Genomic DNA, 55,917 nt, shown 5'->3' with positions numbered 1-55,917 from the left:
AGCATACCGGTCTTCGAAGCGGCGCCGCGGGCTCGCATGACCGCCGCGGGGCCGGTATTAACCACTGATGGTGGGCTTCGCGTCTCTGTGCCTCTTCAAGGGGTGTATCAGCGGGCTAACTTGGACACGGCCTGGATGGCCATTGAGCGACTTGCGGCCAGAGGATGGATTTCACATCTGAACCGAGCTGCCGCGGGCCTAGCCCGGGTGACGTGGCCGGGACGGTTTCAGGTGGTTTCGGAAAATCCCTTGATTGTCGTGGATGGGGCGCATAATCTCCACGGCATCGATGGCCTCAGAGCCACCTTGGAGCAGGACCCGTGGCGCAAAACGCGGTGGCACCTTCTATTTGGCTGGCTTTCGGACAAGCCCGGCCAGGAGATGCTACAGCGCTTGTTGCCAAAGGTGACCGACGTGGTGCTGACCCGCGTTCCCGGGGACCGGGGAATTGACCCCGGAGTCGTTCTGTCGGAAATTCCCCACCAATATCGGCCCGTCGTGGCAGAGCCCTTGCAAACTGCCTGGCACCGCGTTTTGGCACGAATCGACGGGCCGAAGGATGGGGTGCTGGTGGCAGGCTCGTTATCGCTCTTGATGCATTTGAACCAGGCTGGCCTTCTGCCGTATTCTTCTCCGATTCGTGTCGAGCGATGACGGGGAAAAATAGGATTTCATGTCATGGTTGGTAGAATTCAGTGATTGTGCGCGACTTTGCTCGAATGGTATGCTGTGAAAGATCCTTACATTTCTAGCCAATAGGCTGGAGGAACGGGTCGAATGTGGAGGTGCGCCGTTGAAGAAGGGACGGCACGGGATAGGCCTTGCCATCATTTACATTGTGATTGGCGGCATTGTCGGGTCGGTGCTGGGTCATCTTTTGGCACCGGCATGGGCGCCACTGGGGAAGTCATTGCTGACCGTGGGCGCGCTGCCCGGCACCACCTGGTCTATTAATCTAGGCGTGGTGGGAATTCAGTTTGGAGGTTGGCTGGAGCTCAACCTGCTCGGGGTTATTGGACTTATCGTCGGACTTTTTTGGTATCGTCGAGGCGCTTGATGAATTCGTTGATTCTGGCATCGTCGTCCCCCCGCCGTCACCACTTGCTGTCTCAAATGGGCTTGTCGTTTGAGGTGGTGCCTGCAGATTTGGATGAAACGGCCCGGCCGCATGAGCGGCCCGAGTCGTTGGTACGGCGCTTGGCAGCCTCGAAGGCGTTGGCTGTCGGAGAAAAGCGCCCTGAGGCGTTGGTCCTTGGTGCGGACACGGTTGTGGCACTGGGAGCACAAATACTCGGCAAGCCGCGGGACGCAAGTGACGCGGAGCGGATGTTGCAAATGTTGTCCGGCACACGTCATGAGATTTGCACCGGGGTTTCCGTTTGGTCGGGAGTCCGGGGGCTGGGTTATGTGGCGGTGAGTGTCGCTCACGTGACCTTTCGGCCCTTGTCGCCCGTGGAGATTCAGACATACGTGGCCACCGGCGAACCTATGGACAAGGCCGGAGCCTACGCCATTCAGGGCGGAGCCGGCCGATGGGTTGAGTCTTACGAGGGAAACCTGGAGACGGTCATTGGGTTGCCGCGAGATGTGGTCGAGCGGCTATTAAAACGGATGGCTGGAGAAAAGGCATGGGGATCCGAGAAACACCCAGGGACGAAAGGCCGCGGGAGCGGCTCCTGAGGCATGGGGCGTCGGTTTTGTCGGACGCGGAATTATTAGCCGTGCTCTTGGGGACTGGAACCTCCGGACAATCGGTGCTGGATCTAAGTCGTGCGCTGCTTAGGGAAGGCTTTGTGGGGCTGTCGCGTCGTACACCGGCCGAATTGATGGCGGTGCGCGGCTTGGGCGCTGCCAAGGCCGCCGTTCTGGCAGCATCATTGGAGCTCGGGCATCGGGTCGAGCAGGAGGTGCAGCCACGCGTTCAACATCCTGAAGATGTTGTCCGTCTGGTGGGGGACTTAAGAGATCGCGATCAAGAAGAATTTCGTGTGATATTGCTGAATACTAAAGGGTTTGTACTCGGGATTGAAACGCTGTTTCGCGGCGGTATCGATCGGGTGGAGGTATTTCCTCGAGAGGTATTTCGGCCGGCAGTGGCCCGATCGGCGGCCTCAATTGTGGTCGCCCACAATCATCCAAGCGGGGACCCTCAGCCGAGCCGACAGGATCGCGAGCTGACCCGCCGTTTAGAAGCCTGTGGCGAGTTGATGGGCATTCCTGTGCTCGACCATGTGATTGTCGGACGGTCACGACACATGAGCCTTAAATTGGGCGAACTGACCGAATTAAGCTAGGGAGGAAATTGTGTTGAAGGGATTGTTTGGTTCCTTTTCGAAGGATATGGGGATTGACCTGGGCACGGCCAACACGGTTGTCTTTGTCCATGGAAAAGGCATCGTGCTGCAGGAGCCCTCGGTCGTCGCCATTGACCAAATGAGTGGAGAAATTATTGCGGTAGGCCAAGAGGCCAAGCAGATGGTGGGCCGTACGCCGGGAAACATACGCGCCGTGCGTCCTTTGAAAGATGGCGTCATTGCTGACTTTGATACCACGCAAGCTATGCTGAAATACTTTATTCGCAAGGCCACGACCAACATGCGCTTCATTCATCCTTTGGTGGTGGTGGGCGTTCCCTCGGGCGTCACCGGCGTGGAAGAGCGCGCTGTCAAAGACGCGGCCATGCAGGCGGGGGCACGAGAAGCGCTCGTCATTGAAGAACCGATGGCGGCGGCGATTGGAGCGGGGCTTCCGGTCAACGAACCGACAGGCAACATGATTGTCGATATCGGGGGCGGCACCTGTGAAGTAGCCATTATCTCCTTGGATGGCATTGTCACAGCACGTTCAATTCGCGTGGCGGGCGACGAGATGGACGAGGCCATTGTGAATCATATCAAGCGCACTTATAACATGATGATTGGTGAGAGGACGGCCGAGGAAGTCAAGATGACCATTGGATCCGCCTATCCCCCGGATCATGAAGAGACCATGGATGTGCGGGGCCGCGACTTGGTAACCGGGCTCCCCAAGACGCTTAAAGTGAATTCCACGGAGATTCAGCGCGCCCTCTCAGACACCGTCAACGCGATCGTTGATGCCATCAAGGCAACCTTGGAGAAGTCGCCGCCGGAATTGGCCGCCGACATCATGGACCGAGGCATTGTCATGACTGGTGGGGGTTCGCTTTTGCGGAACTTTGACAAGCTGGTCAGATCGGAAACCGGCATGCCCGTGCATATGGCGGAAGAACCACTGCTGACGGTGGTGCGGGGAACCGGGATGGTACTTGATGACCCGCACCATTTGGAAGCGCTGCGCCGCCGCAATCGCCGATAAGGATGGATGGAGGGGAACGATCTCCCCTCCATAGGGATTAATTTCGGGGGGAGAGGATTTGGATGGGCGGCTTCATTTATCGCTGGCGCCGTCCCATCATTATCGTGCTGGTGATAATGGTGGTCTCGTTAAGTCTAAGCTTTACGGCGCGTGTCCACGGCAAGGTGGTCGCGCTGAGCAATCTAATCGGCACGGTGGTATCTCCCGCCTCCTCCAGCTTAACCTATTTAGGGGACAAGGTCGGCCAGGGCGTGGGAACAGTGGGCCAACTATTCACGCTGGAACAAGAGAATGTCCAGTTGAAGCAAAAGCTGCTCCTCTATAACTCGATGAAACTGGAACTGTCCGAGCTTTCGAATCAAAACTCGCAGTTGCGGGGGTTGTTGGACCTCAAGGAGAGCGCCCAAGGCTGGAAGCTTCAAGCGGCCTCCGTCATTTCCCGAAATCCCGACAACTGGTTTCAAACCGTGGTCATCAATCAAGGCAGCCGAAGCGGCATCCAGCCGGGCATGGCGGTGATTGTTCCACAAGGCGTGGTGGGACGGGTGGTGTCCACAACTCCGGTAACCGCCACCGTGATGTTGATTTTGGATCCGAGTTCTGGCGTGGGCGCTCAAGACGTGCGATCTCAGGCAGCGGGCGTGATTAATGGACGGGATCCAGTCACCGGAAATCTCACCTTCCAACTGTTTGCCCACCGGCCGAATATTCAACCGGGGGATGCGGTGGTCACCTCGGGTTATAGCCAGTATTATCCACCGGGCCTCTTAATCGGACAAGTAGAACAGGTGCAAAAGACGGCTTATGGGCTCACCGAGACCGCGGTGGTTACGCCGTCAGTCAACTTTAATCAATTGGACAATGTGATGGTGGTGCTGTCTCATCCCAACGGAACGTCACTACCGCCGATATACGGAGGGAATCATTAATGTGGCAGTTCCGCATCCCGAGTTGGATTATCCTGTACCTCCTCGCGCTTTTAGCGCAGACGGCGCTCCTTCCCCAGATATTCCCAGCTGGCTATGTCCCCGACTTGGTGTTGTCGGTGACCATTATCATCGCCCTTTATGAAACACCGCGCCGTGGCCTTGCGGCCGGACTGATCGGCGGGCTGATGCAGGATGTTTGGGCTGGGCGTCTATGGGGGCTAAATGCCTTGACCTTTGCCCTGGTCGGGTTCGTAGTGGCCAGTCTCGAATCGCGCATCGTGCGAGACAACATCTTTGTGCCCGGGCTTTTGGCGGGGCTGGCCCAACTTTTGGTCGTGCCATTCCAGTGGGTCATCCTACGCATGTTTGGTTTCGCCTTCTCTTGGCACTCGTTTACCCATCCCCTACCGGTATGGCTTCTCTTCAGCATGTTGATTACACCAGCGATTGGCGGCCTTTTGGGATTCCGACCCCGTCATGAAGTGGATCGCCGCTATTCGCGCGGTCGGCACCGGTCGTTGCCCTATCATCGCTGAAGGCGGCAAATGGTGGTCAAACCACGGCATGGTCCGTGGTTTTTTACGTCTCCGCCTCATGGCGCAGCATTGCGTTTTTTGGACTAACAGGACGAACGCCACGAACGCCACGCCGGAGGACGACAACAGCCCCAATTTTTCGTGTGGCGTTTGGCGATTTTTGGAAACAAATTGTTGTCAGCCCTCTTGGCGATTCGGCAGGAGTTCCGCGCTAAAGAGAGAACTTCTTAGAATGCTGACGTCATATGGGGGAGGCGCGCATGGAGAGAACACCCAAGGCAGACGAGGCCCAAGCCCTCGAGACGGACAAGCCTCAGCCCAAAAAGCGAAGGAACAAATCGAAGGGTTTGTCGAAGCCGGAGGTGTCAGCCCCGTTTGTGGAGCGCATGCTGGACCGGCAGAGCGGCTTTGACTTCGAGGAGGAGGCGCGGCGTCATCCAACGCTGCTAATCCGCAGAACCCTCAGATCTGGGCAACGGGTACGCTTTTACGGGAATGTGGTCGTACTCGGGGATGTCAATCCGGGCGCGGAAATCACGGCGGGTGGCGACATTGTGGTGATGGGATGGTTGCGAGGGTTGGCACATGCCGGGGCCGAGGGCGATGGGCAGGCGATCGTCGCTGCGTTTCGGCTCAATCCCACCCAGCTTCGAATCGGCCACGTGATTGGCCGGGCACCGGATCAGGGGGAAGCGGTACTTCCTGACGTGCCGGAAGTGGCCGAAGTCCGCGATGGCCGTCTGGTCATTGACCGATGGCAAAAGAGTGTGCTGACGGCCGTGGAATCGCTTTAAGAAAGTTTGCGCCATGAGTTTACGTATGAGGAGGAGCATTAATGGGGGAAGCCATTGTCATTACCTCGGGAAAGGGGGGTGTCGGGAAAACCACGACCACGGCCAACATCGGTGCGGGCCTGGCGCAGGCGGGCCAACGGGTGGCGCTAATTGATGCGGATATCGGGCTTCGCAACCTGGATGTGGTCATGGGGTTGGAGAACCGTATTGTTTACGACTTGGTGGATGTGGTCGAGGGGTTTGCCAAACTTAAGCATGCCCTCATCAAGGACAAGCGGTTCGAGAACCTTTACCTTCTACCGGCGGCTCAGACCCGTGACAAAACGGCTGTGAGCCCGGACCAAATGCGGGATCTGGTGGGCGAGATGAAGCAGGAATTCGACTTCGTGTTGATTGACTGTCCCGCGGGGATCGAGCAAGGATTCAAGAATGCGGTGGCGGGTTCTGACAAGGCGGTGGTTGTTGCCACCCCTGAGGTTTCCTCAGTCCGCGACGCGGATCGCATCATTGGACTCTTAGAGGCGGAAGAAAAACATCACCCTGCCTTGATTGTCAACCGCATACGGCCTAGCATGGTAAAAAAGGGCGACATGATGGACATTAACGACATGATCGAGATTCTGGCCATCGATCTTCTGGGCGTGGTCCCGGATGACGAGTTCATCGTGGTGTCCACCAACCGCGGCGAGCCGGCCGTGCTGAACAACACCTCCAAGGCTGGCGAGGCTTACCGGGACATCGCACGTCGCTTGATGGGAGAAAATGTGCCGATGATGAAGCTGGAAGATGACGCTCAAGGGTTTATCGGGCGGCTGCGCAAGATGATGGGGCTCAAAGGGTGAGCCGAGGAGGGAACGCCATGTTTGATTTGTTCGCGCGGGTTTTTGGTCGGGATGACGCGAGCAAAGAGGTGGCCAAGGAGCGCCTCCGCCTGGTCTTAGTGCACGATCGGGCCAGCCTCTCTCCGCAGGCGCTGGAGAACCTGAAGAACGATTTGGTCAAGGTTATTTCGCAGTATCTGGACATTGACGACCAGGGCTTTCAGGTTGACTTTTCCCGACATGATGATGCGATGGCGCTGGTGGCTAACATACCTATCCGTAAAAAGGCGGCTACTGGACGGAATACTTTGTAAGCGGCTCCATAAGGTGTCCCTCGACCCAGGATGTGACCTCGTTTATACTGGAAGTACTTTGGTCTTAGGGGTTTGATCTTGTGGGAAACCGCCATACGCGCTTTCAATTAGACTATTTCACCCTGATCGCCATGTATCTCTTGGCGGCAGTGTCCATTGTTGTTTTGGCCAGTGCATCCCGTCCCTGGGCACCATCCGGAGATCCGACCTATTTTGTGAAGCGTCAGATGATCTGGTTTGGGCTCGGGACGGTGGTGCTGGTCGTTGCGACATGGATTAACTACGAGCACTTCAAAAAATTTGCCCCTTACATCTACTGGGCAGCAATCGGCCTTTTGGGCATCGTGTTGGTGCACGGGCAATCCGCGCTTGGTGCCCAACGGTGGATTCCGATCGGGCCCTTTCAGTTGCAGCCCTCGGAACTCGCCAAGGTGGCGATTATCATTACCTTGGCCACCCATCTGGACAAAAAGAAGAGTTTGAAGCACTGGCGGGACATGGTCAGCCCGTTGGTGCACGTTGGCATCCCGATGCTCATGATTTTGAAGCAGCCGGATCTTGGTACCACCTTGGTGTTTGCCGCCATTACAATTGGCATGCTGTATATGGCGGGGCTGCCCTGGCTGAAAATGCTGGTGTTTCCCGCGGGGTTGGGCCTGATGGTGCTATGGATTTATCTGCACTACCGCTATGGCATCAAGATCCCCATTATGCACACCTATCAGCTCAACCGGCTGACCGCCTTCATTAATCCCAACAAAGATCCCTTGGGCACCGGCTATAACGTGATTCAATCCCGCATCGACATCGGGGTTGGCGGCCTCACCGGAAGCGGCCTGACCATGGGCGCCCACACGACGCTGTTAGGCTATTTGCCAGAGTCCTACACGGACTTCATCTATGCGGGCATTGGCGAACAGTTGGGTTTTGTGGGATCGATGGCGATTTTGTTTGTCTACTTGCTCATCATTGCCCGGGCGGTTTACATCGCCACCCAGGCGAAGGATCGCTTCGGGATGCTTTTGGCCGCTGGTGTGGCGTCGATGTTTGCCTTTCACGTCATCGAAAGCGCCGGGATGGCATCCGGCATTATGCCGGTGGCAGGGGTTCCCTTGCCTTTCATGAGTTACGGGGGATCGGCCTTGATGGCCGACTCGGCGGCGATTGGCCTCTTGCTGAATGTCTATGGACGGCGCAAAGTCCAGGGCTACAAGCCTTCCGTGGCAAAACCAGTGCCTGTGTTATACTCGAACCAGCTTAGTGAACAAGACCTCGTAGGGGGACCGAATTGACACATCAATTTCCCATTACAGGATTCGACAAGCATTGGGAGCTCGTGGTCAATGGTTGGTCACGATATAGTCCACTGTTGAATCATTTGGCGATCGTCTTAGCCAAATACGCGCCGGAAATTTGGGCTGTCATCTTTTTGCTGCTGTGGTTTTGGCCGCCGCTTCGAGAGAATCGAGCGCGCCGGGCTGTGGTTTATGCCGTGGTAGCGGGTGTGTTGGCGTTGGTGATTAATGTCATCTTGGGCCACATCTTCCCGTATCGCCCGCGGCCTTTTGTGTATGAGCCTCATCTGATTCATCAACTGGTGTCCCATAAACGCGATACCTCCTTCCCCAGTGATCACGCCGCCGGGAGTTTCGGCTTTGCCGTGGGGTTATTCTTTGCCGGTGCCAGTGATGGGATTTTGGCATTGATATTGGCCGCCGCCGTGGCCATTGCGCGCGTCTTCGTGGGGTTGCACTGGCCGACCGACGTTATCGTCGGGGCGGCCGTGGGCGTTGTCGCCGGACTTATCGTGCTGGCTTTGAGAGGCTGGCTGGAGTGGCTGGTTAAGCTATTGTTCCGCATCTTCGGCATCAGGCCGGAGCCGCGTTATCGACGTCGGCAATGGTGACCATTCGCCTCTTGGCGGCCCTTTGGGGCGGCATGGTCCTAGTGTTGGCGGGTATCTTGGGGCGTCGGGCACCATCCAAATGGAGGGAGCTCGGCGCCTTGTGCGTCTTTGGGCTGTTGGTTGCGCGTCTTTGGTGGCCCCATCATGCCGGCATGGTAGCCGGCGTGTGGCTGGCCATGGCGGGATGGCTCGCGATCGCGGGGCGCCCACGCCGGGGGGCAGGACTTTTGTATGCCGCCCTGGGGGCGAGTGTGGGAGCGCTGTTGTATTGGGGATCCGAGGGAGGCGGAATCGGATTGATGCTGGGCCTGGCGCTCAGCCTTGCCTGCCATCTCGGACTTCGGGAGCCGAAGCCGCCGGTGACGGTGCACGTGCCCCGTTATCAGCAACATCTCTTCGTGTGCCAGGGAAGCGCCTGCCGTGCCAAGGGATCCCAACTCCTCATGGACGCCATGCGCCGGTCCCCTGCCTTTCGCGCGCGCCAGGGCGTGCGTGTGACCGCTGTCCGGTGTCTCGGGCGATGCGCCAGGGCCCCGGTGATCTTAAAGGAGCCCAAAGGGATTTGGGCGGCATCCGTCAAACTTCGCGATATCGCGGCATTGCCGCGGGGGGAGGGATCCGGTGAAAACTGACGGATTGGTGCTGTTAGCCCTCGATTTAGCCTTTCTTCTTGCAATATTCGTCGTGTTGGCCCGGATTCAAAGTCGGCTTGAGCGTATTGAACGGCGCCTCTTTTCCCGCTCCTCGAACCGGCAAAAAAGGGCCTCCTCAAAAAAGGATTAGCTCGGTCGCAAATGGAATATCCATTCGACGGCAAAGGAGCGTTCGCGACATGCGCAATGTGTTGGTCACGGGAGCGACCGGCTTTCTAGGACGAGAGTTGAGCCAACGGCTCATGCGGATGGGCTATCGGGTGGTAGGGCTCACCCGGGAGATCCAGAACGATTTGAGCGTCGTGCCCATGGTTGGGGACTTGTTGAAAGAGGAGGGCTTTGAGGGACCCGAACTAACGTTTGACGCCATTATTCACTGTGCCGGGCATCATCCCGGCGAAACCGACCAGGTTGAGGCCTTGCATGAAGAGGGGACCCGCCGCATTGTACGGGAAGCCCAAGAGCGAGGCGTGCAGCGATTTATCTATATTAGCGCCATGGGAGCGGGATTTCATGCGCCCACGCGCTTTCAGCAGAGCAAATGGGTGGGGGAGCAGGTGGTGGTCAATTCCGGGCTGGAATACACGATTTTGCGTCCGCACCTCATGTTTGGCCATGGGTCGGAAACCTTCAAGCGACTCGAAGAAGCGGCCAACCGCCCATGGGCGGTGCTCCCGGAGTCCAAACCATTGATTCAGCCCGTCTATGTCGGCGATGTAGCGGAAATCGCACTGCGCTCGCTGTGGCTGGAACGCACTATTGGGCAGATTTACGATATCGGAGGACCGCAGTCGATGAAGCTGGAGGACGTGGTTCGCCACATTGCCCGTGACGTGCATCTCTTCCGCATTCTCACCCTGCGGGTCCCCAAGCGCTATGCCTATTACGTTCTCAATCGGGTGGGGCGTGTGGGTCCGATTTTGACCGGCGAGGAGTGGGGCTTCTTGCAGCACGAGGTGACCCGCCAGGATTCGCGTTGGCTTCTCGACTTCGGTATACTGCCGCATTCCCTGGCAGTGTATTACTCTCCCTTAAGCTAAGTACTGGGACATATTGCCTATCGCCGGCTCATACCATCTCGTGGAGGGATGGACATGGCCAAACCGGAAATTTCCTGGCCTCAGGATAAGCCAAGCCCGGAGACGATGCCCCGTATGGGATGGGTGCGCTGGCTAATTGCGGGGTTGATTCTCATGACCCTGGCACTGGCCTCGCACACGTCAGGCCGGGCCGCCCGCCTTATTATGGCCAATACACAACATTGGATTGAGACCAGCACGCATGTTCCCGCAGGGGCTCACCTGGGCAGCCTGTCCCTGCCCATGCCTAAGGGAATCGCCTCTCCTGCCGCCAAGACAGTCCCGCATTGGATTTCGCCGGTGGCCAGCGCAAGGCTGGTGCAGTCCTTCGGGTGGCAGGGAACCGGGGCTAAAGCCCGATTCAATCCGGCAGCTACCATTAAAGCGGGGCTTCATGCACCGGTCGAAGCGGGGATGATGGCATCCGTGGTTCGGGTCAGCCGGACGGCGGTTGAAGTTCGCGCTAATGGGTATCTCGTGGACTTCAAGGGCATCGCCCCGGCAGCCCTCCATAAAGGTCAACGGGTCCAGCCGACCACCGTGATTGGCCACCTCAGGTCCCGGGAGTTGACGCTTGGCGCCACCAAAGATGGGTATCCCGTGAATCCCTTAGGCTCGGCGCTCTTTGGGGCCGGGTGGATTCGACACTAACATGGCACGCGCTCCTCTGTGGCGCCAAGTCCGCATTAATCCGCTTTTCCTAGGGGTGTTAGTACTCTACGGGGCAGCCGGTCATGGGCGCACCATGATTATCGCCTTTTTGGCCGTCACCTTGCATGAGCTGACCCATGCCGTGGTGGCCGATTTGTACGGCCTGGATATCGAGCGCATCGAGATTTGGCCGTTTGGGGGCATGGCGCGCATCCCTGGTCTTGACACCCAGGATCCCTATGTGGAGACCATGGTGGCGGTTGCGGGACCTTTGGCCAATTTTTTTTGGGCGGCTTTCGCCTGGGCCTTTCAGCGGGCGCTGCCAATGAATCCGGAGTACGTAACCCAGTTTATCGAGGCCAATCTAGCCATTGGCGCCATCAACCTTTTGCCGGTGGCACCGCTGGATGGCGGCCGCCTAGCGCGCCTCTATCTCTCACGGCAGATGGGGTATCAGGAATCCGAGCGGCGGGTCAGGGAAGGCGGACTATGGCTGGCGCGCCTTCTATTTGCGGCCGCCCTGGCGATGCTGGCCGGGGGTCAACTGCAATTGGGGCTCGGAATCTTTGCCGCGTTTTTATATTGGGGTGCTTACAGGACGCCGCACCATGCGCCTTACCTCATCATTCGCGACCTCGGCCAGCGGATTTTGGGTTTTCAGCGCCGGCCCGTGTGGACCGTGGAGGACTTGGCGGTCCGGGGGGATGTGGCGCTCGGCGACGTGATCCGGGTCATGCGGCCTTTGAAGTACCATCGGGTCGTGGTGTTGGATGCCGACATGAGGCGAATGGGTATTCTCTATGAAGAGGCGCTGCTGTCGGGCATGGAACGGTTCGGGCCGGAACTGCCCATCGCCGAACTACTCTCGGGCTAGCCCGATTGACTGGGGGGTGGTTCATGGTATGATACCCTTGAGGACATCCTTTACGCGAAGAGGTGTCCCCCTAAAGTTTAGAAATTTTTGAGAATCCAAGAAAGGGGTTTCACCATGCCACGGCGCAAGCGTCGCCGTTGGGGGATTTTGCCAGCTTTGGTTGTGGCTGACGCGGCGGAAGAGGTACCCGGCCAAAAATCCCTAGGGGACGCGGATTCCCCTGAAGAGCCGGAGCAAAAAGTTTTTAAGGAACTTTTGATTAACTATGCACCGCACGAAAGTCGTTTGGCAATTGTGGAAGACGGGCAACTGGTCGAGTTTTACATTACCCACGAGGAGGCTGAGCAGGCGGCCGGCAACATATACAAAGGCCGCGTAGAAAATGTGTTGCCCGGAATGCGGGCGGCGTTTGTGAATCTTGGACTGGAGAAAAATGCGTTTCTCTATGTGGACGATGCGCATGCGGAGGATCGTGACCACACCAAATCACGGCCAATTCAGGACGTGCTCAAGGTGGGCCAGGAGGTTGTGGTGCAAATCGCCAAGGAGCCCATTGGCAACAAGGGAGCTCGCGTGACCACCGATATTAGTCTTCCGGGCCGCTATCTGGTGCTCACCCCGTATTCCGAAACGGTGGGGGTATCGCGGCGCATTGAAAGTGAGCGGGAACGCGAACGGCTCCGGGAAATGGCGGAAAAGCTGCGCCCTAAGGGGATGGGTTTAATTGTCCGTACGGTGGCCGAAGGGGCATCGCAACGGGCGCTGATGCGGGACTTAGCCTACCTGAGACGGGTGTGGTCGCGCGTGCGGCATAAGAGCCGGACTTCGCGGGCGCCGCAGATGTTGCATCGCGAGGCCGGGCTGATTGCCAAGAGCCTGCGCGATCACTTGGATGACAGCGTGGATCGCTTTATCATTGATGACCCGCATGCTTATATGCGTGCTCGGGAATTGGCCCAGTCGCTTTCTCCGGGACTGAAAAGCCGTATTGAGCTATACCAGGGGCCGGTCCCGATCTTCGAAGCGCGCGGCATTGAAGCGGAATTGGATCGGGCATTGAAGCGCCGCGTGTGGCTCAAATGCGGCGGATATTTGGTCATTGACGAAACCGAGGCGCTCACGGTAATCGATGTCAACACCGGCAAGAATGTCGGGACCACGGACCTCTCCGACACCGTACTGGCCACCAACAAAGAGGCGGCGGTTGAAATCGCCCGCCAATTGCGGTTGCGCGACATTAGCGGCATTGTGATTGTCGACTTCATCGATATGGAGAATGAAGCGGACCAGACGGAGGTCATCAAAACCTTTCAAAAGGCCTTGCGCGATGACCGCACCCGGGTCACAGTGCTCGGCTTGACGCGGCTTGGCTTGTTGGAGATGACGCGCAAGAAGGTGCGGGAGTCGTTGTTAAATCAGATGACGCGCGTATGCCCAGTCTGCGAGGGACGGGGTCATGTCCTGTCGGAAGATGTGGTGGCACGGCGCATCCGCTATCGCATTATGGAAAAGCTCCGCGAGACGGGAGCCGAGGCGGTGCTGGTTGAGACCCACCCCTTGGTGGCGGCGCACTTGATTGGACCGGGAGGCAGCAATCTGCGGGTTTTGGAGCATGATACCGGCCGCTCGGTGTTTGTACGCGGGGTTGACGTGACGGATATCAATCATGTGGAATTTGTGGCCGTGGGGAACAAGGCCGAGGTGGAACAGAGTGCGCTTCCGGTCCATGATGGGGACCATTTGGAATTGGAGATTGCTGAGCGCCACGCCACCAATCCCAACGACGGCATTGCCCGCATCTCAGGCTACGTAGTGGATATTGAAAGCGGTGGGAGCCACGTGGGAGAGCGCGTGGAGGTGGAGATTGTACGGGCGCTCCGTACCTTTGCGACCGCGCGCATCGTGGCCCGGGTCGATGACGAAGTGGCGGCGAGCAAATAGAGTCAACATGGACAAGATGAGGGCGCTTCCCAACGGGGAAAGCGCCTTCTTCCTTCCAAACCGCCCAAGGGTGGGGCACCCGTTTCGGTTGCGGTCGATACCGTGGGTAATATTTTTGCCAAGTCGTGCGTTTAAACGGGGAATGGTAATTACGGGAACAACGGAGGGACTAGTTTGGTACATCCAGGCGTCAATAGTTTTGACTTCTATGTGCAGCATTGGGTAAACGCGCCGGCGGGCCACAATGCCATTCTCGATTTGCTGGGGGTGGTCTTGGCGAAGTTCGCCCCGGAGATTTGGGCACTCATCTTTATTGTCATGTGGTTTTGGCCTCCGTATCGCCGCACCCGGGCTCGGCGGGCAGTGGTGTATTCCGTGGTAGCGGGCGTGGTCGCGTTGGTGATTAACGTGATCATCTCGCATGTGACGCCGTATCGCCCCCGTCCTTTTGTATTGGAGCCGCATTTAGTTCACCAACTCATTACGCATCCCAAGGACACCTCATTTCCTAGCGACCACGCGGCCGGCAGCTTCGGCTTTGCCATTGGACTTCTTTATGCTGGCGTCGGAGACGGGATTTGGGCGTTAATCTTGGCGTTTGCCGTCGCCTGGGCTCGTGTGTTTGTGGGCGTACACTGGCCGACGGACGTACTATTCGGCGGACTGGTGGGCGTTGTGGCAGGTTTTTTGGTTCTCGGCGTACGCGGGAAGTTGGAGTGGCTGGTCAATCTGGTCTACATCATTCTTCGGGTGCCGCCCGAAGGGGCCCGGCGGGCCGATCCATGAACCGCGCTGTTTGACAATCGATCCGGAATGTGATAGCATGCATTGGACTAACGGTACCTCAGGATGAGGAGGACTTTCTTGTGTATGCAGTGATTGAAACCGGGGGCAAGCAATATCGTGTGGAACCCGGTCAAGTTTTAGTTGTGGAAAAATTGCCCGGAGAACCGGGGGAAGAGTTAACTTTTCAGAACCTTTTAATGGTCGTGGGGGATGAGGGTGAGCCGGTCGTTGGCACCCCATATGTTCCCGGCGCGAAGGCGTTGGCCACCGTGTTAGGGCAGGAGCGGGGCAAAAAGATTTTGGTCTTCAAGTACAAGCCAAAGAGCAACTACCGTCGGCGTCAGGGTCATCGTCAATCGCAAACGCGGGTCCGGATCGACCGCATCGAACTCTAATGGTAACGGTTGGCCTTACCCGTGGCCCGGATGGCCAACCGTGGAAGCTCCGGGTGAGCGGGCATGCCGGCCAGGGCGCCTATGGCGAAGACATTGTCTGCGCGGCGGTGAGCGCGTTAGTGGAGACATTGTCTCTGGGATTAGCACGAGTCGTGCACGAGCCGGCGGGTGGGCAAGTCGAGCCCGGGAATGCGGAGTTTCTTTTCCATCAGCCGATGGGGGCTGAGACCCGGGCGGTGGTGGAAACCATATTGGTGGGGCTGAAGGATTTAGCGGCATCGGAGCCGCAGGCGGTCCGCTACCAAGAGCAGAATTAAGTTTTGAACACGGATTGATTAAGGAGGACATCAGATGCGGTTACAGTTGTTTGCACACAAAAAGGGTGGCGGTAGCTCCCGCAACGGACGTGATTCCAACCCCAAGATGTTGGGTGTGAAACGCCACCAGGGTCAGGTTGTGAGTGCCGGATCCATCATTATCCGCCAGCGGGGTACGCAATTTCATCCCGGCAACAACGTCGGCATGGGCCGTGACTTTACGCTGTATGCCAAGGTCGATGGGCGCGTTGAGTTCCGGGAAAAGAGCCACACGCGTCGGGTCATCGACATTGTTCCAGTAACTGAGGCTCAGTAGTTTCCGGCTTCGACGGTGAGAGGATTTTGGATTCGAATTGGAGTGCTCCTAGCGCTAGGGGTGGTCGACTACACGTTGCACCGCCCTTGGCGCCTTTTTGTACTTCTGATTATTGTCCTTTATGTAGCGGAGTGGGCGGCTTTCCGCCACCGCCGGGAAGCGATTTTCATCATTCGACAGCGCCGCCATCGGCTTGCGAACCAGCTGCAACTAGTCACGGGCTGGTTGCAGCTGGGCGCCGTGCAAAAGGCTGAAGAGGCCATGGAGCGGCTCATGATCCAAGAGGCATCCCAATCCCGCTGGTTTCGCCACCTTCCGAGTCATTGGAGCTACTTGTTTTTACGCTGGGATGCACGTGGCGAGGAGCGGGGCGTGGTGATCCGGTGGTCAGGACTGGATACTTTAGCACCCAGCTACCGCATGGCTTGGATTCTTGAGCGGCGATTGAGGGAAGCTATCCGCATGGCGCAAAGTACCATGACGGTCGACTTTGCCGGCGAAGGTTTTCGTATTGTGGTGGCCGACGCACCGCGCTCGGTGCCCCGCGGATGGACGCTGGGGCCGGACGGAGTCGCCATAAGTTGGCCTTCAAGGCGGAACGCCGTCCAAAGCACATCTGAGCAGCTGTGAGCGAGGGATACCATGTTTGTTGATGAAGTCACCATTTATGTCGAGGCTGGTCGGGGCGGCAACGGCTCCATGGCGTTCCGCCGTGAAAAGTATGTGCCGAATGGCGGGCCCGCAGGCGGAGACGGGGGCCGTGGCGGCGATGTGATTTTTCAGGTGGATCCCGGACTCAACACCTTGATGGACTTTCGCCACAACCGTCGGTTTCGGGCCCAGGACGGTGAGCCGGGCGGCAATAACCGGCGCCACGGAAAAGACGGAGAGGACCTAGTGGTGAAGGTGCCCCCTGGAACCCTGGTGACCCGGGAAAATGGAGAGGTTGTAGCGGACCTGATCTACCCCGGGGAGACCGCCATCATCGCGCAGGGCGGACGAGGGGGAAAAGGCAATACGCACTTTGTCAGTTCCACTCATCGAGCGCCCAAGGTGGCAGAGCGCGGGGAGCCCGGCGAGGCGTTCGATGTCCGGCTGGAGCTGAATCTGTTGGCTGATGTGGGTCTAGTGGGGTTTCCTAATGCCGGCAAAAGCACCTTGATTAGCGTTGTGTCGGCGGCTCGGCCGAAGATAGCGGACTATCCGTTTACGACCCTAGTACCCAATTTAGGGGTGGTGGCGGATTATGGGGATCCATTTGTGATTGCGGATGTACCGGGCCTCATTGAAGGGGCCCATACTGGCTTGGGCTTGGGCGACACATTTCTCCGCCATCTCAAGCGAACCCGCATCTTGCTACATTTGGTGGATATGAGTCCGGACACCGGCCGCGATCCCGTAGACGATTACCACATCATCTTAAATGAACTAGCCTCTTTCTCGCCGGAGTTAGCGGGGAAGCTCATGCTGGTGGTTGCGACCAAGCTGGATGTTTCCGGCAGTGAGGCAGTCTACGAACGGTTTCGCCAAAGTCTTCAGCCTGAGCCCGTCATTCCGATCTCGGCCGTGACTAAAGAGGGCGTGGCTGATTTGATGTGGCGGGTCCGGCGTCTTTTGGACGTCCACCCAGCCTTGGAGCCTGTACGGCGTGAACCGGTGCTGCAGACACCTATGCGCGGATTTCGGGTGATTCCGGAAGGCAAGGATGCCGTGCGCATCGTGGGTGACGTGGAGCAGCGGGCGCGCATGACACTTTGGGGCCATGCCAATGCGGAAGACTACTTCGTGGAATATCTGCGCCGTCGGGGGGTCGTGGAGGCGCTCCGCCGGGCCAAGGTGCCGAACAACACCTCGGTTTGGGTGGGCGAAGGCTTGCTGTTCTTCCGCAATGATGATTTGACCGCTGAGGAAGAAGATGAGGCCTAATTCTCGAAAAATAGAGGATTTGAACGAAACGGCGTCGAATTGGGGTCACAATGGTTAAAGGGCGTCGAGCCATAGGGCTTATGGGAGGCACGTTCAATCCAATCCATTACGGTCACCTGGTGGCAGCGGAAGCAGCTCGGGATGCTTTTCATCTGGATCAGGTGATATTCATTCCCGCGGGACAGCCTCCGCATAAGTCCGGCTTAGCTGTAGCCGACCCCGAGCATCGGTATCTGATGACGTTTTTGGCCATTGTTTCGAATCAGCACTTTGAAATCTCGCGTGTGGAGATTGACCGCCAAGGGCCATCCTACACCAGCGATACCCTGGCCCATTTTCGGGCTTTGGATCCGGAGGTGTTGTGGTATTTCATCACCGGCGCGGATGCCATTTTGGATATTGTGAGTTGGCACTACCCGGATGCGATTTTCCAGAATGCCGAACTGATTGCGGCTAGTCGCCCAGGCTATTCGCTGAAGAAGATTGAAGCGCTGAAGCAGCAGCTGGGCGCCGAGCGGGTGGCTCGGATTCACCCCTTGGAAGTGCCGGCCTTGGCCATCTCGTCGAGCCAGATTCGCGAGCGGTTGCAGCAAGGATTGTCCATCAAGTACCTGGTTCCCGAAGCGGTAGAGCACTATATCGCCAAGAATCAGGTCTATGCCGAATTTGGGGCATGAAGGGCGCCAGAAATGTTCATACTGTGTTCAAGTCCAGTGGTTTCCCAGCATCGCGGAGTTTCCTTATCCGTACCGAGTGGATTAGAGAACCGGGTGCCTGGGTCCCTGGCCAGGTGCCTTGAGGAAGAGACAGGGAGGAATTTGAGTGGCAAAGACGTTGTATGTGGGTAATCTGCCGTGGTCAATGTCGGAAGACGAGTTGGCCGAGGCTTTTTCGCGGCATGTGCAAGTGGTGAGCGCGCGCATCATCACTGACCGGGAAACCGGCCGCTCGCGCGGTTTCGGTTTTGTTGAGGTTGAGGATCAGGATGTCGAGCAAGCGGTTGAGGCGATGAATGGGACGCAACTGGGCGGTCGCGACATCATAGTCAACGAAGCGCGCCCGCGGCAAAGCAAGTACTAACCACACCTGGTCAAACTCAGCACAACCTCGAAGGATCGCGGCGCGAGCCGTGATCCTTCGTTGCGTTGCAAGCCGTCCGGATTCCTTGTAAGATGGCGGAAAGACAGGGAGGTTATCTGTGACCCTTGAGGAACGCTTCCAGACGTTATCGCGCCATCGCCAGGCGCACGCTGAGCGTGTTGCCGCGGTGATGCGCGCGTTGGCGCAACAGCACCATCTGGATGAAGAGCTGGCCTGGTTTGGGGGCTGGGCGCATGATTTGGCGCGGGAGATGTCGCGGCCGGCGCTCCTCGCCGAGGCCGAGACTCTGGGGATTGTTATCGGGCCTGAGGAACAGGCAGAGCCCTTGCTTCTTCATGGCCCCATAGCTGCGAAATGGGTAGAGCGCGCCGGGCGAGGGACGCCGCAGGTGCTCGAAGCCATCCGCTATCATACCACCGGCGCCGCTAATCTTGGACCCTTGGCGCAGGCGCTCTTTATTGCCGATGGGGTGGAACCGGGGCGCCGATACGCGCTTAGGGAAGCGTTGTATCTCCAGGCGCTTGAGGATTTAAACGGTGGGTATTGTGCCGTATTGAAGAATACCCAAGCATATCTTCTGAGTAGGGGGCTTGCTCCACATCCGGACATGGTGCGGGCGCTGGATCAGTGTACGGCGGGCACCGTACAGGACACTCATTAAGGGGGCATCATCACGAACGACATATTGGCCAACGCCTTATTGGCGGCTGATACGGCAGAAGGCAAAAAAGGGGAGCGCGTGGTGGTTCTGGATATGCGCGACGTCACCCTGATTGCGGACTACTTTGTGATTGTTTCAGCAACCAACGTGATTCAGGTCCAAACCATTGCCGATGCGGTGGATGAGGCGTTGCAGGCGCGAGGTTTGGAACGGATCAACCAGGTTGGCCGAGCCCGGGCTCATTGGGTTCTCTTGGATTATGGCGGACTGGTGGTGCATGTGTTCACCGAGGAGGAGCGCCAATACTATAACTTGGAACGACTGTGGGGCGATGCGGTGGTGGTGGACCGCGCGGCCCTCAAAGCCGGTCGGCAATAAAAAAGGCCCCGGGAGGAAACTCCCGGGGGTCTTTTTAGGCTTGGCCGTTTTCTTGAGGGAACGGAGTTCCCTCGGGAAAAATGAGGGAACGGAGCGCCTCGACGATCTGGTCGGGCTCAGTCACTGGGGCGGCGCAGGCGGTGCCGCGGCAGATATAGAGCGCCGGCAGCGGCAGTTCCGGGAGCCCGGAGGCTTCGAACTCGGGGGTGCCAACGGGCCAGCTGCGGATCGCCCGGCGACGGTCATAGACACCAAATACCGCGCGACGCAACTCGACGCCCGGATGGCTGGGGGAATCCACGATGGTGGCCGTAAGCTCCGGAGCCTCGGCCATGTCAGCCGCCAATGCCCAAGAGGCGGCAAAAATCCCCTGCTCCTTGGCGTAGTCCGCCAGCGCTCCCAAAATGGCCCGGCCGCGGTTCAACTCGTCTTCGTCGTTTTCAATGGTTCCGAGGCGGAGCCAAGCTCGGGCCATAACGGCATTTTCCTTAAGGGGCTGCTGACGATGCTTCAAGCGGCCCACAGCATCGGACCCTTCGCGCTCGGTCTGATCCCAGTACACCCGATCGCCAAGAAGCCGGGCATCCGCCCAGGCCAAGAGGGTGTGGGTCCGTTCTAAAAAGACCGGATCGCCGGTGTACTCATAGCCGTCCAACAGAGCATGAGCCATGGGAGCCACGTCCATGAGAAGCCCTTTTAATTCCGGCGCTTCGTCCTGATCAAGATGGTACAAGCCTCCCTCGTCCTCGTCCCACATTCGGTCCCATAGCGCCTCCAAGGCGGTCAGCGCAATCGGACCATACTGATTGGGGTTGATGAGGCTAGCTGCGAGTAGTTGGCTTTGAATCATGAGCGCATTGGCATGCGTATAAATGGTGGGGTCGACATAGGGCTGCTGCCGCTTGTCGCGTTCTTCCGGCGGCAGGCGATAGTAGTCTTCGTCGGCATCCTGCGAACCACCCCAGAGCCCATCGGGCCCCATGAGAGTGCGGTTGGCCCAACTCAACAAATGGTCGGTAATTTGACGATAGGTCTCGTCGCCCAGCGTTTGAAAGGCGCGCAAATACAACCGTGCCAATTCCGCGTTGTCCTCCAGCATTTTCTCAAAATGGGGAATGGTCCACTCCCGCGTAGTGGAATAGCGGAAGAAGCCGCCGGCATGTTGGTCATAGAGGTTGGACCCCGCCATGGCGTCCAAGGTGCGGACCGCCATCCCCGCTAGGGACCCGTCTCCCGTCGCCGTAAAGTGGGACAAGAACAGTTCCCAGACTTCTGGTTGAGGGAATTTGGGCATGACGCCCACCCCCCCATAGGCACGGTCAAACTGTTGGCGAATGGTCTCGATGATTTCATCGACAACAGCCTGGTCAGGTGTCTGGACCTCGGCCAAGGTGGGAAGATTGGGCTCGGTTAACGTGTTGCCCAGGTTGTCCTTGTTCTCATTCCAGTAGTTGTCGACCTGATCCAACAACTGGAGCATCTGATCGGGTGGCACATAGGTGCCCCCGGTTATAATTTCACCGGCTGGGGTTAGAATGGCGGTGGTGGGCCAGCCGCCCATGTTGTAGCGCATGTTGACGTCGGGCCGCTGGTCGTTGTCCACCCGTACCGGCAGGAGTCGCTCATTGATGCGTTGAATAATCCGAGGATCGGAATAGGTGGTCTCGTCCATCACGTGGCACCAATGGCACCATACGGCGGAGATAGACAACAGCACCGGCTTTTGCTGTTCTTGCGCCTCATTAAATGCATCCTCTCCCCACGGGCGCCATTGAATTTCATGGGCGCGGTTGGGGCGGGGGCTAAATCGAAAGAGGGAATCTGGCATGTGGGTCATCCTTTCTCAGTCGGCCGATACTCGCATGTTCCATCATACCAATCTTTGCCCCTGTTGGGCGAGCTTATCCGGGAGATGTTCTTTATGGCGAGAAAGGTAATCATTGCTACCGGCCTAAGTTCTGCCATTGGCCAGGCCCTCTTGGACCTGGTGAGATTGCCGGTGGTTGCATTGGGACGGACTCCCGTGGCAAGACCCGGGGTTGCCTTTATCCCCGCGGACTTTCGAAAGCCCATGGAGCTTTGGGGCCCGTCACTGGAGAGGTGGCTTCGCGAGCAAGACGCCGAGGTCTCCGGGTTGGTGCACTTGGCCGGGGTGGTGTTCAGCGATCGGATGGAGGGCACCACCTGGGATGAGTGGCGGATGATGCTTGACGTGAATCTGTCTTCAGCCTGGGCGTTGGGACGCGCGCTCTCGCCGTGGATGGCACCAGAATCGAGCGTGGTTCTGGTCGGAAGTGTCGACGCCCAATATCAAAGCCGGTTGGGTCCGGCAGCCGGCTATGGCGCCGCCAAGGCCGGCCTTTCAGGGCTGATGAGGCATTGGGCGACTGAATGGGGGCCGCGCGGAGTCCGCGTCAATTTGGTTTCACTGGGGGCGCTGGCGTCCGGCATGGGGACGCAAGATGAGGCCGCAGAGGCCGCTGTGTGCCAGCGTATCGCCTTAAATAGGCTTGGGCGTCCCGACGAGGCCGCCCAAGTGATTGCCTTTTTGTTGAGTCCCTCGGCCAGCTATGTCACCGGGGCCACGATCCCTGTTGACGGTGGGCTCAACCTTTCCTATTAGAGAAGCCGTCCGTCTTCCATGAGACAGGCGACGCTTCCCGCCAGCGAAAGCAACAGCAGGTGGGGGGTCAGCGAATGGCTCAGGGTTTCGGCCTTTCGCATGGCGTCAGGCTGCCCGGTGACCCAAATGGCGCCGATGGCTTGTCCGCCAATCAAGAGAGGGATGGCGGCCACGCCCGCCGGTGAGGCGTCAAAGACCACACATTTCTTGGCCATGGCTTCCTTGGCGACGCGGGTAATCGCCGTTGCCCGACGCCTGGGAAGGGCACCATCGACGGCCGCCAACTGTCCGTCAGCGTCAGGGCGAAGCACTCCCGTTTGATCGCCTTCCATGAGTTCCAGCAGCGTGTTCTGCACGGCGCGATGGCCGGCCGCTCCGCTGGGCGATTTGATGAGCTCCGGGAGCAATGCAATAACCCGCTGAGATTTGTCCCGTATCGCCTGCCGTGCTTCCGCATGGGTTTCCTGCCATTTTTCAATAATGGTGGTGGCCAACGAGGCTAAGGCTTCCAAGCGCCGAACCCGAGCCGGCTCGAAGCCGTTTTTGCGGCTGTGATACACTTTGAGGATGCCGAGCACCCGTCCACTGGAGAGCAACGGGATGCCTAAGGCCGCCTGGATGCCGTCTTCGAGCATTTCTTTACGCCAAGGGTCCAAGGTCGGCTCGATGTCAATGTCTTGAATCACCATTGAGGCTTGGCGCTGCAGCACCTGGCCGACCGGCCCCCGGCCATCATCGGTGGTGGGATCGAAGAGATCCTCACGGTCAAAGTCAAACGATTCCTCGTCCGCAGTGACGCAATGCAGCGCTTCATCCGTCAAGATGCCGATATAGCCAAGGTGGCCTCCCGAAACAGACAGCGCTGCTTCCATCACCTTGGCCAACAAGGGATCCAAGTCTCCTTGGGCTACCAGCGTGGAGATGGCTTCAAAGAGCGGTTCCCCAAAAGCCGGAACATCCTCGCGAGGGCTCTCATCGGACACCCAGGTCAACGCCATCAACCGCGCCACCCCTTCGGCTACGGCAATATCCTCGGGACGGATATGAAGCGGTGTGGAAAAGCCGACCGACAGGACCGCACGACTCTTCTGATGATCGACCACCGGGATAATCATCATGGATTGCATGCCATGACCCTCAGCACCGGGGCTTAGGTCCGATGGGGACTGCAGAATCTTGGTGTGTCGGTCGACCAGCGCCTGGTATACGGGATGGCCCATGTCGAACGGGATTCGCTCCGTGGGAGGCTCCTTGGGCCAAGCATAGCGAAATTCCAGGCCGTCGCTGGTCGGCGTCCATAAGATAACGTGATCGGCGCCTAAAAGACGGGCCGTCAAATGCACCATATGGCTCGCCATGCCTTCCCCGGCGGCGATGCCGTCCACCAAGCGATGCGAGGTAGTTAAAAAGGCCTGCAGTTGCGCCTGGGCATCGGGGGCCCGTCGGGTTTTTTTGGCGAGCGGGATTTGATGAGGCACGACCACGAGATGGGGGGCGGGCTTTCCCAAGAGGAAGCCTTGCCCGAGAGCGACCCCTAACTCGTGCAGCGTGACTAATTCAGCGGGAGTTTCGATGCCTTCCGCTAGAATCTCCAAGTGGCCGGCCTGGCGCGCAAACCGTACCGTACTTTCGACCAATGCATACTTGACGGTGCTCTGGTCAATATTCCGCACCAGGTTCAGATCGATCTTGGCAAAGTCCGGATCGAGCCCGACTAAGCGATTGAGTCCGGAGTAGCCGGCGCCAAAGTCGTCCAGGGCCACGGCCATTCCCACACGGCGGAAGGGCGCCAGCAATTCCACCAAAGGAAGGGACTCCGGAATAGATTCTCGTTCCGAGATTTCTATGACCATTTGCTCCGGCTTGAGATCGACCGACGCCAAAGCCTGAAACAACAAGTCCGGGTTTAACAGCGTCAAAGGCGAGACATTGACGAAAAGCCGCAAATGCGATGGAAACCGAAGGCGTTCCGCCGCCCGAAAAATCGCCGGAAGGGCAATTTCGTCAAACGTCGACAGCGAGCCAGTACCAGCTGCCGATTCCAACAACAAGCCGATCGGTACGGGGCGCTCATCGAGCCGAGGCCGACTTAGGGCCTCAAAACCAAAGGCTTGACCGCTGGGGATATGCACCAAGGGCTGAAACACCACGTCCAGCGCGGGCGCCTCGCGCCAAACCTGGTACAGCCGGGATAGCTCCCAAAGCGTTTCCTCCATACTCTTACCTCACAAAATATTGAATGGCAAAACTTCCGCGCCGTTTGAGATTCTGTTCACCAAAATCATTCTCCTTTTTTCGACCGCAAGTTTTTTCAGAGTCGGCATTTTGACTACCTTCGCTTGGCCTCCGTTTCGACAGTCATCTCAACGGGCATGCTTCAATTGCTATAGTCCAATATGGACTAATCGGATATGACTATGGTATGTTGCTGAGGACGGGATGAACGTCAGAAGTGTTCCACCATCTAACCACTATCAGCGGGGAGGGCTGCATCAATGTACGTCGTGATGAACGTGCTGAGTATTCCCGAGGACGCCAAGGGCCACATGGCGCAAATGTTTGCCGGCTCTGGTGAAAATATGAAGAAGATCCCTGGGTGTCTTGAATTCCAGTTTTTGGATGCCGTGGGCGAAAATAAACAGGTCGTCTACACCAAGTGGGAAAGCGAGGCCGATTTTGAGGCCTGGAGAAACAGCGATGCGTTTGCCCAGGCTCACTCCCATGACCGAACCTCGAGGTCGCCCGCGACGGGTTCGAAGATTGAGAAGTACACGGTGGTCTACCAGTCGTAGTTGAAGTCCTCGGTTGCCAGCTTACCGGCGATCTGCTGCCTAGATGAACGGGTGAGATCGGTATTAGACACGGGCAAAAGGGGCACTGACTGCGTGATGTGGTGCCGAGACTCCGCCGGGGCCATGTCACGCAGCTTCTTTTGAGCGTTCATGGTGATCGAAGGCGTGACTTCTTGGGCCCATCGGACTACGGGCAAGCGTTTAATGTGAGACCCCCTTGCTTGTCAGGTCATGGTTGGGTACCGCTGAAGCGGCGTCATCGGGACTATTGTATCGTAAATCGTTAATAACCTGGGTGAGCCACTCGTGGTCCAGTTTTAGGTGCGCGAGATGATGATCCATCGCGAGATCGACACCCAGGCCAAATCCATGGGGCGGGGCTTGTTCGTGGCGTGCAATTTCACGACTTAATGATTCCCGACGCTCTTCTAGGAAGTGGACCGCGTCCTCTTTGGAGAGATGATCAATGAACATCAGGCCGATGTCGCCGGTAAACTGCATCTTGTCGCCACTCATTAAATTGTCCTTAAGCAGATTGCGAAAGTACTGCATCCCCTGCGCTGTGATGGAATAGACTTTGCGAACCGGTCTATTGCCGGCCTGTTCGCTGTGAACCTCCACGAGCCCCTGTACGGCCAAGCGGTCTAAGGTGGCATAGGCGGTGGATTTCTTCATATCGGTGACCCGACTCAAGTTCATCTCGATAAACTCATTGATTTGGTAGCCATGTTGGCTATGGGCCATGAGGATGCCCAGCAGTAAAAGTTCTCTCTCGCGCACACATCTCACCTCGTGGCCGGTTTCGCTTGCGGAGGTACTATCTTATTATAGCAGGAGTATCATGGGGTACTTGAATTGGCACCGAAACCATAAGACGATGCAAACTGCCGGTGAAGTCTCGGTTTTGGTACGTGTCGGGGGCTCATCTGTCGCCGTCGATTATCGATCCTTCCGTCACGGGACCTGTTTGGCAGCCAGGTCTCCAGGCAGGCGAAGCTCTCCGTGACCGGACCTTTTGCTGTCACGTCCTTCGCTTTCGGTTCGAGGGGGGCATCATCCCCGTGAGACGGTATTGGTGACGGGGATTAGCAGTAGAAACCGGCCGCCCCGAACGACGTGGCGAATTTGCGTTTTCTCGTCGGCTTTCGTAAAATATGCAAAACGAGAATAGTGTCGATGATCCCGAATACGAAGCGATCTGGCCATCTAGCGAGTTGGGAGTGGTGAAAGCCAACGGACAGAGGCTTCTTCTCACCGGGGGAGACTGGGGAGAGCCCGTTAACGCTCGGCCGAGAGAGTCCCAGTGGGGGCTAATTGGGGTGGTACCGCGGGCAGCGCTCGTCCCTAGTCAACGCTAGGGATTTTTTATTTGGAGGAATGGTCAGTTGGAGGAGAAAACGCAAATACCGGAGCGCTATGATGTCGGCGCCGTTGAAAATTATTGGCGTCAGCGTTGGGACGAAACCCAGCCCTATCGCGCGCCCTTGACGTCTCAACAACCCAAATTCTACTGCCTCGAGCAGTTCCCCTATCCATCCGGCCACTTGCACATGGGGCATGTTCGGGTTTACACGCTCGGGGACGTGATTGCCCGATACCATCGCATGGCCGGATACGCGGTACTGCATCCGATGGGCTGGGATGCTTTTGGCATGCCGGCGGAGAATGCTGCCATCAAATCGGGTATCCCGCCTAAGGTCTCAACCATGGGCAACATCGACTACATGAAGCGGCAGATGCAGCAGATGGGGCTGTCGTTTGATTGGAGTCGCGAGGTGACCACTTGTCTGCCCGATTATTATCGCTTCACCCAAGAGCTCTTCTTGCTCTTCTTTGAGCGAGGATTGGCATATCAGCGGGCCGGCGCCGTGAACTGGTGCCCGAGTTGCGAGACCGTGCTGGCCAACGAACAGGTCGAGGATGGGCTGTGTTGGCGCTGCGACTCGGTCGTGACCAAGCGCGATCTGACGCAATGGTATTTCCGCATTACCGCCTACGCTGATCGACTGCTGGAAGGATTGAAAACCATTGATTGGCCGGAGGAAATCAAGGCCCAGCAAACCCATTGGATTGGACGCAGCGAGGGGGCGGCGGTCGAGTTTGAGCTAATCGGCTTTCCTGACCGAGTGCGCGTCTTCACGACGCGCCCGGACACCCTTTATGGAGCGACCTATATTGTGCTGGCGCCCGAGCACCCCTTGGTTCAAAAAATCATTCAGGGCCGACCGGAGGAGGCCACCGTGCGGGGCTTCGTGGAGCGGGAACGCTTGGTCAGCGACATGGAGCGGACAGCCGAAAACACCGAAAAACGCGGGGTGTTTACCGGGGTCTTTGCCCGCCATCCGCTGACCGGCGATCCCATCCCGGTCTGGGTGGCCAACTATGTGCTGGCCGACTACGGCACAGGGGCGGTAATGGGGGTTCCCGCCCACGACCAGCGGGACTACCTCTACGCGGTGAAATATCAGTTGCCCATTCGCCGGGTGGTTCAGCCCGCATCTCATGAGGAGCCGGAGCTGCCTTATGTGGCTCCCGGGGTGCTGGTGGATTCAGGGCGGTTTAGCGGGATGGATTCTGAGGCTGCCAAGTCTGCCATTGCCGATCATTTGAAGAGCATGGGCTTCGGCGAGCCTCGAGTCAGCTATCGCATGCGGGATTGGCTCATTTCCCGACAGCGTTATTGGGGCGCACCCATTCCCATTATCCACTGCCCATCGTGCGGTCCGGTACCGGTTCCCAAAGACCAGTTGCCGGTGCTGTTGCCGGACAATGTAGCCTTTACCGGACGCGGTGCGTCACCGTTGGCGCAAGCCGAGGATTGGGTCAATACCGTCTGTCCAAGGTGTGGTGCACCGGCACGGCGGGAGACGGACACCATGGATACCTTTGTGGACTCCAGCTGGTACTATTTGCGCTACACATCGCCCGAGAGCGTTTCCGAACCCTTTAATTCCGAGCTGGCCAACTACTGGATGCCGGTTGACGAATATGTCGGCGGCAAGGAACACGCTGTGCTGCACATGCTGTACTCCCGATTCTTCACCAAGGTGCTGCACGATGCGGGATGGATAGACGCCGACGAGCCGTTCAAAAGCCTGTTGGTACAGGGAATGGTGGTCTATGGGGGTGCCAAGATGTCCAAGTCCAAGGGCAACACCCTGAGCCCGGAGACCATTTTGGCCGAATGGGGCACGGATGCGACCCGCCTCTTCATGCTGTTCGCGGCACCGCCGGAAAAGGATTTTGAGTGGTCGCAGCAGGGGGTAGAAGGCACGTACCGATTCCTGCAACGCGTCTTCCGGCTGGTAGTCCGCCCGCATTCATCGGGATCGGACGCCAAGGCGCGAGAATCCTTAAAGCGCATTCAGGCCCGCACGATAAAGAAAGTGGGTGAGGATATCGGAGTCCGGCGGGCCTTCAATACCGCCGTCAGCGCGCTAATGGAGTACACCAACGCGCTATATCAGGATTTAGAGCACGTCGAGGCTGACGAACAGCAAGAGTTGCTGGGGACGTTGGTGTTGCTTCTGGCCCCCATGGCGCCGCATTTGGCCGAAGAGCTGTGGCACCGGCTGGGCCATCAAGAGAGCGTTCATCTAGCCGCCTGGCCGACCTATGATCCGGCCTGGCTCAAGGAGCAGGAAGTCGAGATTGTGGTGCAGGTGAACGGCAAGGTTCGGGGCCGCTTGACCGTCGATGCGGATTGGGACGAAAACGCCATCCGGGAGGCCGCGCTGGCTCACGAAAGTTTGACGCCCCACCTAGAAGGCCGCACCATTAAAAAGGTGGTGGTGGTTCCGGCGCGCCTGGTCAATGTGGTGGTGAGTTGAGCGTCGCGGTTGAATGCGGGCCTGGGGGCTGGTACGATCGGGACAGACATGGAGCGAAAGGATGGGAAGGCCGCCCTGGGCCCTTTAAATGAAAACCGTTTTGGCGCTTCTTTTGGCCCTGTCGTCGGCCGTGATTGGATCGGTAGTAGGCCGTTCCCGAAGACCCATGGGCCGCTTTTCCATGGGGCAGGTGATCCTCATTGCGTTAGCCGCGGTTCTTGTCGCCGAAGGCGGCACGATTGTCTGGGTAGGGCCGCCGGATTCGGTTTTTCAGCCGGTGTTGGGAGGCTTGGTGTTAGGCTTTGTGGCCGGGTTCTTCAGCGGTCGCAAGCCGCCGCCTCCGGATCAATTGCCGCCTAACCGGCCCCATTGATACAGCGACCCTCCGGGATACAGCCCAGAGGGTCGCCGCGTTATTGCGGCTGGATGTCGTGGAGCGAGATCCGGCGGCGGTGTCCCGCCGCTTTTTGCGCGGTGATGGACAACAGACCGTGGCGCCAGGCAGCCTCGGCGGTGTCCGGATTGATTTCCGTCGGCCAAGAGACCACCACGTGGAACGGGCGTCCAGCGCGCGCGTCCACTTCGCCCGGACAGGCTGGGAATTCACCCTGGACCATGACCGCCTCTTCGTCCACTTCAATATTGACCAGTTCCGGGTTCACGCCCGGCAATTCAAACTCGGCCAAATATCCGTGGTCCAATTGGTGCATATGGGTGTGCGGCCGGGTTTGGTCGAGGTTCCAATCTTCCCGCATCCGGCCCCACATGCGGGTCATGTCGTCTTTCAGGCGTTCCATGTCGTTCATATCCCAACGCAATAAGGACATGCGGATCACCTCCGATTCCAGTATGTCCGAATCGGTTAGGATTCTTGTGGCAATTCCTCGGGCTGACGCTCCTCGGTTTGATCTTCATCCAAATATAGTTGCTCGGTGTCGGTGTCATAGTGAAACAGGTCGGCATAGCGTCCCCAGTTGATGGCGGTCGTAAGCTGCCGCTCAGCTTCTTCGACGGAAAAATGTTCCTCTAAAATGTCCGTAAAGAACTCCTTGTTCATGGCGTGATTGGCTTTTGTGACTAAAACCCGCTGGATGAGGCGAAAGATGGGGATGTCTCTTAGCTGTTCTCGGATGATGGCTTTGCGGTCATTGATATCCCCTTCGACAAAGGTGCGGCCGAGGTCGGTAATGAAGAGGTCGCCTTCCTTGACCTCCGCCAAGTGAAACAACTCCGCCGTTTCCGTAACCGGCAGCAAATCATCGACTTCCAAAAACAGCTCGGCGCCCAAGCGATATAGATCGTCGTGCCCGCCGCGATCCAGCACCAGTTCCATGAGGCCTGAAAGCATGGAAATGTGCCCATAGGGGATGGGCTTCAACCGAGGCCGTTCTTCGAGCTCCTGGGCGTCCGACGGTATGGCCGAGGTCGCCGTCGTCAAGTCTTCCTCTTCTTCCTCATCGTCCCATCCGGTCACGATTTTGTAGACTTGGTCCACCATCTGGACAAATTCCGGGGCCTTGCGGTTTCGCGGATATGGCAGGGAGTTCTCCAAGTCGGCTACGATGCGGGCCGGATTTTTGGACAGAACGATGATGCGGTCAGCCATGTAGACCGCCTCTTCAATGCCGTGGGTCACCATCAGCACGGCGCGCGTGGGGATTTTGGATTCCAGCCACAAGTCCAAAAGCTCTGAGCGTAGATTTTCCGCCGTCAAGAAGTCGAGGGCGGAGAAAGGCTCATCCATGCACAACAGTTCTGGGTCCACGGCAAGGGCCCGGGCGAAGCCGACGCGTTGCCGCATGCCCCCAGAGAGTTCCTTGGGGAAGGCGTCCTCATAGCCATTGAGACCAATGACATCGATGAGTTCAATAGCCCGCTTGCGACGCACCTCGGGCTCGACGCCCTTGGCCACCAAGCCTAACTCCACATTCTGCTGGACGGTTAACCAAGGATAGAGGGCAAAGCTCTGAAATACCATGGCAGCCCGCGGATTCGGCCCTTCGATGGGTCGTCCGCGATAGAGCACGGTGCCGTATGATGGCGCGGCCAGGCCGGTTATGATGCGCAGAAGCGTTGATTTTCCGGACCCACTGGGACCCAAGAGGGCAATAAATTCGGCCGGTTGAATATCCAAGGTGATGTCATCCAGAACCCGGATATCATAGTTGTCGGGCTGCTTGTACATTTTAGTCACGCCCAATAGGCGCACGAGCGCATCATTTTTTTGAGCGGCCTTCTTCAACCCGGAAGCCATTTTTCCACCTCGCTTCAAGAAACAGAATAGCGTTCTGCAGCCTTATTATATAAGCGCCGCCAGACTAGGCGGTTGACGAGAACCACCGTCAAGGCCAGCATCGCGGTCGCCAAAAGAAGAATGGGAAAGCCATGGTGCTGGGAACTTTGCGCGATGATAGAGCCAACACCGAAGGTGGTGTAGGTGTGCCCATGGAAGCTGACGTACTCGGCCACGATGCTGGCGTTCCAAGCGCCGCCCGCGGCGGTAATCAAGCCGGTAATGAGAAACGGCGCGATAGACGGAAGAATCAGCGTGCTCCAGGTTTTGGCCCGGCTTAAGCGAAACATGCGGGTCGCTTCGCGCAAATCTTCGGGAATGGCGGATGCTCCGGCAATGACGTTAAAGAGAATATACCACTGCGTGCCAAGGACCATCAAAAGCACGGCGGCCGTGTTCAGCCCTCCATTTAGGTGCAAGAGAATCGCCACCAGCCCCGGAAAAAGGGCTGTGGCGGGAACTGACGCGGCAATTTGCGTGACCGGGGTGAGACGAGCCGCCCATTTGCGGTTAAGCCCAATAAACACGCCGACCGGCACTGTCCATAGGACGGAGATGAAAAGCGCCACCACGACCCGGCTTAAGGTGGCCAAGGTTGCCAAGACCACGGTGAGCACCTGGTGGCCATTTAAATGGCTGAGCAGATGGACTGCGCCTTCCAGGGCGGTGAGGATAATGACCACCACGGCCGCGACAATGAGCCAGCGGATTAGGGCAGAGACGGTAGATACGGCCGTTCGTTCCCGAAATCGCGGCAACGTATGGGAAAACAGCCGGTCGCTCCATTCCGTCAGAGGATACCAAATGTGATCAGCCATCCACTCCAAGATGAGCGATCGGCGAAGCACTCTCAGCACCGTCGAGCGGGGGCGATCGGCACTTTCCACCATCTCCATCTTAAATTTGTCCGCCCAGGCCAGTAGAGGCCGCCAGATTAACTGGTCCATCAACACGATGACCAGCACCAAGGTCACCAGTCCCGCCAGTTCAGCCCCCCACCGGCCTTGATTGGCTGCCGTCTGCAGATAAGACCCGAGACCTTGAAGCTGATAGCTGTGGTTCCCCAACGAGAACATTTCACAGGCCATCAAAAAGAACCAGCCGCCGGCCCACGACATCATGGAGTTCCAAACCAAGCCAACCATAGCATAGGGCAGTTCCATGGTGCGAAATCTCTGCCATGCCGAAAGATTGAGTGAGAGCGCCGACTCGCGCAAGTCGCGGGGGATGGTGATGAAGCCGTGATAGGTGGCAAACACCATGTTCCAGACCTGGCCGGTGAAAATGAGGATAATGGCTGCGAGATTGACACCGATGCGGGAACCGGGAAACAGCGCGATAAAGGCCAACAACACGACCGGCAAGAAGGACAGCACCGGAATGGACTGCAAAATATCCAACAAAGGAATCAAAATTTTCTCCGCGCGGCGGTTGAATGCGGCGACATAGGCGTAGATCAGGGTGAAAATTAAGGAGACGACATACGCAGCCGCCATTCTGAGCCATGAATATAAGGCATCCAACGGCAAACGCCACCAGACTAACGAAATCTGCCCGGATTCCGCGGCGTAGGGGTGGCTATGCGTCGCCCAGCCAATCACCATAGAGATGACAGCGAGAATCGACGCACCCACCAGGATATCTGCCAATCCCACACCGGGGCGTTCCCGTGCTTCGGGCATAGATGCTCCCTCCCTCCGGATCCCAATTGACCAACCATCTGCTATAAGGGTCCGAGCGTGCGTCCATCGTCGCCTCACCTCCCAGAGCGAGCGAAAGTCTCCAATCCCCTCTATTATGCACGTTATCCGGCATTGCGTAAAACCTCAGTGAAAGGTTCTGAGCCATCGGCTCTCGCCCGCCGGAGGAAGTGAGCAAATCATTTGTTTTCGGGACAGACGGCATGGAGATAGTGGACAGGGGCATTTTCTGCTGTCGGGTGCAGTCGGGACTCGATTTTCGATAGAAGACCGCGCGATGACCGTTATCCCAAGCGAGTTCCATTTTTTGGAAGTTTGTGGTATCATGTCCTAAAACTGCAGGCGTGTTTCGTCAGCCAGCTCTGCTTCTTCGCCCGCCCGAGGAGGAATTTCGGTGCCCCGGCGTGTTGTTCGTCTCCATGTGGTTAGGGCCCGCTCTGTGCCCGTTGTCCACCTATTCGGCCGTTCATACCGTGTGACGGGTCGATGGCTCATCAGTCTTTTAGCCATGAGCCGCCGCCTTCGGAAGACGCGTTCGGAAAACGAGGATATCGTTACGGTGCGCGGCGGCCGGCCGTTGTTGTGAACCGACTTGGGATGAAAGGGGAGAAAGGGGGAAAGGGGGAAAGGCCACCCTTTGTGGCAGGGGCTAAGAGTTCACACGTTAAACCTCGGCTCACAGAATAGAGGCAACAAAGGGAAAATGGGTGATAAGAGAAGGAGTACGTCACATTATGTCGAATGAGCGATAATGAGAAAACGCCCCAACTACAGCTCCCAATCGCACAAAGGTGGCGGATGAATGACCTTTAACCATGACGACAATGACTTCATCTTTCGATTGACCGATGATATTTCACTTGTAAACGATCTGGTACTTCGCCGGGACGTGTTGGATCGGCTGCCGATCCCGCTCATCTTGTCCATTGATGGCGCGCCCGTGTGGAAAAACACCTGGGCGACATACCTCGAAGAATGGACAGATTCTGCATGGATACGAGGCTTGGCGCACGAGGCTCGGGAATCAACGGCGCCTCAGGAACGGGTGGTGACGTTGGCTTCCGGCCGCGCCTTTACGGTGCACTCCTATCCGGTCACGGCGCTTGACGGCACACCCGTAGCCACGTTGCATTCGCTAGGGAATCCCTTGGCGGGCGTTGCCATGGACATGCTGGAGACCGCCGTGATGGTGGCCCGCAACCGCGAAATCGTCTGGAGCAATGGGGCGGCTCGCCGTGCCTTTGGCCTGACCGAGCATTCCCTTTGGGATGACCTCTACGGGTTTCCCGCATGGGATGAGGTGGTGGAGGGCGCAATGACCAGCCGCCAGGGCGAGTATCGAATGCGTTGTCTGGGCATTGGAGAGTATGTACTGGTGGAATCCTGGCGGCCGGACGCAGCCGACATGATGGACACCATTCCCATGGAGCAAGTGGCGAGCCTCGTGCATGAAATTCGAAATCCCTTGGCGGCGCTGTCGGGGTATATTGAAATGGCGCAATTGGAAGCGGATCCGGGATCCCAAAATTATTACCAAGAAATGATGCAGGAAATTGACCGTCTGAGCCGCTTCACGGCGGACTTAATGGCCGTGGCCCGGCCCATATCGGTCAACCCGGACTGGACCGTGATTAATGACTTGGTTGAGCATGCATGGTTTGCCGCCGGTCGGGGGCGGCGGCCCAAGAAGAAAGCTGTGACGTTGAAAAAGTCCTATGACGAGACTCAACAGATCTGGGCCGATCGCGATCGTTTGCAACAGGTTGTGACGAACCTGGTCAAGAATGCCGTCGAGGCGCTTTCCCAATCCGGAAGCGTCGTCGAGGTGGAATGTCACGACCGCGGCGATCATTGGCTTCTAGCTGTCTCCGACGATGGCCCAGGGCTTCCCCCGGACCTCCTTGGACGCCTTTTTGTGAGTCGCTTCACGACCAAGGACAGCGGCAATGGCTTTGGCCTCATGATTGTGCGCCGGATTGCGGAAGCGCACGGGGGCACGGTGCGCGTGACGGTGGATGGCGGGACCCGGGTTGAGGTCACCATTCCCAAACCCGACAACGAGGGGCGTTAAAGCTCCTTGCCCTTTTCGGGCATGGTTTTCAAATGCAGCGTTTTTTCCTTGCGGATGGCGGCAACGGTCAACACCAGGAGGGGAATGCCGACGAGATAGCCGACGCCAAAGGGGATCAGCCAGCGCTCGGTCCAAATGTTGGTGACCTGGGCATTCGGGAATAGAATCTCGCCCCAAAATGCCAGCCCCCCCATGATAATGAGGCCCAGCGTATAGCGGATGGAGACAAAGGACTTCAAAAACACGGAGAGATCGTGCGCCAGGCACCACAGTCGGACGGATACGAAGGCGGTCACCACGATAGTCCAAAGAACAATGAGCAGCGTGCCGAGTTTGGAGATGTAGAAGCCGGAAATGGAAATGATGCGATAGGCGCTGGCCAGCGGCCAACGGAGTTGGCTGGTCATGGTGGGGCCAAACACCCCCACAATCACCTCATATTGCATGGTCAACGCCAAGATGATGCCGAAAAGCGCGTAGTAGCTGTACCGCTCCGCCTTCTTCTGGTCACCCTCCCGAACGAACGGGTAAAGGGTCACGGATAGCTGAAAGCCAATGAAGATAAGGAACTGGCGGTACGCTCCCTTCAAAATGGGGAGGATGCTGATGTCGCCGCTGGGCATGAGAAGCGTCGGATGGCGGATGGAGACGGCCGCCAGTGAAATGGAAAGCACCGTCAGAACCAAGAGCGGGATGTAGCTTGCCTGCAAGGTGCGGGCCAGCGCGGCCGCGCCACTCCAGGCCATGGTGATGGCGGTGAGCGTGAGCGCCCCGTCAATCGCCCAAATGGGCGTGGAGGGAAGAAATACGTTCCCGAGAACCATGCTGAAGAGGACAGTCGCGGCGATTACCAGCGCCAGATGATATACAATCGTATACACCCCGATTAGGTAGCCGACCGGTTTGGACAGCAAACTGGACGCGAACCCGGAGAGGGTCTCGTTGGGGGCCACGCGATTCGTGCGGAAGATAAGGCGCATTAGGGCGAAGGCAATGAGACCGTCCAGCCAAAAGGCATAGAGGCCCTCCCGCCCCGCCGACGAGACTGCTTCCCGCGGAAAATAGAAAATGCCGAGCCCCGTATAGGCGGCGGTCATCATGGTGGCGAATTGCCCTGCGCTAATGCGTCGCAACTTCTGTTTGGCCATAGTCCCCCCAGAAAACTTGGTGTGCTACTTAATGTCTCCCATCTTGTTGATTTTTACCGTTGTCTTGACGGTGAAATGGACGTGCGGATACTCCTGGTGCCAGTTTTTAAAGCGTTTAAACGCTTCGGGGTGGGTCCAGGAGAGTTGCCGGCCCACGCCCAAGACGTCCGCCTCGTTTTTCTGCGTCGTGTCGAGAAACTGGAGCACCCGTTGCCCGATCGCCGCTGAGCTGGCTTGACTTAGTACCGCCAATTGATGGGTGGATTCCGTTCCCGTGCTGATGGATTCCAGGGTCTCAGTGGCCTTGAGGGATACCGTGGCATCCACCGTGTTCCCCTTGGGCGTCACCGCGAGATGCATCGAGGTGTTGACGAAGTTGAACTCTGCGTTCCAGTGCTGCGGGAAGAACAGCGAGGTTTTTCGGCTCTTACCCGTGGCCAGGGCGAAGGCGGCGGTCTCGGTGTGGCCGAAGCTCCGCACGTACTGATAGCCGCGGTAGACGGCGATATGGTCCACCGCGGGCCCTTGCGAGGTCGGGGTAATTTCCGGCAGTACCAAATCCACGCCGGGTGTGGTGAGGCGTTCCGCCATTTGCCAAAGCCGCACCCCCAGGCCAAACTGGGTACAGAGCGCACAGGAAAAAAGCTCCTCGAAGTAGAGCGCCGGAAATTCCTCTTGAGTCATTTTGACCGCCACCACCTTGTCAAAGGGGGCCGAGGCCGCGGCTACAAAAGGCGTTTTGTCCAAGGTGCCAATCCGCTCCAAGGCGTTTTCCAGAAGCTTCAACGTCTTGGCGCTCAGTTGGGTTGAGAACACCAGCAAAATGGTGTGGCCCAAATAGAGGTCGCGATTGGTTTTGGCCTGGGCCGCCGAAAAGGCTTGAGCCAAGGTATAGCCGGTCCCGGACAAGGTATCGGAGGGTGGTCCCTTCCCGCCGCTACCCCCGGAGCCCGAGCCGTTGCTGCTGGTGAGCCCCGTTGGCGTAGGGAAGGCGAAATCGACGGTGACTTCGCCAGGCTTGGGGCCGGGATAAAAGCCCATGGCCAAGACCAAGGTGCGGGTATCGAGCGGCATGTCGTCCCAGCAGCCGGACAAGAGCACGCTGACGGTCACCATCACGAGAAAGGCGGCCATCATCCGCCGTATACGCCTAATCATTAACGCGCTCCTCTGCCACCCGATGCAGCGGCGGGTTTTCGCCCGGGTTGAGATTGTAGTTCGCCGACTTTTGGGGCTGGAGCGTTTCGAGAGCGCGGGGGCGCTCGGTCATCATGGGTGTCGGGAAGCGCACAAAGGTATCGCGAATGTCGCGACCGCGGTATGGCCCGAAGGGACTTAGATACGGTACCCCGAAGACTTCCAACGAGGCCAGATGAGCTAAAACCATCAAGAGCGCCAGAATGATGCCGTAAAGTCCTAAGAAATACGAGGCGGTAATGAGAAACCAGAATAAGACGCGCCACGGCACCGCCATCTCATAGCTCGGCGAGGTAAAGAGCCCCAAGGCGGTCAAGGTGATGATGACAATCATCAGCGGGGAGACAATGCCGGCCTTCACAATGGCTGTACCCACCACAATAGCGCCCACCGTACCCAGGGTTTGAGAGAGCTCCTTCGGCAGTCGCAGGGCTGCTTCCCGTAAAACTTCAATGATAGCCCACATGGTCATCACCTCAAAAATGGGCGGAAATGGAAGGCCCACGCGAGATCCCGCGATCGTCAGCACCAGCTTGGTGGGCAAAAGATCGGGGTTCACACTGGTGAGCGCAATATAGAGCGGCGGCAGCAATAGTCCCAAAAAAAGTCCGAGAAAGCGAATGAGCCGCTCCAAAGTGCCATACCAGGAGTTCATGGTGTAGTCCTCAATGGTTTGATAGAAGTCCATCAGGGTGTTGGGAGCCAGCATCACAAAAGGGGTGGTGTCCACCAAAATGGCGATTTTTCCCATGGAGAGCTCGCGGGCCACCACGTCCGGCCGCTCGGTGCGGCGGATTAGAGGAAAAAGCGTTTGCGCGCCATCGGTGAGATAGGGGATTAATTCCTGGCCTGTCTGCACCTCGGCGAGCTGCGCCACCGCTAGCCTTTCCTTAGCGGCTCGTACGATGGCGGGATTGGTCAGCCCTTCAATGTGGGCGATAGCCACATTGGTGTGGCTTAAGGATCCCACGGAAATGTTGTCAAAGTGCAAATCGGGGCTCTTGATGCGCATGCGAATGAGGTTCATTTGGGTCAAAATCACCTCGTTGAATGCTTCCTGTGATCCCATGACGGTACGCTCGGTGGTGGGCGTACTGATGCTGCGGGCCGGGTATTTCACCGTGTCCACCACCAGCACACTTTGCGTACCCTCGATAAAGAGAATGGTATTGCCGCCCATGAGCTTCACCAAGAGCTTGTTCCAACTGGTCTCCACGGCGAGGTGTCCCGAGGCCACGACCGAGTCATGCACAATTTGATGGGCCCGGTTGGGATCTTGGGTGATCGTGTAGGCGCGATCGTATTCCTGAGAGACCATAATGGTGTCCTGGTCAATAATCTGGGAGTCCGATAGACCGTCCACAAAGGCAAGTACGGCTGGGATACGGACCGTGCTTCCGATGTAAAAACGGCGGATAATGATGTCCGGTGACTGCCCCACGGTGTTCTTTAGCCGCTCATAGGCTGCCTCCACGTGGCCGGAGAATTCATCCAAGGAACCCGATCCGGCCAGGTCGGTCGCAAAGCCGCTCAGTCGTTTTTCCAACGTGGAGGTTTCCGTGATAATGTCTTTTAGAAGCGTCATGTCGGTGCCATTGACGACCTCGAGCGCGGCACCGGCGGTTTTGATATTGTCGCTCAAGACGGCCGCCTTGGCTTCCAACGGGCTTAGCTTGTCCGTGGTTGCCGCTGCCGTTTTTTTAGGGCGCCGGGAAAAAGGCCACACGGTTGTCCCTCCTTTCGGGGTGTACGGTTCCCCGACGCGGGCTCTCTTGGTACAATGTGGCCAAGTTGGGTTCAGGCTATGCGAGGGAGAGTGCCACATGACGGTTGAAGAAGCCATGGAAGTGGTCCGTCGCGGCCACTTGGAGGCGGTGTACGTCTTGGCAGGCCCTAATCGCTTTTGGGCGCGGGTGTGGCTTGACGCGGCACGCGAACGGATGTTGGGGGCGGACAATCAGACCGGCTTGGTGCGTATGGACAACGCCCTCGACTTTAAGACGGTCGAGCTGGAATTAGCCTCGGTTGGGTTCTTTCAAGAGAGCAAAGTGGTGGTGGTGGAAAATCCCCGCTGGCCCAAGAAGGACGAGGTTGTGAGCCGCTATGCCGCCTCGCCGATTCCGGGGACGCTGCTAGTGATACTGGAGGAAAAGGCTCAGCCGGGATTGGCCAAGGCTCTGGGAAACCACCGTTATGTGGAGCTGAAGAATCTCTCGCCGGGGAGCTTCAAGCGTTTCGTGGAGGAGGAGAGCCGCCGCCAAGGCGTGACCTTTATAAAAGACGGGTTGGAGACCTTTTGCCGACTAGCGTCCGGCAACGAGTCTCACGCCATTCAGGAGTTGGCCAAGCTGTCGCTTGCCGGGATGAATCCCTGGGACGGCCGGACGGTGTCAGAGACTGTCTTGCCGCTGCCCTCGGACGAGCCCCTGTGGGATGTCACCGATGCGTTTTTGGCCCGCGATATCAAAAAGAGCATGGCGCGGCTCCATCACCATCTGGGCCGGGGGGTGCCGCCGTTGGTGCTGTTTATTATGATGGCGCGCCAACTGATTCAAATTGATCGGGCGAAGCGGGCCCAGGCTCAAGGCATTCCCGTATCGCTGTTTCAAAAGAACGAGGGTTTGAAGGACTTCGTCGCCAAGAAAATTTGGGGGGCGGCCAAGCGCTGGCCGGACCCCAAGATTGCGGAGCTCATGGAGTGGGCGGGCAAAATCGACCTCGCCCTCAAGACAGGCTATGGCGAGCCCGATGTGTGGGTCTTGATGTGGACCGCCCTGGCGGGGTGAAAAAATTCCCCCCGGATACCGCGGGGGGCGAAAAAGGTTAGCTCGCAGATTGTTTGGCCTTCTGCAGCCGCTGTGCCAGACGCGACTTGTGCCGACTGGCATTGTTGCGGTGAATGGCACCTTTTTGCGCCGCACGGTCCAAACGTCCGTAGCAAAATGTAAGCGCTGTTTCCGCCGCCGTCAGATCGCCCCGATTGAGCGCATCCTCGAAGCGCCGGACGGCCGTACGCACCATGGTCTTTCGAATCTTGTTGCGAAGTGTACGAACCTGGGTTTGACGGATTCGTTTCTTGGCAGACTTAATATTGGCCACGCCGATACCTCCTGACGGTGAATTATACCATGGCCAAGAACGGTGGTAAAGAGCGATGACGCTTGTCACCCTAAGCCGCTTTTTGGGGGTCATTGTTATTCTCGGGCTCATGGCCGTTTTGTGGCCCGGGCTGCGCTGGGGCTTTGTCGATGTGCTGATGCTGGCGGTGATACTGTCTTTAGCCGACTGGATGATGAGCCGGGTCATGGGGAAGACGTTTAGTGCCAAGTTTGGGGGCGTGGTGGGATGGCTTTCTGCTGTGGTGGTTCTCTACGCCATCTCCTGGCTCATTCCCGGAGCCCGTATGAGTGCGCTCGCGGCCTTAACGGCGGGGACGGTGCTTTGGGCTATCGGCCGATTCTTTCCAGCTGTCTACGGGTAGGTCTATCCCCCCATTTTTTACCATAGGTATTGATGGGGGGATTCAACGTGGCACGTTGGCGTCATCCGGCGGTGATTTGGCTTCGCCGTATCAAAAAAGAGCAATACTGGCGTGGGAAGCGACCGCGGCGTGTCCGGCGCATGCCGTGGACAAGCGCCACGCTGTATGGCGTGGCATTGCTAGCGGCGGGGCTGGTGCTCTGGCGGGTGCCGGCCAATCCCGGCACGCTCCCGGTGAGCAGCCGGCCCGTGTCGGACAGGCCATCTTGGATGGATCGCGGCATTGCCGGCCTGAAGGCGCCCGAGAGCACACTCAAGGCTTGGATTAACGACGGCATCCCCTTAATTGGGCTGACGTTGAATCCTAGCAATTTTGCCATGCATGTACGGGACTTGCTGACGACAGGATTGACGGAAGTATCAGGCGTGCATATCACCAGTCTCAAGGGACTGCTGGCCATGGAAATTCCCCAACTGGCGGCCTTGCCCCATGTCACGCCTCCCACCCATCGCGTCGCCACGGCGAATCCATCCAAGGCGCCGCGCCCCAAAGAGCAGGATGCGGTGGACAAGTCGTTGCCCGGAGCCGGTGGACGGGTTTGGGCGGAATTGGGCAAGGACCCGCAGGTTGGCCTTTACCAAACTCACAGCCATGAATCCTTTTGGCCCTATGTGGCGGCGGGGTCAAGCACGGCCTACTCCACCGACTGGTCTAAGACCATCGTGCAGGTCGGATGGTGGCTCTCGGAAGATCTTCACCGGGAGGGGCTCTCGGTGGTGCAGTCGCGGGTGGACAACATGTCAGAAGGGGTGCTGGCCAGCTATAATAAGTCGTATTACACGGCGAAAACACTCCTCAAGTGGTACCCCACCGTCCGCATGCTCATCGATCTGCATCGCGCGCCTGACAATGTGGGTCCGGCGAACATTCACGGTCATAAGGTGGCCAAAATTTTATTGGTGGTGGGTACCAATAAGCTTTTGCCCAACCCCTATTGGCACGAAAATTTGCAAGTGGCACTGAAATTGGCCCGTGCGCTTAAGGGACTGGCGCCAGGGATTTTGGAGGGAAACGGCATCGACATGGTGCCGTATCGATACAATCAGCAGTTGATGCCGGCCGACTTGATGATTGAAGTGGGGGGGCCCAACAATACCCTGGCGGAAGAACGCTATGCCGTCCACGACTTGGCCGAAGCCATTCATGAACTGTTTCATCAGGACGCGGTTCCCGCGCGTCCATGAATGGATGCCTGGAGGGCTGCAAACCCGGCCGCCCAGAGCGGGGCGCTATTCAACATAAGGGCGAATCCGGCGTTGAGGCCGATATTCTGCCCTAGCCACCAGAGGGCGAGTAAGAGAACCAGGGCTGCCACCAAGGACAGGGTGGAGCGGGGACGGAGGCCCAAAATACCGATAAGGGCGGTTAAAACCGTGAGCACCAGATTGAGGACCAATGGATCCCGTGCGGCCGCTTGGTGCAAGGCCCGAATCGTGCTCCACAAAAATGACGGTTCGGCAAGGTGAGGGCCGGTAGGAAATAGGCAAGCCAGCCGCTGGGAGGAGAAAAAGGTGAGTTGCACGAGTGTCCCAATAGCCCAGAGGGCAATCCAGGCGCCTTGCAGGATGCGGCCGTATCGGGCTTCCCATCCCCGATCCGGCAGAACCAAGAGAAGCGACAAGCCCGCCAGCAAAAACCCGGGTCCCGGAGCCCCGCTCCACCAAGAGTTTCGGCAGGAGAAAAGAAATCCGATGCCTTCCGGAAAAATGGCGATGAAGAGACCCCATGCCACCGATATGGCAGCCGTTACCCGTCCGAGTGGCGTGCCGCGTTCGGTGAGCAAAAACAGCCCCAGCACCGCCTCAATCATAAAAACTAGGATGTTGTACATAATCGGGTGGATGCCGAAGCCCCTGAGCCAGGTGTTGACCATCGCACGACCCAGGCTTCGTTGGGCCAATACCAGGGGTAAATTATGCATAAGATGGGTGGGCATTAACGCCACCACAGGGGGAATTTGGGCCAGCCCCGAGAGGATGAGGTAGGCACCCAGCCACCACCACAAAAGAACGGCTGGGCGAGGAGGATGGGGCTTGGGCTTTTTCTTGACCGGCTCATCGGTTACCCAAGGCATAAATGCCTCATAGAGAAAAAGGCTGCCGAACTTAAACGCAACGCCGGCGCCATAGAGAATCGCCGCCCAGATGAGGACCGAGTAATAAAAACCGACCGAATGTGCCACCCACATCCCTCCTACAAGGGATTAACGTGGCCGTATCGGTCGGCAAGTATGCCAGACTTAGTTAACCTTCTTTGCGTTTTCGCTCTAGGCTGCTGTCCTCTGCCGACATGTCGGAATCCTCCAGGGCCACCCCCGTTTTAATGGGAACCCACGGGGACTTTTGCAGGCGCACTCGCTGACTGGGGTAGACACTGTGGTTGCCAATGAGAATAAAGGCCGGTACCGCAGCGGCCAAAAACTCCGGAGCCAGCTGAGCTCCAAACAGTTCCAGTCCCATCAAAATTCCCGCGATCGGCGCATTGGCCCCGGCAGCGGTTACCCCGACCAGCCCGATGTCGGCTCCAACCGATGGCGGCAGGCCGAGTGGTCCAGCCAGCATAGAGCCGAGCGTCGCACCAATCACGAATAAGGGCGTGATGATGCCGCCGCTCATGCCAAAGCCAAGGGTTATGCCCACGAAAAGAATCTTCCACAAAAATGCCAGGCCGGCCACAGAACCTCCCCCCAGCGCCCGGGTCAGGAGTGGGAGCGAGAGGCCGCTGTATTCCCGTCCCACAACCAGCACCAACAGCGCTAGGGCCGCGCCGGCAATGGTGGGGAAGAGCGGGGGCCACCAATGGCGCCTGTCTTTCAGTCGGCCCATGAAATGGTGCAGTCCGTCCATCCATAAGACCAGAAGATAAGCGGCAAGACCGGCGGCGATGCCGATCACGACAGCACGGCCCAAAAAACTTAACCCGACCTGGGGGACCAGGTGCGGAGCCGGGTAATTCCAAGTCAGTCCCAGCCACCGCGATGTCAGGTAAGCCATGGTCGCGGCCGCGAACGATGGCAGCAACATGTCGTACCAGAGGTCGCCGATAGCCAGCACTTCGATGCCAAGAATGGCGCCAGCCACCGGGGTTCCAAACACGGAGGCGAATCCGGCGCCAATGCCGCAGATGACGATGCGTTGCCGCTGGGCTGGCGAGAAGCGGAACAAATCCGCCAGCGCTGAGGCGACGGCAGCGCCTATTTGCGCCGATGGCCCTTCCTTACCAGCCGAACCGCCCGGGGCAATGGTGGTAATGGTGGCAATCGCTTTGATGGGCGCCACCTTCCAATTGATTTTCCCGGATTGCCGGTGCACGGCGCGAATCACCGCCTCGGTGCCGTGTCCAGCGGCATCAGGGGCACCGTAGTGAATCAGCATGCCGGTCACTAAGCCGCCCAACGGCAGTGCCACCATGATGCCAATGGTGGCCACGTGGCCTGTCTGGGCGATCGACCAGAATAATAGCTTCAAAAAGTAGGTGACGACCACGCCCACCAAGGTTCCAGTCAGTCCCCCCAGGACCACCCAGAGCATCAATTGGCGCCCCATCAACCAGGGTTCGCGGATCATGCGCCGCATATTCGATTGCAAAACTGTCCAACGATATTGTCCCTTGATGCTCTCCTCTCCCTTCGTCTTACCTTCTTAGTATAACGAAACGGCCATGTAATTGACCGGGATGATGGCTAGTATTCGCATCCTGTCCCCAGAAGGGAAATGAATTATCCTCCATGCCATGGATTCGCATTGGGTAAGCTCGCGTATTCTTATACGGGTTCATATGATCGTCACGCCTAGCCCGTCTCCTTAGCCTGGATAATGGTGGGTCGGGTGGGAGATGCTCAGGTTATGGAGAGCGAGCTCGGCAAAAACGTCCCGTACGGGGAATTAGAAGATCTGATGAGCGACATTCGACGCCTGCATCAGGAGCTCAACAGTTGGACGGAAGTCTTGGCGCTGGATCCCATGGCGTCGGTCGATCAGTATGTGCCCGACGTTCCCGCCGCCTATCAGCGCCTTAAAGCCGGCGTTGGCCAAAACTCGGATGTCTTGATGCGCTATCTCCAGGTTCCCTCCTTGCCCGGCGAACAGGTGCTGGTGGTGTGTCTCGACGGCATCTCCGAAACCCAAATGGTTGATCAGGACATTATCGAACACCTATTGAAGACGACGACGCGGCCGGACTTATGGAACGAGACAGCGGTAACGCCGGTCGATGTCACCCAGGCGACAACTTGGACCGACATCCTGCAAAAGCTGGTCGAAGGCAATACCCTCATTTTTGCCCCGCGGGTGCCCTTCGTCTGGGTTGTGGATACGGTCAAATACCCTCAGCGCAGCATTGGACGGCCGCAAACCGAGATGGCGGTCCGGGGGTCCGAGGAAGCCTTTACCGAGGTGTTGGTGACCCAGAAAACCCAGATTCGCCACCGGTTGCGCTCACCGGCCCTGCGTTTCCAAGACTACACGATCGGGGTTGTGCAGCGCACCAAACTGTCGGTGGCTTATCTAGAGGGCATCGCCAATCCCGCCTTGGTGACCACCGTCGAGGAGCGTCTTAAGGCAATAGATGTGGACGGCGTTGTGACGATTACGCAAATTGGGGGACTGATTCGCGACCATCCCCGATCGATTTTCCCGACCATCCGGGAGACCGAGCGGGTGGACATGGCCGTGTGGCGGCTGCTTGAGGGGGCGGTTGTCATCCTGATGGACGGAGATCCGTTTGTGTTGATCGCGCCAGCCCCGCTTATCGAGTTCTATCGCACCGTAATGGATTATTCCAGCAGTTGGGTGGATACCAGCTTCGTGCGGATTATCCGCTTCATGGGGTGGCTGTTAGGGATCTATTTGCCTGCAATATTTGTTGCGTTGGCGCAAGTGAACCCCTCCATTCTGCCCACCTCCTTGTTCATCATTTTTCAAGGCAGCAACGTTGGACTGCCGTTTCCGCCGTCTGTACAAGTGGTGTTGATGATTTTAGTCATTGAGACCTTGCGCGAGGCCGCCTTACGGCTTCCCAAGGTGTTAAGCACCACCATTGGCACAGTGGGGGCCATCGTGGTGGGCACCGCGGTTGTCAAGGCCGGATTGGTAGACACACAGATTATTGTCATCATGACACTGACCGCCTTGAGCCTGTTCTCGACGCCCGTGTATGAGCTGACGGGAACCTGGCGCGCCATTGGGTTCCTAATGTTGGTGGCCGCTCTCTATTTCGGGATTTTGGGCATTGCGTTGGTCACCATCGGGGTTATCGGGGTGCTGGTGGATATGAAGTCCTTTGGGACGCCGTATTTAGAGCCGTGGGCGCCGTTCAGAGTGGCCGACTGGAAGGATGGAGTCATCCGTATGCCCTGGACAACCATGGATCGTCGATGGACGGGCCCGCGCTCACCACGGCGGTGGTGGCGGCAGCACGAGACGGTCAGTACCCATCCCCGTCTTCAAAAAGGGAAAATGGGGTCGCGGCCGTGAAAAAAATGATTGCGGGGGCCTTGCTGGGCGTGCTTATGGTTCTCCTCAGCGGCTGCTGGGATGAACTCTCCATGGCCAATCGGGCGTCGGCGTTGGTGTTATCCGTTCAGCCGGCGCCGAATCAGCGGCTAAAGTGGACGTTTTACTTTCCCAATCCGGCTGTGACGATCAATAGTCTCAACAACCTCTCCGCGGGCCAGCAATTTTATGAAGCCAGCGCGACCGCCGCGTCGCTGGGGAGGGCATACCAGAAGGTGCAGATCCAGTTAGCTCGTGACCTCTATATGGGTCAGCTGGAGGATGTGGTGATTTCGCGCCGCTTGCCAGCCGACACTCTGAGCGAGGTGATTAATGCCTACAACCGGGAGGGCATCTTGCCGAAGACAGTGTATATCCTTGCGCGCTCTGCCGCACTGAACACAGGGCTCCCCGTCACAGTCCAAGATCCCGTGCCGACGGTGTACTTGACCAAGTACTTCGATTGCCGGGCGTGCCAGCCGGTGGAATTGGCCCAGCCTGCTTGGAAAGTCTGGGACAAGTTGCGGACGCCGGGGGTATCGCCGGTGATTCCCTATGAGTCGAAGACCACCAGGATTTCAGAGCTTTTGGTATATCCGGTCAACGGCCAGCCGCGACTCTTAAGCCACCGTCTGACCGTGGGGTGGGCCTATCTGACCAATCACGTGATCAAGGAAAGCTTGTCGTATAGCACGCCTGAGGGTCAGGTCACCGTCAACAACATCACCAGTCATGCGCGCGTCAAATTGACGCTTAGGCGCGGAATGCTCCAAGCCTTCGTCACCATTCACGCCAACGGGGACTTGACACAGTGGCCGCCTTCCACGGCCGTGACGCCTAAAGATATTCGGGTCGTCGAGTCGAAGGCAGCACGTCAACTCGTGGCTTCCTGCCTCGATACCGTGCAATTTGCGGACCGGACGCATACGGATCCGTTCGGGTGGGGAAGAGACTATCTCTTTCGGCATCCGGGATCCAGTCTTGAATTCTCCAAGCACGGTGGAATGATATGGCCCATTAACGCGCATGTTACGGTTACCATGCACATTCCAACGGTTGGGGTGAGTTCGTGAACGGCGTGGCGGAGCCCATTTCGCCGGGACAGTATCTATGGCTGGTGGCCATCTCGGTGGTGGCGGGCGGGATTTACCTCTGGCCGCAATATCTGGTGCTGCACATGCGGACCAATGGCATCTATGCCTTGTTGACGACCACGGCCATTGCGGCAGGCATTACCGCCCTGGAGGTGGCCACGGCCCTTAATGTCCGGGAGACCACCTTTTTTGGTGTGTTGAAGAAAGCGGTGCCCCTGCTTGGCGTGGGATTCGTCTTTCCCATCACCGCTCTCTCCTGCGTGCTTACCGACGGAGTTATTCTCGCCCTTTACGGCCACATGATGCAGAACTTCTTCTATCCGTTAACGCCCATTCTCGCCATCGAGATTCTTATCATCGCGATCGCCTGGTGGCTGGCCATTCGTACGCTGTCGGCGCTGGCCCGGTCGGTGCAGTTTTGGTTCCCCATTATCTTGTTGTTGCTGGTGTTGATTACGGCATTAAGCCTCCCTCACGTCTCCTTCTTGTCCGCGCTCTTGCCGTCTTCCCATTTTTACATTGCACCCTGGCTGGTCGGTGTCGCCAGTACCTGGTTTCTCTACGCGAATGGGAGTGTTGTCGTGACCCTGACGCCCCATGTCCGATGGAAACGCCCCCGAGACGCCTATCTGGTCGCCATCGCGGCCATTCTTGGCCAGGGGGCCGTGCTGCTGTTGTTCTATGTCATGGGTATGTCGACGTTGGGCCCGGATGGCGTGAGCCATTTGTATTGGCCCTTAGTCTATACCTTTTCGCTGGTATCGGTGCGCACCTTCTTTTTCAAGGGCATCGGCGCGTTTGTGATTATGATATGGACGTCCAGCATCGTGCTTTACTTGGCCGTTCACCTGTTTTGCTTTACTTGGAATATTACCAGTGAGTTTCGTGCACCCAAGAATTGGCTTCGATGGGGCATTGCGGCACTGTTGGCCGGTCTCTTTTTGGGCATCACGATTGTGATGCCGTCGGTCGTGGACTTGCGTGCCGTGCTCTTTCATTGGGTCACGCCCGCAACGCTGTTATGGACCCTGGTAGCCGTGCCGATAGTCTGGCTGCTGTCGGTTCGGGTTGTCCGCCGGCACCGGACGGACGACCTCTCGTGATGCTGACGTTCGCAATTGTCAGCCCCTTCGTGGCGTTGGGGCTGGCGCTGCTGGGAATCTTATGGTTCGGACGGCGTCTTGGGCGCCACGTGGAGTCGTCATTAGGAATGAAGCCGAAATCCACTTTGTGGGAAATGTTCTTCACCATGCGCACCCATGGGCTGGCGGACCTCCTCATGACGATGCAACGGGCCGAGTCTGGGCAGCCGGCAGAGCATCCCATGGGTTCCAAGCCAGCGGTTGACTGGCTTAACGCGATTGGGTTTGACCCGGCAACCTTTGTTCCCAAGCTGCGGTCGCAAAACGCTCCGGTGGACCTGAGGGTGACACTGGGGGCTCAGCGGAGCCGTCCACTGCACCTGGCTATGCCGATCCTGATTGCGCCCATGGGCTATGGGATTGCGCTCAGCGCTGAAACCAAGGTGGCGTTGGCCCAAGCCGCCACCTTAGCCGGCATTGCGATTCTTTCAGGAGAAGGACCCTATCTCCCCGAGGAGCGTGCGTTTTCGGAACGGTGGATTTTGCAGGAGAGCCGCGGAGGGTGGGCTCATCAGCCAGCGGTGCGGAATCTTGCGGATATGATTGAACTGCAATGGGGGCAGGCTTCGGAGGCCGGCAAGGGGCTCACCAAGGATCGCGCGGACCTGCCGCCCCGAGTCATCCAGGCAGTTCATGGGGAAGCGGTCATCGAAGCGGCCCCCTATCATTCCATCGAAGAATGGGTTGATGAAGTGCGCCGCCAGCGGTCGGATTGTCCCTTAGGCGTTAAAATTCCTGCCAGCCAGCATTTGGAATCTGATCTGGCGCTCTTGTGCGCTTTGGATATCGATGTGATCACCCTAGATGGTGCGGGTGCCGGCAGTGCCGGCAGCCCGGCCGTGATTTCGGATTACTTTGGCATTTCCACCGCGCTCGCCGCCTACCGTGCGCACCGATGGCTGATGCAGGCGGGATTTCGAGACCGTGTGAGTCTGGTGGTTTCGGGGGGCGTGCATGGGGCGGTCGACGCCGCGCGTCTGATTGCACTGGGAGCGGACGCGGTCGCCGTGGGTTCAGAACTGCTCTTTGCCGCCTTGCACGAACAAGTGGCGGAACATTGGCCAATGACGCCGCCGACGCAAATGGCCTTTGCCCGCTCAAAGCGAAATCATGCGCCCTCATTGGACGTGGGCCAAGCTAGCGAGCACATCACCCATTGGCTTGATGCGACGCGAGCCGAGTTGGCTACGATTTTACGGACCCAGGGGCTTTCCTCGTTGACGGAATTGCGGGCGACTTGTCCCCTGATTGCCCGAACGCCACTGGCCGCGCGGGTGTTTTCACTCCCGTTTGACGGCGATGGCCCGACGCCGCCTTTGGTTGCGCATAAAGTTGGGGAGCTTGTCGCATCATATGCCCAACTCAATCGCATTCTAACCACCATCAGCGAGGAGTGGGCGTATGCATCCCGACGATCATGGCCATAGACAGGATTTGCGCGCGACGTTTGACTTCATGGCAGACCGGTATGTGGACCAAACCATTCGGGTATCCCGCGGCGACTACCCGGGATGGATGGACGATATCACGGCATTGGTTCAGTCATGGGCACCCGAGTCGGTCGCGGATGTCGGCTGCGGACCCGGCTATCTCCTCGAGCGCCTGTCCCGCACGATGGATCATGCCGACCTGGTCGGGGTTGATTATTCCGCCGCCATGCTGCAGCACGTTCCTGAGCACATTCCGACGCTGCATCAACCACTCGAGGAGTGGATCGAATCCTCTGACAAGACCTACGACGTGGTGCTGTTGACCTTTGTGTTGCGAGACCAGCCTAATCCCGACGCGATTCTATCCCAATTGCAAAAGCGCCTCACGGGATCTGGCCACCTGCTGGTTCTGGAGACGCATACACCCATCGGTTGGCGCGGGTGGGGCTTCCATCTGTACTTTGAGCATTGGCTGCCGTTTTGGGGCCAGCGCCGGTTGGCTCCCGATTGGCCAGGAGCGAGGGAACAGGCCCCCTATCGGTGGCTGGCGGACTCGCATCGCCGCTGGAGGCGGGCCCCGGCGTTGCCCGACCGGATGCGAGACGCGGGCTATGGCAATATCGAGCGCCATAGGCCTGAGACCGATGTGGTCATGCTATGGTCGGCAACCCCGGGTTAATCTTCGTTAAGGCATAATGGGCAAGGCCCCGGCGGTCTGGGTGTAGGTCCATTGAAAGATTTGCTTGGCCCAGTACGACGTGCGCCCGCGCAAAATGACTTCGCGCTTGCCGCCATAGACCTTATTGGACAACACAAACAGGGCGTCTCCTCGACCGACTTCCAGCACCCACAGAAACTGCGGCTCATAGGGGCGTGGCTTTTTTCGCTGCCGTTGTTCCCGCCAGGCCCAGTGATGGACGGCCACACGTGCCTGGACCATGGCCGCATGGCCCATTTTGGGCCAAGGATGGCTGGTCACGTCGCCCACCGCATAGATTTCCGGCCAATCGGGGTGTTGCAGATATTCGTCGGTTGGCACCCACCCCAGGCCATCGTCCACCCCGGATCCCCGCAGCCATTGGGAACCTTGCTGCGGTGGGATCCAAACCATGCGGTCATAGGGGATTTCCTTACGGGCCAGCGTGATGAACCGATCGGTCACCTGTTGAAAGGCGGCCCGGGTCACGAGACGAATATTGCGTTTGTGAAGCAGTTCCTGCAACCGCTCCCGAACGGCGGGACTCGCCATTTCCACGATATGTTGCGAGGGTGTGAGCACGGTAATCTCGGCGGCCTCGCGTTGTTTGGATTGGCGTAAATGCTGGTCCCAAAGGAGTGCCGTCTCGAATAGGGGACACTCACAGCCCACGTTGATGGCCGGGTGCCATTCGTTGGGAGCGTCAATTGGACCCGTGGCAAAGACCAACCGCCCTTCCGGGTATTGCCTGTTTAAGGTGGCGGTATGGCGGGCCATGTATCCTTCGCATATGCCTTGATGGTGGAGGGCGAGTCCCGGAATGAGGTTCCACCCCGGGCTGCTGCCGGTCGCAATGAACAACACGTCATATCGCACCGGAGCGTGGGAGGCGGTATAGACCTCACGGGCTGACGGATCGATGCCGACAATGGTATCGTGTAGGAATCGCACCTTCTGCTTTTGCCAAAAGGGGCGAAGCGGAATGGTGACGCCGCTCATTAAGGTGTCGGGGGCGGTGTCCATGGCATGGACCAGGCCTGGACGAAAGATCATTTCATGCCACTGATCAATGACGGTAATGGCCAACCGGCTCGGCGAATATAGGCGCCTAAGCCAACTAGTGACGGCGAGCCCGCCAAAGCGGGACCCCAACACCAGCGCGTGCTGAGTGCGAGACTGCGCCATGAGGCTGCCCCCTTTCCACGAGAGCTTCACTCAGATCATTCCCCGACCCGGCAGGGTTATGTCAGGACGACCAGGCGGGGTTCTTGATTGACCGCTTGATGGTGCCGGGATACGATGATCAGAGGGGGGAAGAGAATGATTTGGGATCGGGAAATGGAAACATTGGACCGGAGTCGGCTCCGCGAACTGCAGCGGACACGCCTTGCCTGGACCTTTGACTGGGCCCGCGAGCGTGTCCCTTTTTATCGTGGGCGCTTGCCGCAGATGGCGCACCTGGACACGCATGCGGAAGAGGTGTTGCGAGAACTGCCCTTCACCAAGAAGAGCGATCTGCGCGACAACTATCCATTGGGGCTTCTGGCCGTCCCTAAAGAACAAGTGCGGCGGTTTCATGCATCCAGCGGCACTCGGGGGAAACCTACGGTGGTGGCCTATACCCAAAATGATCTCGACAATTGGGCCGAGGTGGTGGCGCGGTCCTTGGCTGCGGCCGGCATGAGGCCGGGTCAAACGTTGCAAAACGCTTATGGCTATGGGCTATTCACTGGGGGGCTGGGCCTTCACGCCGGAGCCGAGCGTCTCGGCGTGGCCGTTATTCCCGCCTCAGGGGGTCAAACCGACCGCCAAGTGCAGATGATTATGGATCTGGAGCCGGACGGACTTTCGTGCACACCGAGCTATGCGCTCTTTGTCGCCGAGACGATGGAAAAGATGGGAATTGATCCGGCCGACACGTCGCTCAAAACGGGGATTTTTGGGGCCGAGCCGTGGAGCGACGGCTTGCGAAAACGTCTCGAAGAGGCGCTTCACATTCAGGCCGTGGACATCTATGGGCTTTCTGAAATTACCGGACCTGGGGTCGCGATTGAGTGTGTGGATGGCAAAAATGGGCTGCATGTCTTTGAAGATTTCTTCTACGTAGAAGTTATTAATCCGAACACCCTGGAGCCCGTTGCTCCCGGGGAAGTGGGCGAATTGGTGCTGACCACCCTGACCAAGGAAGCGATGCCGATGATTCGTTATCGGACCGGCGACCTGGTCTCGGTAAATCCCGAACCCTGTGTCTGCGGCAGAACCTCGGTCCGAATCAGTCGCATTCATGGTCGCTCCGACGACATGTTGATTGTTCACGGAGTGAATGTATTTCCCAGCGAAATTGAGCGGGTGCTGTTGTCGCACCCGGCCGTGAGCGGCCACTATCAATTGGTTTGGGAGGGAACCCCGGCCCGTCGCGATTTGGTGGTGGAGTTGGAGAGTCGGGCGCTGACTGAGGAGATGGGTCATCAGTTGGAATCCCAATTGTCGCGCTCACTGGGCGTAAAATTGGGATTGAGGGTGGTTGCCGAGGGTACGGTGCCGCGAAGTCAGGGGAAGGCGGTCCGTGTCATAGACCGGGTTGGGCAGTAAGGAGGCGAGAGGGATGGTATCTCTGTTTGCGCTCTATCGACGACCGGCCGACGAGGCGGCTTTTTTGGACTACTATCGGAATCATCATGTACCGTTGGCCCGTACTATGCCGGGGCTCTTGAGTCTGGAATGGGGGCACCCGTCGGCGTTGGCTCCTGGCGAATCGGCCGAATGGTACATCGTCGCGGAGATGCGTTTTGCCAATCGGGCGGCGATGGATGCGGCGCTGGCGTCTTCCGAGGGGCGTGCCGCTTTACGGGATGTGCAGCAGTTTGCGGGCAATCTAGTCACAATGCGGGTGGTGAATTGGGAATGAGTGTGATTTTAGAGGAATCACGAGGGTTGGTGACCCTGCTGCGCTTGAATCGACCGGAGGTTCTCAACGCCCTCTCGAGTGAAGTGATGGAAGCATTGTCACAGCGACTGACGGCGCTCGATCAGGATGAGACAGTGAGGGCGGTCGTGATTACCGGCAATGAACGTGCCTTTGCGGCAGGAGCGGATATTGGGGAGCTCGCCGGGAATACGGCCGTGAGCATGTTGAATTCCCGGCAGATTACCCGCTGGGAAGCGATCAAGAAGTTTTCCAAGCCGCTCATTGCCGCCGTGGCCGGTTGGGCTTTGGGTGGCGGCATGGAACTGGTAATGGCCTGTGATATGGTGATCGCCGGTGACAACGCCCGTTTCGGGCAACCTGAGATTAAAATTGGGGTTATGCCCGGAGCGGGTGGAACGCAACGCCTGACCAAAGCGATAGGGAAGGCGCGGGCCATGGAGATGGTACTGACGGGCCGCACCATCACGGCTGAAGAGGCATTGGCTATGGGCCTCATTAACCGGGTTGTGGCCAAAGAAGAGGTGGTCAACCGTGCTCTGCAACTGGCTGAGGAGATTGCCGCCATGCCGCCCTTAGCGGTTCGCCTCGCCAAGGAGTCGGTGTTGACGGCGCTGGACACGCCGCTTGACGTGGGGCTTCTGCATGAGCGGCGGCTCTTCAGCCTGCTTTTTGCCTCAGAGGATCAAAAAGAGGGGATGCAAGCCTTCTTGGAAAAGCGCCCACCCGATTTCAAGGGGCGCTGACAATCCGTTCGGGGTGAGTGAAGACGCTGAGTTCATCGTCGCGGAGAAAGCCGACGGCAGTAATGCCCAAGTCCTCCGCCAAACGAAGACCAAGACTGGTGGGCGCTGCATTGGAGACAATTGCGGGACAGCCCATCAGCCGCGTCTTCCAGATAATTTCTGCGGACAAGCGGCCTGAGAAAAGAATGACCGAGGCTCCGAAGTCCATCGGGTTTCTCGCCAGGGCGGCGCCGTACAGCTTATCCAGAGCGTTGTGGCGTCCAACATCGGCGCGGGCCAATAAAAGGGTCTCGCCATTAGTGAGACCGGCCACATGAAGTCCGCCGGAGTGCTGCGTGTGGGACCAGCGGCTAAGCTCGCCAAACACCGCTTGCAGTTTTTCCACGTGAAGGGTGAGTGGCGCTTGAAGCGGGCTCATACCGCTTGGTTCGAAAAATCCCGGACGACTTTGGCCGCAGCATGAGCCGAGGTAGCGCCCCTTCTGGGGATGTTTGGGCGCGTTGGGCACGCGAACCCACAGTTGCCCATCTTCGGGCCGCCAGAGAAACACGGTGATATCGGATGCGTGCTCGATGAGTCCTTCGCCTGCCAAGAATCCGGTTACCCAGTCACGCAGGTCGAGAGGCGTGAGCGCGACCGTGACATATTCCTGACCGTTGACGAAAAGCGTGACGGCTATCTCCTCGACAACCTCGCCGGTTTCCATGTGCCATTGGCCGCTGTGCCAGTGGCGCCTGACTTGAGGCTTTACCCCTTCTATCAAGTCGGTCATGGACTCGCCCTCCCTTACAACCCCTGACTCTAGTATAGCGGATTCACCAGGAGTGGGAACGCGCGAACTACACGAACCGAAAAGTAGCTGATACACTAAAGTCAGCTCGTAACAAAAGGGAGGGAATCCGATGCCGAATGTTTCCGACGGATTTATGAGAAACGGGGAGTTTCAGGCATATTTTCAGGAAACCCACAAGGCAGGGGCGTTGGACGCCAAGACGAAGGAGCTTCTGCACCTTGCGCTGGTTTTGGCCTACCACTGCGAACCCTGAGCGGTGAGCCACTTCGCAGGTGCGAAGCGGGCTGGAGCCAGCGATGAGGAGATCCAAGAAGCGGTACACTTGGCAGCCTCGGTCGGGGCGGGGGTTGTGTTAGCGATGGCAGATCGCGGTCGTGCCGCCTCAGAAGCCCATCACTATTGGTGGAAGCCGCCGCGCGAGGAGAAGTAGCATGCTAGTGGTATTCGATGCCTATGGCACGCTCTGGGATATCGAGCGAATTTCGCAAGCCGTGAAAGATGAAATCGGGGCCGGCGACGCGGGACGGTTTTTGGCGCTATGGCGGCAAAAACAGTTGGAGTATGCCTTTTTAGAGACGCTGATGGACCGCTTTGAACCGTTTTCCTTAGTTAGATTCTGCTGAAAAAGTCGGTCCGTGTCGATGACCCAGACGGGAACACCATTTGGGCAATGGGGATGGGGGGCCTT

The 55,917-nt window shown here is 58.1% G+C and carries 62 protein-coding genes (1 of these 62 only partly in view); 48 read left to right on the top strand and 14 right to left on the bottom strand.

From position 1 onward, the window contains the following. The 28 genes from HIJ39_RS02590 to rsfS all read left to right on the top strand — a co-directional run. Window positions 1-654, top strand: partial view of a glutamate ligase domain-containing protein gene (locus tag HIJ39_RS02590; RefSeq protein WP_169096399.1) — the 3' portion only. 624 nt of this gene lie to the left of the window's left edge; 654 of the gene's 1,278 nt are visible here — the last part of the coding sequence; the start codon falls outside the window, past its left edge; its stop codon occupies window positions 652-654. Window positions 655-793: 139 nt separating this feature from the next. Continuing rightward, entirely contained in the window at window positions 794-1,057 is a 264-nt protein-coding gene (locus HIJ39_RS02585) for a DUF4321 domain-containing protein (RefSeq protein WP_207711434.1), read from the top strand. Continuing rightward, the gene (locus tag HIJ39_RS02580; RefSeq protein ID WP_169096397.1) at window positions 1,057-1,680 is read left to right on the top strand and encodes a Maf family protein; all 624 of its coding nucleotides are present in this window, start codon (window positions 1,057-1,059) and stop codon (window positions 1,678-1,680) included. Before HIJ39_RS02585 ends, HIJ39_RS02580 begins: the two co-directional genes overlap by 1 nt. Next, window positions 1,629-2,294 (top strand): RadC family protein, encoded by a 666-nt coding sequence (gene radC, locus HIJ39_RS02575; RefSeq protein WP_169096395.1) that lies wholly within the window; start codon window positions 1,629-1,631, stop codon window positions 2,292-2,294. The genes HIJ39_RS02580 and radC overlap by 52 nt, the downstream gene beginning before the upstream one ends. A gap of 10 nt (window positions 2,295-2,304) precedes the next feature. Further along, window positions 2,305-3,336 (top strand): rod shape-determining protein MreB, encoded by a 1,032-nt coding sequence (locus tag HIJ39_RS02570; protein ID WP_169096393.1) that lies wholly within the window; start codon window positions 2,305-2,307, stop codon window positions 3,334-3,336. A gap of 62 nt (window positions 3,337-3,398) precedes the next feature. Further along, a complete protein-coding gene (gene mreC, locus HIJ39_RS02565) occupies window positions 3,399-4,265 on the top strand; it encodes a rod shape-determining protein MreC (protein WP_169096391.1) in 867 nt (288 codons plus the stop codon). Further along, entirely contained in the window at window positions 4,265-4,801 is a 537-nt protein-coding gene (gene mreD, locus HIJ39_RS02560) for a rod shape-determining protein MreD (protein ID WP_169096389.1), read from the top strand. The genes mreC and mreD overlap by 1 nt, the downstream gene beginning before the upstream one ends. Window positions 4,802-5,061: 260 nt before the next feature. Continuing rightward, entirely contained in the window at window positions 5,062-5,595 is a 534-nt protein-coding gene (minC, locus tag HIJ39_RS02555) for a septum site-determining protein MinC (protein ID WP_169096387.1), read from the top strand. 41 nt (window positions 5,596-5,636) lie between these two features. Next, window positions 5,637-6,437 (top strand): septum site-determining protein MinD, encoded by an 801-nt coding sequence (gene minD, locus HIJ39_RS02550; RefSeq protein WP_169096385.1) that lies wholly within the window; start codon window positions 5,637-5,639, stop codon window positions 6,435-6,437. A gap of 17 nt (window positions 6,438-6,454) precedes the next feature. Continuing rightward, window positions 6,455-6,730: a cell division topological specificity factor MinE gene (minE, locus tag HIJ39_RS02545; RefSeq protein WP_169096383.1), complete on the top strand. Its 276-nt coding sequence runs from the start codon at window positions 6,455-6,457 to the stop codon at window positions 6,728-6,730. Window positions 6,731-6,810: 80 nt separating this feature from the next. Further along, window positions 6,811-8,022, top strand: coding sequence for a rod shape-determining protein RodA (gene rodA, locus HIJ39_RS02540; protein WP_338055061.1), 1,212 nt, complete (start codon window positions 6,811-6,813; stop codon window positions 8,020-8,022). Further along, window positions 8,019-8,636, top strand: a complete 618-nt coding sequence (locus tag HIJ39_RS02535; RefSeq protein WP_169096381.1) for a phosphatase PAP2 family protein — start codon at window positions 8,019-8,021, stop codon at window positions 8,634-8,636. The genes rodA and HIJ39_RS02535 overlap by 4 nt, the downstream gene beginning before the upstream one ends. Beyond that, window positions 8,630-9,268 (top strand): (2Fe-2S) ferredoxin domain-containing protein, encoded by a 639-nt coding sequence (locus HIJ39_RS02530; RefSeq protein ID WP_169096379.1) that lies wholly within the window; start codon window positions 8,630-8,632, stop codon window positions 9,266-9,268. The genes HIJ39_RS02535 and HIJ39_RS02530 overlap by 7 nt, the downstream gene beginning before the upstream one ends. After that, window positions 9,258-9,419, top strand: a complete 162-nt coding sequence (locus tag HIJ39_RS02525; protein ID WP_169096377.1) for a hypothetical protein — start codon at window positions 9,258-9,260, stop codon at window positions 9,417-9,419. Before HIJ39_RS02530 ends, HIJ39_RS02525 begins: the two co-directional genes overlap by 11 nt. A 49-nt stretch (window positions 9,420-9,468) precedes the next feature. Beyond that, a complete protein-coding gene (locus tag HIJ39_RS02520) occupies window positions 9,469-10,329 on the top strand; it encodes an SDR family oxidoreductase (protein WP_169096375.1) in 861 nt (286 codons plus the stop codon). A gap of 54 nt (window positions 10,330-10,383) precedes the next feature. Then, the gene (locus tag HIJ39_RS02515) at window positions 10,384-11,019 is read left to right on the top strand and encodes a hypothetical protein (RefSeq protein WP_169096373.1); all 636 of its coding nucleotides are present in this window, start codon (window positions 10,384-10,386) and stop codon (window positions 11,017-11,019) included. Between the two features lies 1 nt (window position 11,020). Then, window positions 11,021-11,893, top strand: coding sequence for a site-2 protease family protein (locus HIJ39_RS02510; RefSeq protein ID WP_169096371.1), 873 nt, complete (start codon window positions 11,021-11,023; stop codon window positions 11,891-11,893). 114 nt (window positions 11,894-12,007) lie between these two features. After that, a complete protein-coding gene (locus tag HIJ39_RS02505; RefSeq protein ID WP_169096369.1) occupies window positions 12,008-13,834 on the top strand; it encodes an Rne/Rng family ribonuclease in 1,827 nt (608 codons plus the stop codon). Between the two features lie 174 nt (window positions 13,835-14,008). Further along, on the top strand, window positions 14,009-14,620 hold the full coding sequence (locus tag HIJ39_RS02500) for a phosphatase PAP2 family protein (protein ID WP_169096367.1): 612 nt from the start codon (window positions 14,009-14,011) through the stop codon (window positions 14,618-14,620). 80 nt (window positions 14,621-14,700) lie between these two features. After that, window positions 14,701-15,015: a 50S ribosomal protein L21 gene (gene rplU, locus HIJ39_RS02495; protein WP_169096365.1), complete on the top strand. Its 315-nt coding sequence runs from the start codon at window positions 14,701-14,703 to the stop codon at window positions 15,013-15,015. Further along, window positions 15,015-15,332, top strand: coding sequence for a ribosomal-processing cysteine protease Prp (locus HIJ39_RS02490; RefSeq protein ID WP_169096363.1), 318 nt, complete (start codon window positions 15,015-15,017; stop codon window positions 15,330-15,332). The genes rplU and HIJ39_RS02490 overlap by 1 nt, the downstream gene beginning before the upstream one ends. 34 nt (window positions 15,333-15,366) lie before the next feature. Beyond that, window positions 15,367-15,648 carry a 50S ribosomal protein L27 gene (gene rpmA / locus HIJ39_RS02485; RefSeq protein ID WP_169096361.1) on the top strand — a complete coding sequence of 94 codons (282 nt, stop codon included), beginning with the start codon at window positions 15,367-15,369 and terminating at the stop codon, window positions 15,646-15,648. A 42-nt stretch (window positions 15,649-15,690) separates the two neighbouring features. After that, entirely contained in the window at window positions 15,691-16,278 is a 588-nt protein-coding gene (locus HIJ39_RS02480; RefSeq protein WP_338055060.1) for a Spo0B domain-containing protein, read from the top strand. 12 nt (window positions 16,279-16,290) lie between these two features. Continuing rightward, entirely contained in the window at window positions 16,291-17,574 is a 1,284-nt protein-coding gene (obgE, locus tag HIJ39_RS02475; RefSeq protein WP_169096357.1) for a GTPase ObgE, read from the top strand. Between the two features lie 50 nt (window positions 17,575-17,624). Further along, window positions 17,625-18,251, top strand: a complete 627-nt coding sequence (gene nadD / locus HIJ39_RS02470; protein WP_169096355.1) for a nicotinate-nucleotide adenylyltransferase — start codon at window positions 17,625-17,627, stop codon at window positions 18,249-18,251. 145 nt (window positions 18,252-18,396) lie between these two features. Further along, a complete protein-coding gene (locus HIJ39_RS02465; RefSeq protein ID WP_169096352.1) occupies window positions 18,397-18,654 on the top strand; it encodes an RNA-binding protein in 258 nt (85 codons plus the stop codon). A gap of 118 nt (window positions 18,655-18,772) precedes the next feature. Next, entirely contained in the window at window positions 18,773-19,336 is a 564-nt protein-coding gene (yqeK, locus tag HIJ39_RS02460) for a bis(5'-nucleosyl)-tetraphosphatase (symmetrical) YqeK (RefSeq protein ID WP_169096350.1), read from the top strand. A gap of 24 nt (window positions 19,337-19,360) precedes the next feature. Further along, complete coding sequence (gene rsfS, locus HIJ39_RS02455; protein ID WP_243239291.1) at window positions 19,361-19,714, top strand: ribosome silencing factor; 354 nt, start codon at window positions 19,361-19,363, stop codon at window positions 19,712-19,714. A gap of 34 nt (window positions 19,715-19,748) precedes the next feature. Here rsfS and HIJ39_RS02450 read toward each other — a convergent pair whose 3' ends face one another. Then, window positions 19,749-21,542 (bottom strand): thioredoxin domain-containing protein, encoded by a 1,794-nt coding sequence (locus HIJ39_RS02450; RefSeq protein WP_169096348.1) that lies wholly within the window; start codon window positions 21,540-21,542, stop codon window positions 19,749-19,751. Window positions 21,543-21,635: 93 nt separating this feature from the next. Here HIJ39_RS02450 and HIJ39_RS02445 point away from each other — a divergent pair, with 93 nt between their 5' ends. Further along, window positions 21,636-22,337: an SDR family NAD(P)-dependent oxidoreductase gene (locus HIJ39_RS02445; RefSeq protein ID WP_169096346.1), complete on the top strand. Its 702-nt coding sequence runs from the start codon at window positions 21,636-21,638 to the stop codon at window positions 22,335-22,337. Here HIJ39_RS02445 and HIJ39_RS02440 read toward each other — a convergent pair. Continuing rightward, window positions 22,334-24,553, bottom strand: a complete 2,220-nt coding sequence (locus HIJ39_RS02440; RefSeq protein WP_169096344.1) for an EAL domain-containing protein — start codon at window positions 24,551-24,553, stop codon at window positions 22,334-22,336. The two genes, HIJ39_RS02445 and HIJ39_RS02440, sit on opposite strands and share 4 nt — an antisense overlap. 279 nt (window positions 24,554-24,832) lie before the next feature. Here HIJ39_RS02440 and HIJ39_RS02435 point away from each other — a divergent pair, with 279 nt between their 5' ends. After that, window positions 24,833-25,129 carry an antibiotic biosynthesis monooxygenase family protein gene (locus HIJ39_RS02435; protein WP_169096342.1) on the top strand — a complete coding sequence of 99 codons (297 nt, stop codon included), beginning with the start codon at window positions 24,833-24,835 and terminating at the stop codon, window positions 25,127-25,129. A gap of 201 nt (window positions 25,130-25,330) precedes the next feature. Here HIJ39_RS02435 and HIJ39_RS02430 read toward each other — a convergent pair whose 3' ends face one another. Continuing rightward, window positions 25,331-25,909 (bottom strand): helix-turn-helix transcriptional regulator, encoded by a 579-nt coding sequence (locus HIJ39_RS02430; protein ID WP_169096340.1) that lies wholly within the window; start codon window positions 25,907-25,909, stop codon window positions 25,331-25,333. A 605-nt stretch (window positions 25,910-26,514) separates the two neighbouring features. Between HIJ39_RS02430 and leuS the strand changes: the two genes are divergently transcribed. Further along, on the top strand, window positions 26,515-28,959 hold the full coding sequence (gene leuS / locus HIJ39_RS02425; protein ID WP_207711432.1) for a leucine--tRNA ligase: 2,445 nt from the start codon (window positions 26,515-26,517) through the stop codon (window positions 28,957-28,959). A gap of 88 nt (window positions 28,960-29,047) precedes the next feature. Next, window positions 29,048-29,332, top strand: coding sequence for a hypothetical protein (locus tag HIJ39_RS02420; protein ID WP_169096338.1), 285 nt, complete (start codon window positions 29,048-29,050; stop codon window positions 29,330-29,332). Between the two features lie 40 nt (window positions 29,333-29,372). On the opposite strand, the gene HIJ39_RS02415 is transcribed toward HIJ39_RS02420, so the two are convergent. Genes HIJ39_RS02415 through HIJ39_RS02405 form a run of 3 tightly spaced genes read right to left on the bottom strand, consistent with a single transcriptional unit; the run spans window position 29,373 to window position 32,934 of the window. After that, window positions 29,373-29,786 (bottom strand): Hsp20/alpha crystallin family protein, encoded by a 414-nt coding sequence (locus tag HIJ39_RS02415; RefSeq protein WP_169096336.1) that lies wholly within the window; start codon window positions 29,784-29,786, stop codon window positions 29,373-29,375. A gap of 35 nt (window positions 29,787-29,821) precedes the next feature. Next, window positions 29,822-31,213, bottom strand: coding sequence for an ABC transporter ATP-binding protein (locus HIJ39_RS02410; RefSeq protein WP_169096334.1), 1,392 nt, complete (start codon window positions 31,211-31,213; stop codon window positions 29,822-29,824). Between the two features lie 14 nt (window positions 31,214-31,227). Next, window positions 31,228-32,934, bottom strand: a complete 1,707-nt coding sequence (locus HIJ39_RS02405) for an ABC transporter permease (RefSeq protein WP_169096332.1) — start codon at window positions 32,932-32,934, stop codon at window positions 31,228-31,230. A 412-nt stretch (window positions 32,935-33,346) separates the two neighbouring features. Between HIJ39_RS02405 and HIJ39_RS02400 the strand changes: the two genes are divergently transcribed. Both HIJ39_RS02400 and HIJ39_RS02395 read left to right on the top strand, forming a co-directional pair. Next, on the top strand, window positions 33,347-33,538 hold the full coding sequence (locus HIJ39_RS02400) for a hypothetical protein (RefSeq protein WP_169096330.1): 192 nt from the start codon (window positions 33,347-33,349) through the stop codon (window positions 33,536-33,538). Between the two features lie 216 nt (window positions 33,539-33,754). Then, window positions 33,755-35,023, top strand: a complete 1,269-nt coding sequence (locus tag HIJ39_RS02395; RefSeq protein WP_169096328.1) for a sensor histidine kinase — start codon at window positions 33,755-33,757, stop codon at window positions 35,021-35,023. Here HIJ39_RS02395 and HIJ39_RS02390 read toward each other — a convergent pair. From HIJ39_RS02390 to HIJ39_RS02380, 3 genes are read right to left on the bottom strand one after another with little or no spacing between them, the layout of a single operon-like run. Further along, a complete protein-coding gene (locus tag HIJ39_RS02390) occupies window positions 35,020-36,171 on the bottom strand; it encodes a GerAB/ArcD/ProY family transporter (RefSeq protein WP_169096326.1) in 1,152 nt (383 codons plus the stop codon). The two genes, HIJ39_RS02395 and HIJ39_RS02390, sit on opposite strands and share 4 nt — an antisense overlap. Before the next feature lie 24 nt (window positions 36,172-36,195). Continuing rightward, the gene (locus HIJ39_RS02385) at window positions 36,196-37,329 is read right to left on the bottom strand and encodes a Ger(x)C family spore germination protein (RefSeq protein WP_243239290.1); all 1,134 of its coding nucleotides are present in this window, start codon (window positions 37,327-37,329) and stop codon (window positions 36,196-36,198) included. Continuing rightward, on the bottom strand, window positions 37,322-39,094 hold the full coding sequence (locus tag HIJ39_RS02380) for a spore germination protein (protein ID WP_338055059.1): 1,773 nt from the start codon (window positions 39,092-39,094) through the stop codon (window positions 37,322-37,324). The genes HIJ39_RS02385 and HIJ39_RS02380 overlap by 8 nt, the downstream gene beginning before the upstream one ends. 97 nt (window positions 39,095-39,191) lie before the next feature. Here HIJ39_RS02380 and holA point away from each other — a divergent pair, with 97 nt between their 5' ends. Further along, the gene (gene holA, locus HIJ39_RS02375) at window positions 39,192-40,154 is read left to right on the top strand and encodes a DNA polymerase III subunit delta (protein WP_169096324.1); all 963 of its coding nucleotides are present in this window, start codon (window positions 39,192-39,194) and stop codon (window positions 40,152-40,154) included. Between the two features lie 37 nt (window positions 40,155-40,191). On the opposite strand, the gene rpsT is transcribed toward holA, so the two are convergent. Further along, window positions 40,192-40,467 (bottom strand): 30S ribosomal protein S20, encoded by a 276-nt coding sequence (gene rpsT, locus HIJ39_RS02370; protein ID WP_169096322.1) that lies wholly within the window; start codon window positions 40,465-40,467, stop codon window positions 40,192-40,194. Between the two features lie 55 nt (window positions 40,468-40,522). Here rpsT and HIJ39_RS02365 point away from each other — a divergent pair, with 55 nt between their 5' ends. Together HIJ39_RS02365 and spoIIP are read left to right on the top strand one after the other, a co-directional pair. Continuing rightward, window positions 40,523-40,849, top strand: coding sequence for a hypothetical protein (locus tag HIJ39_RS02365; RefSeq protein WP_169096320.1), 327 nt, complete (start codon window positions 40,523-40,525; stop codon window positions 40,847-40,849). Window positions 40,850-40,896: 47 nt separating this feature from the next. Further along, complete coding sequence (gene spoIIP, locus HIJ39_RS02360; RefSeq protein ID WP_338055058.1) at window positions 40,897-42,093, top strand: stage II sporulation protein P; 1,197 nt, start codon at window positions 40,897-40,899, stop codon at window positions 42,091-42,093. Here the strand turns inward: spoIIP and HIJ39_RS02355 are convergent. Together HIJ39_RS02355 and HIJ39_RS02350 are read right to left on the bottom strand one after the other, a co-directional pair. Next, window positions 42,066-43,091 carry a hypothetical protein gene (locus HIJ39_RS02355; protein ID WP_169096316.1) on the bottom strand — a complete coding sequence of 342 codons (1,026 nt, stop codon included), beginning with the start codon at window positions 43,089-43,091 and terminating at the stop codon, window positions 42,066-42,068. The genes spoIIP and HIJ39_RS02355 overlap by 28 nt on opposite strands. Before the next feature lie 61 nt (window positions 43,092-43,152). Beyond that, window positions 43,153-44,475, bottom strand: a complete 1,323-nt coding sequence (locus HIJ39_RS02350) for a chloride channel protein (protein ID WP_243239289.1) — start codon at window positions 44,473-44,475, stop codon at window positions 43,153-43,155. Between the two features lie 279 nt (window positions 44,476-44,754). On the opposite strand from HIJ39_RS02350, the gene HIJ39_RS02345 reads away from it, so the two are divergent. From HIJ39_RS02345 to HIJ39_RS02325, 5 genes are read left to right on the top strand one after another with little or no spacing between them, the layout of a single operon-like run. Beyond that, window positions 44,755-46,383, top strand: coding sequence for a spore germination protein (locus HIJ39_RS02345; RefSeq protein WP_243239288.1), 1,629 nt, complete (start codon window positions 44,755-44,757; stop codon window positions 46,381-46,383). Between the two features lie 5 nt (window positions 46,384-46,388). Beyond that, window positions 46,389-47,474 (top strand): Ger(x)C family spore germination protein, encoded by a 1,086-nt coding sequence (locus HIJ39_RS02340; RefSeq protein ID WP_243239296.1) that lies wholly within the window; start codon window positions 46,389-46,391, stop codon window positions 47,472-47,474. After that, window positions 47,471-48,598, top strand: coding sequence for a GerAB/ArcD/ProY family transporter (locus HIJ39_RS02335; protein ID WP_169096312.1), 1,128 nt, complete (start codon window positions 47,471-47,473; stop codon window positions 48,596-48,598). The genes HIJ39_RS02340 and HIJ39_RS02335 overlap by 4 nt, the downstream gene beginning before the upstream one ends. After that, on the top strand, window positions 48,598-50,064 hold the full coding sequence (locus HIJ39_RS02330) for an FMN-binding glutamate synthase family protein (protein WP_169096457.1): 1,467 nt from the start codon (window positions 48,598-48,600) through the stop codon (window positions 50,062-50,064). Before HIJ39_RS02335 ends, HIJ39_RS02330 begins: the two co-directional genes overlap by 1 nt. After that, the gene (locus HIJ39_RS02325; protein ID WP_169096310.1) at window positions 50,039-50,746 is read left to right on the top strand and encodes a methyltransferase domain-containing protein; all 708 of its coding nucleotides are present in this window, start codon (window positions 50,039-50,041) and stop codon (window positions 50,744-50,746) included. Before HIJ39_RS02330 ends, HIJ39_RS02325 begins: the two co-directional genes overlap by 26 nt. Before the next feature lie 6 nt (window positions 50,747-50,752). Here the strand turns inward: HIJ39_RS02325 and HIJ39_RS02320 are convergent, their stop codons facing one another. Next, window positions 50,753-51,949: an NAD(P)/FAD-dependent oxidoreductase gene (locus tag HIJ39_RS02320; protein WP_169096308.1), complete on the bottom strand. Its 1,197-nt coding sequence runs from the start codon at window positions 51,947-51,949 to the stop codon at window positions 50,753-50,755. A gap of 135 nt (window positions 51,950-52,084) precedes the next feature. Here HIJ39_RS02320 and HIJ39_RS02315 point away from each other — a divergent pair, with 135 nt between their 5' ends. The 3 genes from HIJ39_RS02315 to HIJ39_RS02305 are packed head-to-tail and all read left to right on the top strand — an operon-like array spanning window position 52,085 to window position 54,436. Beyond that, window positions 52,085-53,356, top strand: a complete 1,272-nt coding sequence (locus tag HIJ39_RS02315) for a phenylacetate--CoA ligase family protein (protein WP_169096306.1) — start codon at window positions 52,085-52,087, stop codon at window positions 53,354-53,356. A 13-nt stretch (window positions 53,357-53,369) separates the two neighbouring features. Continuing rightward, the gene (locus HIJ39_RS02310; RefSeq protein WP_169096304.1) at window positions 53,370-53,672 is read left to right on the top strand and encodes an EthD family reductase; all 303 of its coding nucleotides are present in this window, start codon (window positions 53,370-53,372) and stop codon (window positions 53,670-53,672) included. Beyond that, the gene (locus tag HIJ39_RS02305; protein WP_169096302.1) at window positions 53,669-54,436 is read left to right on the top strand and encodes an enoyl-CoA hydratase-related protein; all 768 of its coding nucleotides are present in this window, start codon (window positions 53,669-53,671) and stop codon (window positions 54,434-54,436) included. Before HIJ39_RS02310 ends, HIJ39_RS02305 begins: the two co-directional genes overlap by 4 nt. Here the strand turns inward: HIJ39_RS02305 and fdhD are convergent. Beyond that, the gene (fdhD, locus tag HIJ39_RS02300; protein WP_169096300.1) at window positions 54,423-55,208 is read right to left on the bottom strand and encodes a formate dehydrogenase accessory sulfurtransferase FdhD; all 786 of its coding nucleotides are present in this window, start codon (window positions 55,206-55,208) and stop codon (window positions 54,423-54,425) included. The two genes, HIJ39_RS02305 and fdhD, sit on opposite strands and share 14 nt — an antisense overlap. A 130-nt stretch (window positions 55,209-55,338) precedes the next feature. Here fdhD and HIJ39_RS02295 point away from each other — a divergent pair, with 130 nt between their 5' ends. The 3 genes from HIJ39_RS02295 to HIJ39_RS02285 are packed head-to-tail and all read left to right on the top strand — an operon-like array spanning window position 55,339 to window position 55,852. Beyond that, entirely contained in the window at window positions 55,339-55,482 is a 144-nt protein-coding gene (locus HIJ39_RS02295) for a carboxymuconolactone decarboxylase family protein (protein WP_169096298.1), read from the top strand. A 3-nt stretch (window positions 55,483-55,485) separates the two neighbouring features. Next, a complete protein-coding gene (locus tag HIJ39_RS02290; protein ID WP_169096296.1) occupies window positions 55,486-55,659 on the top strand; it encodes a carboxymuconolactone decarboxylase family protein in 174 nt (57 codons plus the stop codon). Window position 55,660: 1 nt separating this feature from the next. After that, on the top strand, window positions 55,661-55,852 hold the full coding sequence (locus HIJ39_RS02285) for an HAD family hydrolase (RefSeq protein ID WP_169096294.1): 192 nt from the start codon (window positions 55,661-55,663) through the stop codon (window positions 55,850-55,852). Window positions 55,853-55,917: the final 65 nt, after the last annotated feature.

Source organism: Sulfobacillus harzensis (genome assembly GCF_012933365.1).
GTDB classification, from domain to species: domain Bacteria; phylum Bacillota; class Sulfobacillia; order Sulfobacillales; family Sulfobacillaceae; genus Sulfobacillus_B; species Sulfobacillus_B harzensis.
The sequence above is the reverse complement of the archived record's forward strand: the minus strand, read 5'-3'. Positions and strand labels throughout refer to the sequence as shown.

Excerpts from the sequence above, each read along its gene's own strand:
- HIJ39_RS02325 (WP_169096310.1), top strand. The coding sequence starts at position 50,039 with ATGCATCCCGACGATCATGGCCATAGACAGGATTTGCGCGCGACGTTT.
- HIJ39_RS02405 (WP_169096332.1), bottom strand. The coding sequence starts at position 32,934 with ATGCCCGAAGCACGGGAACGCCCCGGTGTGGGATTGGCAGATATCCTG.
- HIJ39_RS02450 (WP_169096348.1), bottom strand. The coding sequence starts at position 21,542 with ATGCCAGATTCCCTCTTTCGATTTAGCCCCCGCCCCAACCGCGCCCAT.
- nadD (WP_169096355.1), top strand. The coding sequence starts at position 17,625 with ATGGTTAAAGGGCGTCGAGCCATAGGGCTTATGGGAGGCACGTTCAAT.
- HIJ39_RS02285 (WP_169096294.1), top strand. The coding sequence starts at position 55,661 with ATGCTAGTGGTATTCGATGCCTATGGCACGCTCTGGGATATCGAGCGA.
- obgE (WP_169096357.1), top strand. The coding sequence starts at position 16,291 with ATGTTTGTTGATGAAGTCACCATTTATGTCGAGGCTGGTCGGGGCGGC.
- HIJ39_RS02420 (WP_169096338.1), top strand. The coding sequence starts at position 29,048 with ATGAAAACCGTTTTGGCGCTTCTTTTGGCCCTGTCGTCGGCCGTGATT.
- HIJ39_RS02330 (WP_169096457.1), top strand. The coding sequence starts at position 48,598 with ATGCTGACGTTCGCAATTGTCAGCCCCTTCGTGGCGTTGGGGCTGGCG.
- minC (WP_169096387.1), top strand. The coding sequence starts at position 5,062 with ATGGAGAGAACACCCAAGGCAGACGAGGCCCAAGCCCTCGAGACGGAC.
- minD (WP_169096385.1), top strand. The coding sequence starts at position 5,637 with ATGGGGGAAGCCATTGTCATTACCTCGGGAAAGGGGGGTGTCGGGAAA.
- HIJ39_RS02365 (WP_169096320.1), top strand. The coding sequence starts at position 40,523 with ATGACGCTTGTCACCCTAAGCCGCTTTTTGGGGGTCATTGTTATTCTC.
- HIJ39_RS02320 (WP_169096308.1), bottom strand. The coding sequence starts at position 51,949 with ATGGCGCAGTCTCGCACTCAGCACGCGCTGGTGTTGGGGTCCCGCTTT.
- HIJ39_RS02580 (WP_169096397.1), top strand. The coding sequence starts at position 1,057 with ATGAATTCGTTGATTCTGGCATCGTCGTCCCCCCGCCGTCACCACTTG.
- HIJ39_RS02415 (WP_169096336.1), bottom strand. The coding sequence starts at position 29,786 with ATGTCCTTATTGCGTTGGGATATGAACGACATGGAACGCCTGAAAGAC.
- HIJ39_RS02520 (WP_169096375.1), top strand. The coding sequence starts at position 9,469 with ATGCGCAATGTGTTGGTCACGGGAGCGACCGGCTTTCTAGGACGAGAG.
- HIJ39_RS02390 (WP_169096326.1), bottom strand. The coding sequence starts at position 36,171 with ATGGCCAAACAGAAGTTGCGACGCATTAGCGCAGGGCAATTCGCCACC.
- fdhD (WP_169096300.1), bottom strand. The coding sequence starts at position 55,208 with ATGACCGACTTGATAGAAGGGGTAAAGCCTCAAGTCAGGCGCCACTGG.
- holA (WP_169096324.1), top strand. The coding sequence starts at position 39,192 with ATGACGGTTGAAGAAGCCATGGAAGTGGTCCGTCGCGGCCACTTGGAG.
- HIJ39_RS02305 (WP_169096302.1), top strand. The coding sequence starts at position 53,669 with ATGAGTGTGATTTTAGAGGAATCACGAGGGTTGGTGACCCTGCTGCGC.
- HIJ39_RS02440 (WP_169096344.1), bottom strand. The coding sequence starts at position 24,553 with ATGGAGGAAACGCTTTGGGAGCTATCCCGGCTGTACCAGGTTTGGCGC.
- mreD (WP_169096389.1), top strand. The coding sequence starts at position 4,265 with ATGTGGCAGTTCCGCATCCCGAGTTGGATTATCCTGTACCTCCTCGCG.
- radC (WP_169096395.1), top strand. The coding sequence starts at position 1,629 with ATGGGGATCCGAGAAACACCCAGGGACGAAAGGCCGCGGGAGCGGCTC.
- minE (WP_169096383.1), top strand. The coding sequence starts at position 6,455 with ATGTTTGATTTGTTCGCGCGGGTTTTTGGTCGGGATGACGCGAGCAAA.
- HIJ39_RS02435 (WP_169096342.1), top strand. The coding sequence starts at position 24,833 with ATGTACGTCGTGATGAACGTGCTGAGTATTCCCGAGGACGCCAAGGGC.
- HIJ39_RS02395 (WP_169096328.1), top strand. The coding sequence starts at position 33,755 with ATGACCTTTAACCATGACGACAATGACTTCATCTTTCGATTGACCGAT.
- mreC (WP_169096391.1), top strand. The coding sequence starts at position 3,399 with ATGGGCGGCTTCATTTATCGCTGGCGCCGTCCCATCATTATCGTGCTG.
- HIJ39_RS02295 (WP_169096298.1), top strand. The coding sequence starts at position 55,339 with ATGCCGAATGTTTCCGACGGATTTATGAGAAACGGGGAGTTTCAGGCA.
- HIJ39_RS02315 (WP_169096306.1), top strand. The coding sequence starts at position 52,085 with ATGATTTGGGATCGGGAAATGGAAACATTGGACCGGAGTCGGCTCCGC.
- HIJ39_RS02445 (WP_169096346.1), top strand. The coding sequence starts at position 21,636 with ATGGCGAGAAAGGTAATCATTGCTACCGGCCTAAGTTCTGCCATTGGC.
- HIJ39_RS02505 (WP_169096369.1), top strand. The coding sequence starts at position 12,008 with ATGCCACGGCGCAAGCGTCGCCGTTGGGGGATTTTGCCAGCTTTGGTT.
- HIJ39_RS02410 (WP_169096334.1), bottom strand. The coding sequence starts at position 31,213 with ATGGCTTCCGGGTTGAAGAAGGCCGCTCAAAAAAATGATGCGCTCGTG.
- HIJ39_RS02515 (WP_169096373.1), top strand. The coding sequence starts at position 10,384 with ATGGCCAAACCGGAAATTTCCTGGCCTCAGGATAAGCCAAGCCCGGAG.
- HIJ39_RS02530 (WP_169096379.1), top strand. The coding sequence starts at position 8,630 with ATGGTGACCATTCGCCTCTTGGCGGCCCTTTGGGGCGGCATGGTCCTA.
- HIJ39_RS02490 (WP_169096363.1), top strand. The coding sequence starts at position 15,015 with ATGGTAACGGTTGGCCTTACCCGTGGCCCGGATGGCCAACCGTGGAAG.
- rpmA (WP_169096361.1), top strand. The coding sequence starts at position 15,367 with ATGCGGTTACAGTTGTTTGCACACAAAAAGGGTGGCGGTAGCTCCCGC.
- HIJ39_RS02310 (WP_169096304.1), top strand. The coding sequence starts at position 53,370 with ATGGTATCTCTGTTTGCGCTCTATCGACGACCGGCCGACGAGGCGGCT.
- HIJ39_RS02510 (WP_169096371.1), top strand. The coding sequence starts at position 11,021 with ATGGCACGCGCTCCTCTGTGGCGCCAAGTCCGCATTAATCCGCTTTTC.
- HIJ39_RS02345 (WP_243239288.1), top strand. The coding sequence starts at position 44,755 with ATGGAGAGCGAGCTCGGCAAAAACGTCCCGTACGGGGAATTAGAAGAT.
- HIJ39_RS02340 (WP_243239296.1), top strand. The coding sequence starts at position 46,389 with ATGATTGCGGGGGCCTTGCTGGGCGTGCTTATGGTTCTCCTCAGCGGC.
- HIJ39_RS02385 (WP_243239290.1), bottom strand. The coding sequence starts at position 37,329 with ATGATTAGGCGTATACGGCGGATGATGGCCGCCTTTCTCGTGATGGTG.
- HIJ39_RS02350 (WP_243239289.1), bottom strand. The coding sequence starts at position 44,475 with ATGATCCGCGAACCCTGGTTGATGGGGCGCCAATTGATGCTCTGGGTG.